This window comes from Nonomuraea sp. NPDC049129 (assembly GCF_040648495.1).
Classification (GTDB): Bacteria; Actinomycetota; Actinomycetes; order Streptosporangiales; family Streptosporangiaceae; genus Nonomuraea.
In genome coordinates, this window is the sequence record NZ_JBEZDU010000010.1 from 283,459 (window position 1) to 340,043 (window position 56,585).

Below are 56,585 nucleotides of genomic sequence, written 5' to 3' on the forward strand. Positions count from 1 at the left end.
GGACTTCCGCTCGACGTGACCGACGAGGCCGCCGCCTTCGAGAGCGTGAAGCGAGCCAGGGGCACTTCAGCCGGCTGGACGTCAGCGGCGCAGCGGTGGCGCTTCGTCGACCAGCGGCAGCCGAAGGGCGAACACCGCGCCCTGGGGCGCGTTCTCAGCCGCGTGGACGGTGCCGCCGTGACGTGTGACGATGCGGCGGCTGAGGGCGAGGCCGATGCCGTTGCCGTTCCGCTTCGAGGTGAACGCGCCGTCGAAGATCCGGCCGTGGGGGAAGGCCGCCAAGCCCTGTCCCCGGTCGCGTACCTCGATCTCGCCGAACGCGTCGTCGCGGCGGGTCGCGATGGTCACCACGCGCCGCTCCGCGGGCCAGCGCGTCATTTCGTCGATCGCGTTGAAGGCGAGGTTCATCACGACCTGCCCGATAAGGACTTTCTCGCAGCGCACGACAAGCGGTTCCACCGCCGCCTCCCATTCCAGCGCGACCGCGTTCTGCTGGGCCCGTACGTCGATGAGATGAGCGCAGTCGGCGACGATCTCGTTCAGGTCGGCGAGTTGTTCCGACTGTTCGAGGCCGACGACGTACCGGCGCAGGCTGGCCATGATCTGCGCCGCCCGGTCGATCTGCGCGGTCGCGTTGTCCAGCCCCCAGTCCAGCGACGCGGCGTCCACGCCGTCCCCCGCCAGTCGGCCGCGCACGCCCGCCACGAAGTTGTGCGCGGCGGCGATCGGCTGGCTGACCTCGTGGGCGATGGCCATCGCCATGTCGCCCATGGCGTTGAAGCGGGCGAGGTGGTTGAGATGTTGCGCGTCCCGGCGGTGTTCCTCCTCCGCACGGACCTGGTCGGTGATGTCGTGGAACAGCAGAAGCCACCCTCGCAGGTCGCCCTCGATGTCGATGTACTGGCATCGGGCCGAGAGCCAGCGCTCCTCGCCGTTCGTCGCGCGCAACCGGTAACGGCCGTCCCTCGGCGCCCCGCCCCGCGGTGTCGTGGCCAGCACCTCGCGCAGCCTCGTGGCCGACTCGCGGTCGCAGAACCGGGTGAAGTCGTCCCCGGCGAGCCGCCCGGCGTCGACCCGCAGCAGGGAACCCGCCGATTCGCTGGCGAACAGCACCCGCGCGTCGTCGTCGAGCACCACGATGCCCTCATCCAGATTGCGGAGGAACGTCTGCAGTCGCCCCTCCGTGCGCGACAGATCCAGGCGTGTGGCCTTCTCCTCCGCGATGTCACGGAACTGCACCATCACCACAGGGCCGGCCGCGAGGTCCACGCGGATGGCGACGGCCTCGGTGAGGATGTCCTCGCCCGCCTTGGACCGATAGCTCCACTCGATGGTGGCAGTGCCGTGATCGGCGGCGCGCTGCAACCACGCGACGCCGATCTCGCGGGCGTACTGGCGGGCGTTGGAGCTCATGTCGGGCGCCTTCAAGGGCTTCAGCTCGTCGAGAGTGAAGCCGAGGACGTCGCAGGCGGCCGGGTTGGCCCAGATGATCTCCTTGGTCACCGCGTCATGTACGAGGACGCAGTAGCGCAGCGCCTGAAAGAGCCGGCCCAGGTCGGCCAGCGTTAGGTCGACCATGCGGTTTCCTCCGGCTCAGCTCGCATTTCTCCAGCTCAGCTCGCAGACAGGCGCAGGCCGTATCGCAGCACGTCCGCGACCAGGGCGCCCAGGGTTTCCGCCGCGGTCTTCTCGCGGATGTGCGCCCGATGCACGTCCACCGTCTTCACGCTGATGCCCAGGCGCCCGGCGATGTTCTTGCTGGGCACCCCCTCCACGACCAGCCGCAGAATCTCCAGCTCGCGCGGGGTGAGCACGGCGAGCCGGGCCTCCAGCGCGCGCTGCCCGGCGCGCTCGGCATGCAGCTCCCGCGCCTTGTGCAGGGCGTTTTGTACCACCTCCAGCATGTGCTGGGGGTCGTACGGCTTCTCCAGGAAGTCAACGGCACCCTGCTGCATGGCCCGTACGGACATACGGACATCGCCGTGGGCCGACACGAACACCACCGGAAGCAACGAACCCATCCGATTGAGGATCTCCTGCACCTGGAAGCCACCCGTATGCGGCATACGGACGTCCAGGACAAGGCAGGCGGGCCGTTCCGGATCGATCGCCGACAGGAAGGACGCGGCCTCGGTGAAGCACTCGGCATTGATGTGCACCGACCCCAGCAACCAGGCCAGCGAGGAGCACAACTGCTCGTCGTCATCCAAGATGTAGACCACTTCGCCGGGCTCGTTCCGTCGCGTGCTCACGCTCACGTCATCGGCTCCCACATCGCCGGGGCGGTCCACTACTCGCCAGCCACCAGCAGCGTAATGGGACATATGTCGTGGACCACTGGACCGTCCCGCTCAGTGGAACGCGTATGCCGTCTGAAAGAGAGGCCGGAACGCACTCGGCCTGTTCGCCGGCGCGGCCGTCGCACTCTCCGCCTGGGTGGTGGTCGAGCTGCGCGCCCGCGCACCGCTGGTCGACATGCGCATGATCACCAGCCGGGGTGTGTGGACCACCCTCATCACCGGCGTCGCCTTCGGAGTCGCCACGTTGACAGCCGCCCACGACCAGCACGAGCACCCACGAACCCCGCCACACCAGCAGCCGCACCAGCGAAAACCAAGATGGTGGATCTTCAGGGAAGATCCACCATCTTGACCTCGGTCAGTCGATGCCTTCGACGATGCGGAAGTCGCGCTCGACGCCGTCGGAGAGGACGACCAACGCCTCCTGATAGGCCGCACTCTCGTACGCCGCGACGGCCTGCTCGAAGCTGTCGAACTCGATCAGGACAGTGCGCTCGGCGATTCCGGCGTCACGCGCCACGACCCGACCGCCACGGACGAAGGTCCGACCGCCCCCGGCCTTGACGGCCGGACCGGCCAGCTTGTTGTAAGCAGCCAGCTTCTCAGGGTCTGAAATGGTGCGGTAGACGCTGACCCAGTAGCCCTTGGGCACGGAACCTCCAGTGTTGGGATGAGTGCATCTGACTTTACGGGTTGGTCTCGGACGAGCGTCGGCGGGCGAGAGCGAGGCTTGTCAGCGTCGTGATCGCCATGGCGCCGATGCCCACCAGCGCCGCGGTGGTGTAGGCGCCGTCATCGGGGAAGAGGTGGCCCGGGCCGGTGCCCGCGGCGAGGATCAGGCCGCCGATGGCGCTGCCCAGGGAGTACCCGACACTGCGGACGACGTAGTTGAAGCTCATGGCGCTCGACGTCTCGCTCTTGGGGGTGACGGCCAGGATGACACCGGGCATCGCGGCCGAGAAGCCGCCGACGCCGAAGCCGAGCACGCCCATCGCCGCGAACAGTTCGGCCAGGTCCGACCGGGCCGCCGCGAACAGGGCGAACCCGCCGCCGACCACGACGGCGCTGCCGGCCAGGAGCAGGGGGTCGGCGATCCGCGTCCGGACCCGCGGCGTGAGCTTGCCGGCGACGAACCCCAGCACCGAGAACGGGATGAGGACCAGCCCGGCGACGAAGGTCGTCAGCCCGAAGCCGTAGCCGGCGCCGTGCGGCGTCTGCGCGTACCGGGTGATGAGCGTGAGCAGGAGGTACATGCCGATCCCGCCGACGAACATGGCGAGGTTCGCCCCGGCGACCGCTGGGTGCCGCACCGCCCGCACATCGACCAGGGGCGTCGTGCTGCGCAGCTCGATGACGGCCCAGACGCAGAGCAGCACCACCGCGACGACGGCGAGGCCCACCGCCACGGCGAGGTGCCGGCTCCACAGATTCCGTTCGCCGGCGAGGAACAGCACCAGGAGCAGCGCAGCGGCCAGGACGACCGCGCCTGCCACGTCCACGTGGGCGGAGCGGCCTTCGGGGGCTTCGGGCATGGAGCGCCACGCGGTCAGGAGGGCGGCGGCGGTGACCACCAGGCCGAGGCCGTAGGCGGCCCGTACCCCGCCGAGCTCGGCGAGCAGTGCGGCCAGCGGGTAGCCGACGCCGGCCCCGATGATCGAGACCACCGAGATCAGGGCGATCACGGCCGCGCTGCGCTCCTCGGGGAGGTGGTCCCGGGCCACGCCCATCATCAGCGCCGTCAGCCCGAGCCCGACGCCCTGGGCCGCCCTGCCGGCCAGCAGCCACGCGAACGGCAGCGGCAGCACGGTGAGCGCGCTGCCGGCGACGACGACCGCCAGCGTGACGAGGATCGTGGCCCGCCGGTGCGGGCCGGCTCCGAGCCGGCCCAGGACCGGCGTGGCGACGGCGCCGCTTAGCAGCGCGACGGTCAGCGTCCACTGCGCGCTGCCGAGCGAGACGTGGAACGAGGTCGCCACGCTGGTGATGAGCGGCGTCCCGAGGCTGGCGACCGCCGCCACGACCAGAGCGATGAACACCAGGGCGGGGACCAGCAGCCGCGCCTCGGAACGCGCCACCGGGAACGCCTTCACCGCGACCCCGCCGATCGGGGCTGCCCGGTCACTGCTTCGGCCCTTCGCGGTCCTGGCTTTCGAGCTCTGCCAGATGCTTCAGCGCCGGAAGGGCCGCCACCAGCGCCTCGACCTCGTCGCCGGTGAGCTCGCCGATCAACCGCTCGAACGCGTGGACGCCCGCCTGGCGCCGCGTCCGGACATAGGAGGCGCCGGCCTCGGTCAAGCACACCAGCGTGACCCGCTTGTCGGACGCGTCGCCCCGCCGCTCGACCAGGCCGGACTCCTCCATCACCCGGATCAGGGTGGTCATCGCGGGCTGGGTGACGCCCTCGACCGCGGCCAGATCGGTGATGCGCCGCGGGCCGGTCCGGTCCAGGGTGGCCAGGGTGGCAGCGGACGTCAGGCTCATGTCCCGGGGCAGGCGTCTCGCGGCCCTGGTGGCCAGGCCGTAGAGAGCTGCCCCGATGGCGGCGGACGCGCCAGGAGCGGTGTCTTGACGACTCATGCTCGAAGCATAGCCTTTTTATATTCATAGTTTATGGAAATGGTCGGCCAGCCGGTTCAGCTTCGCCCGCAGCGGCTCCAGCTTGCCCCGCACCTCGACCGGCAGGCCGAGCACCTCGGCCTGCCGGTCCGGACCATGACCGGCCCGGCCGCCTCCCGCACGATGGCCACCAGCCGCTGATAGTCCTGCGGCAGCACGTCGGGGTCGATCGTCCGCGCGAACCACCACAGCGAAAGACCCCAGGCTTTTTGTCTGCACAATGGATACCGCCCGTTTCGCGGTTTTCCCATCTAAGCCGCGCAAAGCCCTAGGGCCTAAGAACGCCTAGGCTTCAGCAGCTCCAGGCATGCTCATCACGATGGCTTTAGCATGCCCCCAAATAGCATCTACGCATTTCTGACGCCATTTCAAGTACTAAGAATCAAACTGACCAATTATTCTCTATCGAGCCCCGAGAGGCACCATCGTGCGGGTGGTCCAGCGATAGAGCCACTCGGGATCAAGAACCCGGTTCTGCACGATCAGCGCAACCTGCTCGACGTCCACAATGACCGGCGCGGCTTCGACCGCGCTCAGGGCGTCGATGTACGGCCTGGCTGGTCCTGGTGTGTTGATGTAGGTCAGGCTGACGTGCGGGTGAAAGCCCTTGGCTTGCTCTGCTGCTGTGGGCGCGTTACCCAGCACCTCGGCGATGCCGCTCCTGATCTCGCCCCACATCTGATGCAGCGGCCCTGTGGGAGTCGGAGCCAGTACAACTCCCTCACCGAGCAAGGCCGGCCGGTGGAAGGTCAGCTCAACGGGGGTCAACCCGCCCAGACGGACCCGTACGGCCTCGGTAATCTGGTCAAGCTGCTCCTCGGACACCTCGTCGACGAACCCGACCGCTTGCACGGTGAGATGTAGCCATCGCGCGGGTATCGGGTTGTGCTCCTCGATCGTTGCGAGGGCCGCTTGGTAGCGCTCGGCGAGCTGATGCAGTTGTGGCGCGTGCTCGAAGGTCAGGTGCCAGGTGTAGACCAGGCGCCCCGGCCGCCACCCTTCCCGAGGCCACCAGTGCGAGCGCACCTCGTCGGTGTCATGCATGCTCATTGAACCGCCTCAGATCTGTGAGGGAACGTCGGGAGCTTGCTCGTCCTGCTCGATTGTGTACTCGTCGATGATTGTGACGCGGTCGGCGGCTAGTGCGGTGACCGGAAAGGTTCACCGGGTTGGGGGACGGCGAATATCCACCCTTGGGTGTTCGATTCGGTGAGCGTTCAAGGGGACCGCGTTGGCGGCCTGCGCGTTCCAGAAGCGAGCGCGCTACGCGTCCTGCTGTGGTGACTCGGCCGGAGCGTTCGCGGTGAGAGGCGTCAACCAGTGGATCTCCAGGTCCTCGCGCAGGTAGTTCATGCGAGTTTTCTGGAACTGGACGAGGTTGGGCTGGGCGAGGTGATTGCGCAGGTCGTCCCCCGAACGCCACAGCTCGTAGAAGACCAGCGTGGTGGGGTCGGAGGCATCGCGATGGACCTGGTACTGCCAGGCGCCCGGCTCGGCACGAGTCGACTCGACGAACGAAAGGAGCAGGCTTTCCAGCTCCTGGGCGCGTTCCGGGCGGGGGCGGGCGTATCCGTAGATGCCGATGGGGCCGGTTCCCTCAGGTATGACGATATTCATACCTGAGGAGGTTAGCCATGCCCGAGGTATGATGCAAGCCGTACCTGAAGGAGGAGATATGGAGCTCGGCAAAGTGCTCGCCGCGCTCGCCGACGACTCCCGGCGGCGCATGGTGGCCGAGCTCGCGGCCGATCCCAAGGATCAGGAGCGGGCATGCGGATCCTTCGACCTGCCGGTGAAAAAAGCCACACGAACCCATCACTTCCGGGTTCTGCGGGAGGCCGGCCTGGTCGCGCAGCGCGATCATGGCAACGGGAGCACGTTGAGGCTGCTCAGGAAGGACATCGAGCAGCACTATCCCGGCCTACTACAGCTACTCGTCGTCGAGCTCGGCCAGTCGGGTGAAGACGACGCCACGTCATGACACAAGGTGAGCACCGTATTCCGCATCATGTGTCTCGTCGAGGGTGACAAGCAACGTGACCTCGCCTTCAACGGCGTGACATCGGACCACGATATTCGCGGGGCCGACAGTCTCGCCGGCCTGACGGTCGAGGCACTCGAGCCGGTGAACCTTTCCGGTCACAGCACTAGATGGATTCCGACGCCTCCAGGATGCTCTTGTCCTCGGCACCCGTGCATGACCTGGCTGCCCTGAGGCAGGCCGAGCGTGGCGGCCTTCTCGAGGTGGCGCTGCGGGCGATCCACTGGTCTCGGGCGCGGTGGTGTTCTCCTTTCCGCGCGATCACTTGCAGACCGCCTGGAGAAAGCGCGTCTGCTCCATGATCTACCTGCAGCCCTATCCGAGCGAATCGATGGCGCGCATTTCCTGGTTGATCAGCGGAATGGTGGAGTAATTGAGCGAGTGGACCACTGATCCAAGAGCGAGACGTCCTGGACATCCATCACGATGTCCATGACACCCCCCCGCAAGCGTGAAGGACGGTGATCCCATGAGCATGGTGAAGACCGCGATCGAGATCGACCAGGAGGCCCTGGCGATAGCCGCCGAAGTTCTCGGCACCAAGACGAAGAAGGACACGGTCAACGCAGCCCTCCGCGAGGTGGGGCAGCGGTTGGTGCGGCTGCGGGCCCTGGCCGCGCTTGGCGAGATGGCCGACCGTGGAGAATTCGATGAGTTCGTTGGCGACAAGGCGGCTTATCGCCTGTGACACACCGACTGCGCTCACCCCTCTTCGGCGGAAGCCGGAAATGATCGATGTCCGGCCGACAAGATTTTCCGATGGTCCGATCGATCAACGGGCAACGCGTGGGCGAAGCCCACGCCCAAAACAAGCGCCCGGAGCGAAACGGAGGCCCTACAGGGGTCGCGGCTACAGCGCGACTGGGCAACGCCTGAGGCCCTTGAGCGCGAAGCGCCCCCTATGAAGCCCTTGAGGGGAAGTGGAGCTATGGGGATTCGAACCCCAGACCTCCTCCATGCCATGGAGGCGCGCTACCAACTGCGCCATAGCCCCTTGAACCGTCCCCAAGTGTATCCGACTCCCAGCCCCGGGCAGCCGCCCCCAAGCAACTGGGCCGCCTCTCAAGGAAGCGGCCCAGCCGGAAAATGCCTGGATAACGGCTACCCCACCGAGCGGGCCTTGTCGATGAGTCCTGCCAGCTCAGTCACCATCGGGTCCTCCGCCGCCTCCGCCAGCCGCTTGGCCTGCTCCCCCAGCGTCGGCAGGGTCAGCCCGAACGCCTCCCGGTCCCGCATGTACACCGCGAAAGCCGCCGCCACCACGTCCACCTGCAGCCGCACCGGCGCCTTCTCCCATACCGACTCCGTCAGCGCCCCCACGTCCACCGACTTGCTCGTCTCGGCGGGGTTCCTGGTGTCGGGGTTCTGCCAGCGTACGGTCGCCTGGGCCAGCTGCCCCGTCGCGCCTGACTTGAGCCGTACCGCGTAGAGAGCCGTGACCGAGTGGCCGGGGCCGATCTCGCCGCCGTCCCTGTTGTCGTCGCGGAACTCCTCGGTGGACAGGGCGCGGTTCTCGTACCCGATGAGCTGGTAGCCCTCCACCACCGAGGGGTTGAAGACCACCTGCGCCTTGGCGTCGCGCGCCCGCAGCTCGATCGTGGCCGGGAGCTGGGAGGCGAAGACCTTGTCCGCGTCCTCCTGCGTGCTGACGTAGACGGCGGCGCCGTCTCCGTTGTCCGCCAGCTGTTCCATCAGCTGGTCGCCGTAGTCGCGGCCGACGCCGACGGTCAGCAGGGTGACCTGCCGGCCCGCGTACTCCTTGACCCGGTCCAGGATGGAACGCCACTCGGTGCTGCCCTGGTTGGCCAGGCCGTCGGAGAGCAGGATGACCCGGTTGGTGGCCGCGGGGCGGAACGCCTTGGCCGCCTGCTCATAGCCGGTGACCAGCCCGGCCTCGAGGTTGGTGCTGCCGGCCACGGTCAGCTGGTCGACCGCCGCGTGCAGCTCGGTACGGGCGGCCAGCGGCGTCATCGAGGCCAGCACCGTGGCCTCGTCGCTGAAGGAGACGATCGACACCTGGTCGCCCGGCGCGAGCTGGTCGATCAGCGTGTGCAGGGACTGCTTCACCAGGTCGAGGCGGCCGGGCTCGGCCATCGACCCGGACACGTCGATCACGAAGGTGAGGTTGGCGGGGCGCCGCGCCGCCGCGTCGGAGGCGCGCGTCTGCAGGCCGACGCGCAGGACGGCCTGGTTGCGTGACGGCATCATGGCGCCGTCGACGTGCACGGTGAACCCGTCGTCCCGCGGCTGTGCGTAGTCCTGCCGGAACGCGTTGACGAACTCCTCCGGCCGGATCTGCCCCGGTTCGGGCCAGCGTCCTTCCTGGAGGGTACGGCGGGCATAGGTGTACGAAGCGGTGTCCACGTCCAGGGCGAACGTCGAGATCTGCTCCGCCGACGTGTCCTTCTGCTCCTCGGGAGCGGCGCTTGCGGACGCGCTCGCCCGAGCCTCGGGCTTGGCATCCGCGGGGAGTTCGGGCCTGGACGAAGCCGACGGTGCGGCCCTGGACGAAGCGGGCGCCCGAAGGCCGGAGTCTCCCTTGTTCCCCCCGGGACCGCCGCCGCAAGCGGCCAGTGCCAGGAGTCCAGCAATTCCGACGCTGATCGCCAAAGGACGAAATTTCATCGCAACCACCTCCGGCCGTATGACGGCTCCCGGAAATGGCCTGGCCGGGCCGGTGACGCAAGCGAGCGCAAACCGCGATCAACACGTGATCCGGTCAGCCGACCAGCGCCGCCTCCTCCACCCGGATGCGAATCGTCAGCAACACCCCGTTCACCAGCGTGAACGCCAGCGCGGTGAGCCACGCGGTGTGGACGAGCGGCAGCGCCACCCCCTCCGCGACCACGGCCACGTAGTTCGGATGACGCAGCCACCTGTACGGCCCGGCGCCGACCAGCGGCATCCCTGGCACCACGACGACGCGGGTGTTCCACTGCCTGCCCAGGGCGGCGATGCACGACCAGCGCAGCCCCTGGGCCAGCAGGACGATCGCGAGCATCGGCCAGCCGAGCGCCGGGATGAAGGGCCGGTCGAGCAGCCATACCTCGGCCGGGCAGGCCAGCAGGAGTCCGGTATGGGCCAGGACGATCCAGGGATAGTGCCGCCGGCCGTACTCGATGCCGCCCTTCGACCTGGCCCAGGCCAGGTTGCGGCGGGCCACGGCCAGCTCGGCCAGCCGCTCAGCGACGACCAACCCGATCAGCAGCGTGTACGGACTCATCAGGCTCGCGTACGCACCCACCAGCCCGATCACCAGCCCGTACGGACTCAAGACAGTCACCAGTGCAGCAGGAGCAACTCGGCCGAGAAGCCGGGCCCGAGGGCGAGCAGCACGGCCGGCTGGCCCGGGCGGCCGCGCGTCTCCTGCAGGACGTGCAGTACCGAGACCGACGACATGTTCCCGTGCTCGCGCAGTGACCGCCACGTGACCTCCAGAGCCGCCGGATCCAGGCCCAGCCGCTCCACGATCTTGTCGATCACCTTCGGGCCGCCGGGGTGGCAGATCCAGGTGCCGACCTGTTCGGGGGTGAGTCCGTTGTCGGCGAGGAAGCCCTTGATGTCGCCCGCGAGCACCTTCTCCACGAAGGCGGTGAGTTCGGCGTCCAGCACGAGGCGAAAGCCCCGCTCGCTCACCTGCCAGCCCATGAGGTGCTCCGTGCCCGAGTACAGCCTGCTGCGCGTGGCCACCACCTCCGGCCCGTGGCCGCGTCCCACCGCGACCACGGCCGCCGCGCCGTCGCCGAACAGGCCGCTGGCGACCAGGTTCGCGATCGAGGTGTCGTCGCGCTGAGTGGTCAGCGAGCACATCTCCACGCAGACCAGCGCCGCCACCTGTTCGGGCCAGCCGCGCAGGTAGTCGTTCAGCCGCGACAGGCCCGAGGCCCCCGCTGCGCAGCCGAGCCCGAACACCGGCACCCGTTTGACGTCCGGCCGCAGTCCCACGCGCTGGATCAGCCGCGCGTCCAAGGACGGCGTGGCGAGGCCGGTGGTCGAGCAGAACACCAGGTGATCCACCCGCCGGGGTGATATGCCCGCCTTGTCCAGCGCACCACGGAGTGCCCGTTCGCTCAGGTCGAGCGCGATCTCAAGGTAGATGTCGTTGGCGCGGCCGAACGAGTCCAGCTTGGCGTAGTCGTCCAGCGGGAGGGCCAGGTTCCGGCTCTGGACGCCGGTGGCTGCGTGGAAGCGTTCGAGCTGATCGAGGTCGGCCTCGGTCAGCCGGGAGAACGCCTCGGTGATCTCCGCCTGCGCGTAGCGGTAATCGGGCAAAACGGTCTGTACCCCCGAAATGTGCATGTATCTCTTCTGCCGCGGAGAGGGGGCGGCTAACCTGCGGCCGCGCTCATGCCCGTACGCGCCGGGCTTCTGAGCCGTTCGAGCCGGAGTACACCGCTCAAACGCCACAGCCTTTCAGCAGGCGAGCCGCCACAAAGACGTCACCTCGGCGGCCCGCGCGGCCCTCAGCGGGTCGGTGCCGTCGGACGCGCGCCGGTGACGCGGCCGTGTGTCGAGCCGATCCATGACCCGCACCCCCGCGCCGTCGAACGCCGCCATCAGGTCGGCACGAGACCGCAGGCCAAGATGTTCGGCCAGGTCCGACAGCACCAGCCACCCTTCACCGCCCGGCTCCAGATGCTCGGCCAGGCCGTCGAGGAAGCCCCGGAGCATGCACCCACCGGGGTCGTACACCGCCCGGTCGAGCGGCGACGACGGCTCGGCGGGCAACCAGGGCGGGTTGCACACGACGAGCGACGCGCGCCCCGGCGGGAACAGGTCGGCCGCCACCACGTCGACCCGATCGGCCAGGCCCAGCCGGGCCATGTTGTCGCGGGCGCAGACCACCGCGCGCCGGTCGAGGTCGGTGGCCACGACCCGCTCGACGCCCCGCCTGGCCAGCACCGCGGCCAGAACTCCGGTGCCCGTGCCGAGGTCGAAGGCCAGCCGCTTGCCGGGCAGCGGCGCCTGGGCCACCAGATCAATGTATTCGCCGCGAATCGGGGAGAACACTCCGTAATGCGGATGGATCCGGGCACCCAGCGCCGGGACCTCGACGCCCTTCTTGCGCCATTCGTGCGCGCCGATCAGCCCGAGCAGCTCCCGCAACGACCCCACGTACGGACCCTCCGCCGGCCCGTAGACCTCCTCGCACGCCTGCCGCACGTCGGGAGCGCGGGTGAGCGGGATGACGTGGCCATCGTCGTACGGGATCAGCAGCAGGCCGAGCGTCCGCGCCCGCCGGCCCTGGGCCTGGCGGTAGCGGTCGAACGTGGCGCCGGGCTCGACCGGCTCGCACCGGCGGCCCATCGCCTGAAGCAGCTGCCGGGCGTTCTGGAAGTCGCCGCGCCACAGCAGGGCGGTGCCCTCGCAGGCCAGGCGGTAGGCGGTGTCGGCCTTCATCCGGTCGTCGGCGATCACCACCCGAGCCGGTGGCGACGCCTCCAGCGCGGAGCGCCACGCCGCCGAATACTCTTCGCCCGCCTCAGTCCATGTGATCATCAGGCTCAGACCGTTTCACGGACGACCGGCCCATGGCCAACCCTTTTAGCAGCAGCCCGGCCACGAGAGCGCGCAGCCCCTCGCCGTAGGTGTCGCGCGCGGTGAGCTCCTCCCACCGCTCACCCACCGCCGCGAGCCGCGGCAACGCCTCGGCGTCGAGCGCGGCGAACACCTGCCGCCGGTACGTCGGCCCGCCCTGCTCCCGCCTGCGCAACGCCGCCGCCCGCGCGGTGATCTCCCCCGCCGTGTAGTGCCAGATGATCCGGTACGCGGCCACGGCCCGCTCCAGCGGCAGCCCGGCGCGTACGGCCGCGTCGATGATCATCTCTGGATACCACAGCGCGTTGACCGAGAGCAGGTCGTCCGCCCTGAGGACGTCCACGATCCACGGGACGCCCGCCAGCGCGTCGTGCATGGCGATGGCCGCCGCGGCCATCCGCTCGCCCGGCTCGTCCGGGAGCTCGGGCCGGGGCATCGCCGCCGCGTAGTCATCGAGCAGCAGCAGCAGGAGTTCCTCCTTGTCGTGCACGTGGTGGTAGAGGGCCATGGGCGTGGTGCCGACCTCACGGGCCAGCCTGCGCATCGTCAGGCTCTCCGTCCCTTCGGCCTCGATGAGCCGGTGGGCGGCGGACACGATGTCCGCCCGGGAGATCTTGGGCGGCCGTCCAGTACGTGCGGGCATCTTGTCATGCTACTTTCTATACGCGTATAGAAACTCAGAAGGGGTATGACATGAGCGCCGAACGACTCATCGCCATGGGTGACGAGCTGGTGAAGCTGCACGACGGCTTCCGGCGGGAGCTCGCGGAGCTGCGGCGGGCACCCGGCTCGCGGCCCGAGCTGCGGGAGCACTGCCTGACGTTCTGCGACGCGCTGCACGCCCATCACACCGGCGAGGACGGCGTCCTGTTCCCGCACCTGGCGGGCGCGCATCCCGAGCTGGTGGAGGTGCTGGCCCGGCTGCGCGCCGAGCACGAGGTGGTGGCGCGGCTGCTCGCCCGGATCCGCGAGCTCCCCGACGAGGGCGATGTCGGCGCCGAGCTCGATCAGCTGTCCCGCGAACTGGAGGCGCACCTCGACTACGAGGAGGAGCAGTTGGTGCCGCTGCTCAACGCGATGACCGACTTCCCTGAGGAGCTCTAACCGACCGGCGGCGCGGGTCTCAAGGCGTCGAGCATGAGCGTGAAGTGGCGCCGCCACCGGCTCGCGTCGGCCTGCGCCACGCGCGAGTTGGCCATGATGAAGAACGCCAGGTCAAGCGGGCCGACGTCGAGCCGCAGCACCCCCGCCGCCTGCGCCCGCTCCACCAGCCGGCGGATCAGCTGATTGATCTCGGCCTGATCGTCCTGGTGGGACGCGCAGGCCAGCTCGGTGAAGGCTTGGTCGGCGGCCTGCAGCTCGCAGGTGCGCTCCAGGAAACCCGCCAGCCCAAGCCACGGGTCGTCGGCGGCGAGCGACTCGCGGGCCAGGTCGCTCCAGGCCGCCATCTTCTCGTCGAGAATCGCGTCGACCAGATCGCCGCGCTCGGGAAAGTGCCGGTAGAGGGTGCCGATCGCGACGCCTGCCCGCCTGGCCACGGCCTCCAGCGGCGCGTCCACGCCCCGCTCGGCCAGCACCTCACGGGCCGCCGTGACCAAGGCCTCACGGTTGCGCTGGGCGTCGCGGCGAATCACACCGGCCATCCTATCGAAGTCGAGGCATACCCTCACTTTCCTGCTAACCTGAGGCATACCCTCGACTTAAGGAGCCAGACATGAAGATCGCGATCATCGGCGCGGGGCCCGGCATCGGCCTGGCCGTGGCCCGCAGGTTCGGCCGGGAAGGCTTCGATGTGGCACTGACCGCCCGCGACGCCGGGCGCCTCACCGCGCTGACCGGCACGCTCGCCCACGAAGGCGTCACGGCGTCCGCGCATCCCGGCGACCTGACCGATCCCGCTTCGCTGACGACGGCCCTCGACGGCATGGGGCCGGTCGACGTCCTCGTCTACAACGGCGGCGGCACCGCCGCCTCCCGCACCTCCGCGCTGGACGTGACGCGGGAGAGCGCGCAGGACGCCTTCGACGGAGCGGTGCTGGGCGCGGTCACAGCGGTCCGCGCGGTGCTGCCCGGGATGCTCGAACGTGGCTCCGGCACGCTGCTGTTCACCTCGGGCATCTCGGCCGTCCACCCGATCGACTTCCTGGGCAACATCGGCATCGCCGTGGCGGGGCTGCGCAACTACGTCCTCGCCCTGGCGCAGGCGGTGTCACACCGTGGCGTCCATGTGGGCCATGTCCCCATCGGCGCCGCCGTCGCCCCGGGCTCCCCGGCCTCCCCCGAGGCGGTGGCCGAGACCCACTGGCGCCTGCACACCGACCGCGACCGCAACGAGGTGATCCTGGGCGACCTGGCCACGGTCCAGGCCGCGATCAACCAACTGACCACCGCCCCAGCCCCCTGACCAGACCGCAGGGCCCAAGACCCGCCGACCCGGTCACGGGCAGGCGGCGGACGGGAGGCCCGGTAACAGGCGAGTCGTGTGCCAGAGGTCCGGTTACGGGCGGGTCGTGTGTCGGGGGCCCGGGTCGAGGACGGCGTAGGCGTCGTGGACCCACTCCGTGAGTACCGGCCGCGTCTGCGCCGGATCGATGATGTCCTCGACGAGGAACGCCTCCGCCGTCCTGAACGGTGATCTGACCGCCTCCAGCCGCTCGGCGATCTCCGCCTTCAGCGTCTCCGCCTCCGGCCCCGCCTCGGCGAGCAGGCGTTTGAAGGCCACCTCCAGCCCGCCCTCGATCGGCAGCGAGCCCCAGTCACCCGACGGCCAGGCGACCCGCAGGCCGTACCTGTCGTGGGGCCGGTGCGCGGCGCCCGCGACGCCGAAGACGCGGCGGACCAGCACGGACGCCCATGGGATGGTCGACTGGTAGACGGCGGCCAGCGCGCGGGCGCCGTGCCTGATGGTGCCGGCCCGCTCGGCGGCGCTGCCGATCACGAAGCCGGGCTGGTCCACGAGGTGGACGACCGGCAGGTGGAACGTCTCGGCCAGGTCCACGAACCTGGCCGTCTTGTCCGCGCCCTGCGCCGTCATACCGCCGCCGTAGACGCGCGGGTCGGCGGTCAGCACGGCCACCGGGTGCCCGGCGAGGCGGGCGAGCGCGGTGATCGTGGAGGGTGCGAACCGCCTGCCGAGTTCCAGCACGCTCCCGGTGTCGAAGACGAGGTCCATGATCCGCCGCATGTCGTACGGCCGGCGCCGGTCCCTGGGCACGATGTCCCGCAGCTCCGACGCCTCCCTGCCGGAAATATCATCAGATTTCGCCACGGGCGGCAGCCGCCACGCGCTCTGCGGCAGGTACCCCAGCACCCGCCTGGCCAGCTCGAACGCCTCCTCCTCCGACTCGGCGACCAGGTCCACGGTCCCGGCCGCCGAAATGGTCCGCCACCCGCCCAGCTCCTCCTTGCCGACCCGCTCCCCCATCCCGGCCTCCACCACGGCCGGCCCGGCGACGAACACCTGGGAGAGCTCCTTGACCATGATCGATACGTGCGAGGTCACCAGGCGGGCCGCGCCCAGCCCGGCGACGGGACCCAGGGCCAGCGCGATCACCGGCACCCGGCCCAGGTTCGCCACCACCTGGTCCCAGCCGGGGTTGTGCGGTACGTACGTACGCCCGAGATCCTCCAGCTGCTTGACGCTGCCCCCGCCGCCGGTCCCGTCGATCAGCCTGAGCAGCGGGACCCGCATCTCCCCCGCCATGCGCTCGGCCAGCACCTGCTTCTCATGGATGGCGGCGTCAGCGGCCCCGCCGCGCACGGTGAAGTCGTCGCCCGCCACAACCACCCGCCGACCGGCGACCACGGCCCTGCCGATGATCACGTTCGACGGGGTGAAGCTCTCCAGCCCGTCCTTCCCGTACTCGGCCTGGCCGGTCAGCGCGCCGACCTCGCGCCAGCTGTCGGTGAGGGCGGCGAGGCGCTCGCGGATCGTCAGCCGCCCGGTCGCGTGCTGGCGGGCGACCCGTTCCTCGCCTCCCATGCGCTCGGCCAGCCGCTTGCGGCGTTCCAGTTCGGCGAGTTCGGGGTCCCACACGGCGTTCGTCCCTTCACCGGCTGATCGGTAACGATCCCTTGAACCTAAGGGCCGAATAGGACGATTGTCATAGAGAGGTCAGGATGGATGGCACCTCCCGTCGTGCCCGGTTCTCGGGAGCATCGGTTTCATGCGACGCATCCTGCCGGCCTTCGGGCTCGTGCTCCTGTCTCCGCTCGTGGCCGAGTTCCTGCTCGGCGACTTCCCGCTCACCTCGCTGTACTTCCTGGTCCTGCTCGCCCCCACGTACGGCGGCGCCGCGCTGCTGATCCGCGAGGTGGCGCGCAGGGCGGGGATCGGCTGGCCGGGCATCGTGCTCATGTCCCTCGCCTACGGCGTGTTCGAGGAGGGGATCATGACGATGTCGCTGTTCAACCCCGACTACGCCGGTCAGCGGCTGCTCGATCCCGGGTTCGTCCCGGCCTTGGGGATCGGGGTGCCGTGGACGCTGTTCGTGCTGGCGCTGCACACTGTGTGGAGCATGAGCGTGCCCATCGCCCTGGTCGAGGAGCTGACCGGTGCGCGGCGCACCACGCCGTGGCTCGGCAAGGTCGGGCTGACCGTCACTGCCGTACTGGCCGTGCTGGGCGCGGCCCTGATGACGGTGTTCAGCTACATGAACGGGCACTTCCTGGCGTCGGTGCCGCAGCTGGTGTCGATCGTGGTGATCGTGGTGGCCCTCGTCGTGCTGGCCTTCCGCCTACCGCGCCGGACCAGCGCTGACCAAGCAGCGGGCAAGGCGCCCGCGCCCTGGCTGGTCCTCGTGGTGACGCTGGTGGCGGGCGTGCTGTTCGAGGCGCCGAACATCCTGCTCGGCGACCAGGTCGGCCTGGGGATCACCCTGCTGGCCGGGGTCGAGGTGGGGATGACGGCCCTGGCCCTGTTCTGGTCGGCCCGGCGCGGATGGGACGGCAGGCACCGGATGGCGCTGGCGGGCGGCGCCCTGCTGACCTACGTGTGGCACGCCTTCTTCTCCGGCCCGGTCGTGCCGGCGACTCCCCTGATCAACCTGGTCAGCCACATCGTGTTCGGCCTCGGCGCGCTGGTCCTGCTCGCGTTCGCCGCCCGCCGCGTCGCCGTGGACGCCAATGTTCCTCAGAGCCGGTAGTCGAAGACGTACGAGTGCGAGCCGTCAGGAGCGATGAGGATGTCCATCTCCCCCTTGAGACCGCTCAGCCCGCCGGTGCCGGAGTCCGGGACGACCGAGACGCGCAGTGACTGCTCGCCCCGGTCGCCCACCGCGAAGTGCTGCAGGACGAAGCTGCCCGACCGGCCTGCCAACGTGCCCACGACCCGCTCCATCGCCACGTACGCACGGGAGTCCGCTACCGGTGTCAACGCCATGATCATGCTGACCGTGCTGGTGCCGGTCAGGTCGCCGTGGAAGGTCTTGCCCAGGGTGACGTGGGCGAGCGACACGCCGTCGCCCTCCTCGTACGGAGGCTGGGGCGTCCAGTCGGCGGTGTCGAAGGTTCCCTTGGCTGTCATGCGTCCCATGGTGCGGGTCATACCTGTCAGATCCGGTCAGGTATCCAGCAGCGTCCCTACGAAGTCGTTGCGGAACTTGCCCGCCGGGTCGTAGCGCCCCACCAGGTCCCGGAAGCGCTCCGGGCACGACGGCCAGCGGGTGAACAGCTTGCCCCAGTGCGGCCGGGGATCGAACGGCGCCAGCCGCTCCTCCACCAGCTCGATCACCGGGAGCACCGCCTCGGTGTCCTTGACCCAGGTGAAGTGCAGGCCCACCGTGTCACGGCCGAGATACGGACTGAGCCACAGGTCGTCGGCGGCGATCGTGCGCACCTCGGAGATCTGCAGCACCGGCCGGAGGCGGTCGCCGATGGCCCGCAGCTCGCGCAGCGCCTCGGCCGCCCGCCCTCTGGGCAGCAGGAACTCCGACTGCAGCTCGTCGCCCGCGCTGCTCGGCGGCGAGTCGGCCCGGAAGTGCGGCAGCCGCTCGTGCCACGCCCCCGGCACGCCGAGCTGTTCGGTACAGCTCCCGGCCGGCATGCCCGGCACCGGGTGGCGGGGCCCGTCGGCCGCGCGGGTGCCGTGCCAGTCACCGGGGGGCAGCTCGCTGCGGCGCTTGAGCCACACGGTGGTCGCCAGCCAGTTGGTGAACAGGCTGACGCTGTAGCCGGCCGACATGACGGCCTCGAAGTCGAAGTCGTCGGGCAGGCCCTCCCGGACGTACTGGCGCAGCTCGAAGGCGGGCACGAGGTCGAGCGTGACCGAGGTGACGACGCCGAGCGCGCCGAGCGCCACGACCGCGCCGGGGAAGTCGGCCTCACCCCGCGCGAGGGTGATCAGGGAGCCGTCGGCGGTGACGAGGTCCAGCGCCGAAACGGCCGCCGACAGGCTCTGGTTGCCGCCGCCGGAGCCGTGCGTGCCGGTCGCGACCGAACCCGCCACCGAGATGTGCGGCAGCGAGGCCAGGTTGCCGAGCGCGAAACCGCTCGCGTGCAGCACGGGCGCGAGCTCCGCGTACGTCACCCGCCCACCGACCCGCACGCGCGCCGCGGCGCTGTCGATCTCGATCTCGTACGGCAGGCGGTCCAGGGCGACCAGGTCACCCGTCGAGTCGGCGACGTCGTTGAAGGAGTGGCCACTGCCTAACGCCCGGATGGAGGTGGTGCCGGCGACAAGGCTCTGGAGCTCGTCGAGGGCGGAGGGATGATGCACGTTTTTCATCTGAAAGGCGATGTTTCCCGCCCAATTCTTCAACGTCACTGCCCTACAGTTCCATAGCTCTTGTCAGCGCCGCGAGGGGGCGCTAGTTTCGGGTGCCGCCGACGAAAGCGCCGACGACAAAGGCGCTCTGGGCGCCGCCGAGGAGAATTCCGTGCTCTACCTGTCCGAGGCCCTCGGCCTGGCCACGCTCGTGCTCTGGCTGTACTGCCTCTTCGACGCGATCACCACGCCGGAAGAGGCGTGCCGCAACCTGCCGAAGATCCTCTGGGTGCTCATCGTCCTGCTGTTCCCGCTGGTCGGCTCCATCATCTGGCTGGTGGCCGGGCGCCCGCAGGCGCTCCCGCCGGCGCGGCCGACCGGGTACCCCGAGTACGACCGGCCGGGGCGCGCGACCGCGAGCAACCCCGACGACGACGAGGAGTTCCTGCGCCGCCTCCGCGAGCGGGCAGAGGAACAACGCAGGAACGCCCCGAAGCCGCCTGACGACACCCCCAAGGGCGACTAGAAGCCCTGCGCCAGCCGGTAGTACGCCTGGTTCCAGCGCAGCTCCTTGGCGAACCCCCGAGCCGTCGTGTCCGCGTCGATGACCAGCAGCTCGACCCCGAGCATGTCGGCCAGGTCGGTCAGCTCCTCGGTGCCCACGGCCGTCGAGAGCACGGTGTGGTGCGGCGCGCCCGCGGTCAGCCACGCCTCGGCGGAGGTACGCAGGTTCGGCCGGGGCCGCCAGACCGCGCGCGCCACCGGCAGGTTGGGCAGCGGGTGCGGCGGCGCGACGATGTCGATCTCGTTGGCCACCAGCCGGAACCGGTCCCCCATGTCGGCGAGCCCGATGACGACGCCGGGACCCGGCTCGGCGTCGAACACCAGCCGCACCGGGTCCTCCCGGCCACCGATGCCCAGCGGGTGGATCTCGCACGACGGGGTGCCCGTGGCGATCGACGGGCAGACCTCCAGCATGTGCGCGCCGAGGATGAGCTCCTCGCCCGGCGTCATGTTGTAGGTGTAGTCCTCCATGAACGAGGTGCCGCCGGGCGCCATGGCCTTGAGCGTGCGCAGCAGCACCGAGGTCTTCCAGTCGCCCTCGCCGCCGAAGCCGTACCCGTCGGCCATCAGCCGCTGCACGGCCAGCCCGGGGAGCTGGCGCAGCCCGCCGAGGTCCTCGAAGTTCGTGGTGAACGCGCGGAACCCGCCCGCCTCCAGGAAGCCGCGCAGGCCCAGCTCGATCCTGGCGGCGTAGCGCAGCGAGTCGTTCCGCTCGCCCAGCAGCTCCGGCGCCACCCGGTAGAGCTCGGCGTACTCCTTGACCAGCGCCGTCACGTCTGCCTCGGAGGCGGCGTCCACGGCCTCGACCAGCTCGTTGACGCCGTAGGTGTTGACCGAGACGCCGAAGCGGAGCTGCGCCTCGACCTTGTCGCCCTCGGTGACGGCGACGTCGCGCATGTTGTCGCCGAACCTGGCGAGCTTGAGCGTACGCACCTCCGCCAGGCCCGCCGCCGCCCGCGACCAGGCGAGCACCCGGTCGGCCACGAACGGGTCACTGACGTGCCCGGCCACGGTCTTGCGCGGCACGCCCAGCCGGGTCTGTATGTGGCCGAACTCGCGGTCGCCGTGCGCGGCCTGGTTGAGGTTCATGAAGTCCATGTCGATGGAGCTCCACGGCAGCTCAACGTTGGCCTGCGTGTGCAGGTGCAGCAGCGGCTTGCGCAGCGTGTCCAGCCCGGCGATCCACATCTTGGCGGGGGAGAAGGTGTGCATCCAGGCGATCACGCCGGCGCACGAGTCGTCGGCGTTGGCCTCCAGCATCACCCGCCTGATCGCGGCCGCGTCGGTGAGCACGGGCTTCCACTCGACGGGCACCGGGAGCGCCGCGGCGATTCGCTGCGACTGCTCGGCGACCTGGCGCAGCGTGTCCTCGCCGTACAGCCCCTGGCTGCCGGTCAGAAACCAGATCTTCAACGCGGGCTCCTCTGTTGTCCGTAGACGTTCTGATAGCGGTCGTACAGGCGGTCGATGTCGTCCTGGGCGATGGCCAGCGGCTCGCCGAGCTGCTTGGCCACGTGCACGGTACGGGCGACGTCCTCGCACATCACAGCGGCCTTGACCGCGGCTTTGGGGCTCGGACCGATGCTGAAGACGCCGTGGTTCTGCATCAGGACGGCCCGCGAGCGGTGCCCCTTGAGCGTCTTCACGATGCCCTGGCCGATGGAGTCGTCGCCGATCAGCGCGAACGGCCCGACCGGGATCTCGCCGCCGAACTCGTCGGCCATGGCGGTCAGGACGCACGGGATGGCCTCGCCGCGCGCCGCCCAGGCGGAAGCGTAGGTGGAGTGGGTGTGCACCACCCCGTTCACCTCGGGCATGTTGCGATAGACGTAGGCGTGCGCGGCGGTGTCGCTGGACGGCGCGTGCTCGCCGGCCACCAGGTTGCCGTCGAGGTCGCAGACGACCATGTTCTGCGGCGTCAGCTCGTCGTAGGTGACGCCGGACGGCTTGATGACGAACAGGTCCTCACCGGGGACCCGGCCGGAGACGTTCCCGGCGGTCCAGACGACCAGGTTGTTGCGCACCAGCTCGGCGTGCAGGTCACAGACCGTCTTCCGCATGGCCTCGGTCATGAGCGGGCCTCGTTCCTGATCGCGCGTAGCGTGTGCAGCATTCGTCCATCCCCGAAGTAGTCGTGCAGCTTGCGGTATTCGGCGTAGAGCCGGTCGTAGGCGTCGGCCCGGTCCGCGTCGGGCACGTAGGCGTTCTCCTGCCGCGCGCCCATCACGGCCGCGGCCTGCTGGATGTCGTCGTACGCGCCCGCCGCGACGGCCGCGTGGATCGCCGAGCCGAGCGCGGGGCCCTGCTCGGAGTCGATGATCGAGAGCGGGCGGCGCAGCACGTCGGCGTAGACCTGCATGAGGAAGCGGTTCTTCAGCAGGCCGCCGGCCACCACGAACTCCGCCACCGGCACGCCCGACGCCTCGAACGTCTCGACGATCACCCGGGCGCCGAACGCGGTGGCCTCGATGAGCGCGCGGTAGACGTCCTCGGGCTTGGTGGCCAGGGTCTGGCCGACGACCACGCCGGACAGGTCGTGGTCGACCAGCACCGAGCGGTTGCCGTTGTGCCAGTCGAGCGCGACCAGGCCGTGCTGCCCGACCCGCTGCCCGGCGGCCAGCTCGGTCAGGTAGTCATGCACCGACTGCCCCCGGTCGGCCGCGAGCCGCGCGTACGAGGCGGGCACGGCGTTGTCGACGAACCAGGCGAAGATGTCGCCCACGCCCGACTGTCCCGCCTCGTATCCCCACAGCCCCGGCACGATCCCGTCACGGACCACCCCGCACATGCCGGGCACCTCGGCCAGCTGGTCGGAGGGCATCACGTGACAGGTGGAGGTGCCCATGATGGCGACCATCTGGCCGGGCCGGACGGCGTCGGCCGCGGCGGAGGTGACGTGCGCGTCGACGTTGCCGACGGCGATGGCGATGCCCTCGGGCAGTTTGGTCCACTCGGCGGCCTGCGCGGTCAGCCGCCCGGCGAGCCCGCCCAGCGGAGACAGCTCATGCCCCAGCTTGCCGGCAAACCCGGAGAAGCCGGGGTTGAGGGCGGCGAGGAAGTCCTCGGACGGATAGCCCCCATCCTGAAAAATCCCTTTGTATCCGGCGGTGCAGACGTTGCGGGTCTCGACCCCGGTGAGCTGCCAGATGATCCAGTCGGCGGCCTCGATCCACCGCTCGGCCCGCCCGTAGGTCTCCGGGTCCTCTTCGAGCACCTGCAGGCCCTTGGCGAACTCCCACTCCGAGGAGATCTTGCCGCCGTAGCGCGGCAGCCAGCTCTCCCCGCGCCGCGCAGCCAGCTCGTTGATCCGGTCGGCGTGCGCCTGCGCCGCGTGGTGCTTCCACAGCTTGGGCCAGGCGTGCGGCCGCTCGGGCGTCTGGAAGCAGAGCGGCGTGCCGTCGCCGGTGGTCGGCAGCACCGTGCACGCGGTGAAGTCGGTGCCGAGCCCGACGACCTGCGCCGGGTCGATCCCGGCCGCGGCCACGGCCTCGGGCACGGCGGTACGCAGCACGTCCAGCCAGTCCTGCGGGGACTGCAGCGCCCAGTCGGGTCCCAGCCGGACCTCTGAGCCGGGCAGCCGGTCTTCGATGACGCGGTGGGCGTACTCGTGCACGGCGGTGCCGACCTCGGCGCCGTCGCCGACCCGCACCACCACGGCGCGGCCGGACAGCGTGCCGAAGTCGACACCGATCACGTATGTGTTGTTGTTGTTAGCGTTCACACAATCTCCCTTGATCCGGTACGGCGGAGGCCGTGCCGGAGGTCAGGTCCGGCGCGCCGAGAATAGACGCTGGAGCAGGATGAAGACGAAGAGCAGAAGTCCGATGAATATCTTGGTCCACCACGAGCTGAGCGTGCCCTCGAAGCTGATGACCGTCTGGATCAGGCCCAGCACGAGCACGCCCAGCACGGTGCCGAGCAGGAACCCCGAGCCGCCGGTCAGCAGTGTGCCGCCGATCACGACGGCCGCGATCGCGTCGAGCTCCATGCCGACGGCGTGCAGCCCGTACCCCGAGAGCATGTAGAACGACAGCAGCACCCCGCCGAGCGCCGAGCAGAACCCGCTGACCGTGTAGACCGTGATCTTCGTCCGGGCCACGGGCAGGCCCATCAGCAGCGCGGACTGCTCACTGCCCCCGGTGGCGTAGACGGCGCGGCCCAGGCGCGTGTAGTGCAGCACGTACGCCGCCACGAGCACCACAACGGCAGCGATGATCACACTCGGCGAGATCCACAGACCGGCGAACAGGTCGATCCTGGTCTGCGCGAACGCCGTGAACGTCGGGTCCTCGATGGGGATCGAGTCGGTGCCGATCGTGTAGCACAGCCCTCTGGCCAGGAACATCCCGGCCAGCGTGACGATGAACGGCTGGATGTCGAAGGCGTGGATGATGTATCCCATCACCAGCCCCAGCGCGGCGCCGATGAGCAGCACCAGCGGGATCACCAGGTACGGCGGCCACCCGGGCCCCTTCATCAGGCTCGCCGAGATCATGGTGGACAGCGCGACCACCGAGCCGACCGACAGGTCGATCCCCCCGGTCAGGATCACGAACGTCATGCCGACGGCCACGACCAGCAAGAAGGCGTTGTCGATGAAGACGTTGAGAATCACCTGCCCGCTGGCGAACCCCTCGTAGCGGATGCCGCCCGCGACGAACATCGCCACGAACAGGCCGGCGGTCACCAGGACCGGCACGTACTTGGCCGGGATCGTCCTGAGGCCGTTGAGCGTCACGGTCGTCATGCCGTCACCCTGACCTTCTCCTCGGCCGCCGGGCTGGGCGGCACGGCTCGGCGGCGACGGCCGAACACCTTCTCGCGGAACGACTTCGACTGGATGAGACAGACCGCGGTCACCACGAGCGCCTTGAACAGCAGCGTGGTCTCCGGCGGCACGCCGATGGAGTAGATGGTCGTGGTCAGCGTCTGGATGATCAGCGCGCCGAGCACGGTGCCGCCGAGCGAGAAGCGCCCGCCCGACAGCGAGGTGCCGCCGATGACCACGGCCAGGATGGCGTCGAGCTCGACCCAGAGGCCGGCGTTGTTGCCGTCGGCGCTGGACACGTTCGAGCTGATCATCAGCCCGGCGACGCCCGCGCAGAGCGCGGCGAAGGCGTAGACCATGATGATGATGCCGCGCGAACGGATCCCGGCGAGCCTGCTGGCCTCGGCGTTGCCGCCGACCGACTCGATCAGCATGCCCAGGGCCAGCCTGCGGGTGAGAAAGACGGTGATCGCCAGGACCACCACGACCAGCAGGATGCCGAAGGGCACGGTCAGCCAGTAGCCGCCGCCGATGACCTTGTACGAGGGGCTGTTGACGGTGATGATCTGCCCGCCGGTGATCAGCTGGGCCAGGCCGCGCCCGGCCACCATGAGGATCAGCGTGGCGATGATCGGCTGAATGCCGACGACCGCGACGAGCAGGCCGTTCCACGCCCCGAGCAGCACCGACAGGCCGAGCGCCAGCGCCACGGCGGTGAACACGCCGGCGTCGTCGCTGATCTGCAGGCAGGCCAGCGCCCCCGCGATCGCCACCACCGAGCCGACCGACAGGTCGATGCCGCCGGTCGCGATGACCAGCGTCATCCCGAGTGAGACCAGGATGAGCGGGGCGCCGAACCGCAGGATGTCGATCAGGCTGCCGTAGAGGTGGCCGTCGCGCATCTGGATCGAGAAGAAGTTCGTGGTGAAGAACACGTTGACGAGGAGCAGCAGGGCCAGGATGACGACCGGCCAGAGCAGGCGTCTCATTCCGCTCGCCCTCCGCCCGCGCCGCCACTTGCGATGGTCTCCATGAGCACGTCCGTGGTGAGGTCGTCGTCGTTGGGCAGCTCGGCGACCAGCCTGCGGTCGCGCAGGACGCCGACCTTGTGGCTGAGCCGCAGCACCTCCTCCAGCTCGGCGGAGATGAACAGCACCGCCATGCCGCCGTCGGAGAGCTGGGCGACCAGGCGCTGGATCTCGGTCTTCGCGCCGATGTCGATGCCGCGCGTGGGCTCGTCGAGGATGAGCAGTCTGGGCTCCAGGATCAGCCACCTGGCCAGCAGCACCTTCTGCTGGTTGCCGCCGCTGAGGTCGCGTACGAGGTGCTCCGGGTTGGCCGGGCTGATCTTCAGCGCGGAGATGTACTTGCCGACCAGCTCGTCCTGCTGCTCACGCGGGACCGGCCTGGTCCAGCCCCTGGTGGCCTGCAGGGCCAGGATGATGTTCTCCCGGAGCGTGAGGTCGGGGATCAGCCCGTCCGACTTGCGGTTCTCCGAGCAGAACGCGATCCGGTGGTTCATCGCGACGCGCGGCGTGCGCAACGAGACGGGCGCGCCCTCGATGGTCACCTCACCGGCGCTCGCGTGGTCGGCGCCGAACAGCAGCCGCGCGACCTCCGTACGGCCCGAGCCCAGCAGCCCGGCCAGCCCCACGACCTCGCCCTCGTGGACGGTCAGCGTGAACGGCTCGATGGCCCCGGCCCGGCCCAGCCCGCGCGCCTCCAGCAGCGGCCGGTCGAACACCTTGGCCTCGCCGTGCAGCTTCTCCAGGGCGGCGAGCTCCTGGCCGATCATCTTGGCGACCAGCTCGACCTGGCTGAGCTCCGCGGTGAGGTATTCGCCCACCAGCCGCCCGTTGCGCAGGATCGTCATCCGATCGGAGATCTCGTAGACCTGGTCGAGGAAGTGCGAGACGAACAGGATCGCGATGCCCTCCTCCTTGAGGGTGCGCATCACGCGGAAGAGCTGTTCGACCTCGCTCGCGTCGAGGCTGGAGGTCGGCTCGTCGAGGATCAGCACCCGGGCCTCGATGTCGATGGCCCGCGCGATGGCCACCATCTGCTGGATGGCCGGCGAGTAGGTCGACAGGGGGGCCGAGACGTCGAGGTCGAGCTCCAGCCGGGCCAGCAGCTCCGCGGCCCTGGCCCGCATTCGCGGCCAGTCGATCCGGCCCCAGCGCCGGGGCTCGCGGCCGACGAAGATGTTCTCGGCGACCGAGAGGTTCGCGCAGAGGTTGACCTCCTGGTAGACCGTGCTGATGCCGGCCCCTTGAGCCTCCAGCGGGCTGCCGAACGCGACGGGCTCGCCCAGCAACTCGATGGAGCCGGCGTCGATGGAGTGGACGCCGGTCAGCACCTTGATCAGGGTGGACTTGCCCGCGCCGTTCTCGCCCATGAGCGCGTGCACCTCGCCCGGCAGCAGTCGCAGGTCCACGCCGTCGAGAGCCTTCACGCCGGGGAACTGTTTGCCGATTCCGCTCATCAGCAGGATCGGCGCGGGTACGGCCATCGGCGCCCCTCTCCTCGCTCTTGCTCGTATGGGTGGGCCGGCCCGCGAGGGCCGGCCCGGTCGGCGGTCAGTACTGGCGGTTGGGCAGAGCGGCCTTGGCCTGCTCCTGGTTGAACGCCGTCTCCTGCGTGATCACGCGGGTCGGCACGGTCTCGTTCTTGACGACCTTCTTGGCCAGGTCCATCAGCTGCGGGCCGAGCAGCGGGGAGCACTCGACGATGTAGTTGATCTTTCCGTCGGCGAGGGCCTGCATGCCGTCCTTGACGGCGTCGACCGTGATGATCTTGATGTCCTTGCCGGGCACCTTGCCCGCGCCCTCGATGGCCTCGATCGCACCCAGCCCCATGTCGTCATTGTGCGCGTAAAGCACGTCGATGTCCGGAGTGGACTTCAGGAAGGCCTCCATGACCTCCTTGCCCTTGGCCCGGGTGAAGTCGCCGGTCTGCGAGGCGACGATCTGGAACTTGGGCTCGGCCTTGATGACCTCCTGGAAGCCCGCCTTGCGGTCGTTGGCCGGCGCCGAGCCCGTGGTGCCCTGCAGCTCGACGATCTTGACCGGGTCGGTGCTGCTCTTGTACTCGTCCACCAGCCACTTGCCGGCCTTGCGGCCCTCTTCGATGAAGTCCGAGCCGAGGAAGGTCTTGTAGAGCGAGGTGTCCTTGGAGTCCACGGCCCGGTCGGTGAGGATCACCGGGATCTTCGCGTCCTTGGCCTCCTTGAGTACGGTGTCCCAGCCCGACTCCACCACCGGCGAGAAGGCGATGACGTCCACCTTCTGCTGGATGTAGGAGCGGATCGCCTTGATCTGGTTCTCCTGCTTCTGCTGGGCGTCCGAGAACTTCAGGGTGATCCCGGCTGACTTGGCCGAGTCCTGCACCGACTTGGTGTTCGCGGTGCGCCAGCCGCTCTCCGCGCCGACCTGCGAGAAGCCCATGGTGATCGCGCCACCGCCACCGCCGCCGCCACTGCCGCATCCGGCCACCGCCATGGCGGTGAACCCGGCGAGCATCAACACCGAGATCCTCTTCAACACGTGGGGTCCCTTCTGATGTGAGCGCTAACACCGAACGCGTGGGTGCGTGCGCGCTTCCTATCGTGTACGGCCTACCGCCGGGCCGTACTGGCCCGGGAGACGAGCGAGGGCGGGACCACGAGGCGTTCGCGCTCGTGGGAGCCTTGGCCCTCGATCTGCCGAAGGAGCACCTCGATGCTGTGCCTGCCCACCGCGCCGAAGTCCTGCCTGATGGTGGTGAGCGGCGGCGAGAAGAACTCCGATTCGGGGATGTCGTCGAAACCGACGACGCTCACCTGGTCGGGCACTCTCACCCCCTGCTCGGTGAACGCCCGCAGCACGCCCAGCGCCATCTGATCGTTGGCGACGAACACCGCCGTGACGTCCTTCATGCTCGCCAGACTCCGCCCCGCCTCGTATCCCGAGCGCGGACTCCAGTCTCCGGCGAGCGGCTCAGGGGCCGAACGGCCCGCCTGCTCCAGCGCGGCCCGCCACCCGGCCACGCGCCCCTCGGCCTCCAGCCAGTCGGAGGGGCCGCGGATGTGCCAGACCGTCTCGTGTCCCAGGGAGAGCAGGTGCTCGGTGGCCATCCTGCCGCCGCGGACCTGGTCGACGCAGACGACCGACACGTCACCGGCCTCGCCGCCCTCGACGGCGACCGTGGGCACCCCGAACGGGAGCTCCCCCAGCGCCTGGGCGGCCGACCGTTGCGGCGCGACCACGACGATGCCGTCGACGCCCTGGTCGGCCAGGTAGTCGAGGGCATCACTGACGCCGATCTTGTCGATGGACTTGAGACTCACGATGCTGACGAAGTAGCCGGCCCCCCGGGCCGCCTGCTCGATGCCGTAGACCGTGCTGGCCGGGCCGTACAGCGTGGTGTCGAAGCTGACCACGCCGAGCGTCCTGGAGTGCTTGGTGACCAGGGCGCGGGCGACAAGGTTGCGGCGGTAGCCGAGCTTGTCGATCGCCTCCATCACCCGCGCGCGGGTCTCGCTGCGCACGTTGGGATGCTCGTTGAGCACGCGTGAGACCGTCTGGTGCGATACCCCGGCCTCTTTGGCCACATCGGCCATGACCGGCGGTCGACGCCCCTGGGTCGCTCCCACTGCCGTGCTCCCTTCCTGGCTTGGCATGACTGTGAACGTTAACAACAGGTCTCGTCAAGAGGTCGTCCGATTACGGTCGCGTCACACGAGCTCTGCCTTGAGCGCTCCTCATCTTTGGCGCCCAGCCTGGAGAGGAAGTTCACTCGAAATGTTAACGCTAACATACCAGGAGGGCCAGGCCCTCTGCGCGCGGTTACGCCGACGACGCCGTGGAGTCGCGGATCACCAGCTGGCAGGGCATGCGATGGATGCCCGGCGTGGCCCGTCCGTCGATGGCCGCGAACAGGTGCTGGGCGGCCGTCCTGCCGAGGAGCTCGAGGTTCATGTCCACGGTCGTCAGGGCCGGGCGCGTCTCGGTCGACAGCACCTCCCAGTTGTCGTAGCCGATCACCGCGATGTCGTCGGGCACCCGCCGCCCCCGCTCGCGGACCGCCTCCACGAACCCGGCCGCGACCTGGTCGCTGCCGCAGAACACCGCGTCGATCTCCGGCTGGGCCATCAGCAGCATCTCCGCCGCGTGCCGCCCCCACCGCTGCGACCACGCGCCCCAGAGCGTCTCGCCCGCCTGCTCCAGACCCGCCTCGGACAGCGCCAGCTCCACGCCCGCCACGCGATCACGGGCCGCCTTGTAGTGCTCGGGCCCGGTGACGTGCGCGATCCGCCGCCGGCCCAGCGCGATCAGATGGTTGACCGCCATCACCGCGCCGCCCACGTCGTCCGGCACGAACGACACGTCCTCCGGATCGTCCGACGGCCCGTAGGCGTAGACCACCGGCACTCCGAGATCGCGGCTGACCGACGGCCGCGGGTTGGTGCTCTCGCCCACCACGATCAGCCCGTCGACGCGGCGCGACAGCAGTGCGCGCAGGTGGTGCTGCTCCCTGATGGCGTCGCCGCGGGCGTCGCAGAGCAGCACCGCCATCTCCCCCGCGCCGAACGCGTCCTCCGCGCCGAGCAGCACCGGGATGCCGAACCGGCCCGCGCTGTCAGAGGTGAGCAGCCCGACCGTCCGCGTCTGGCCGGACAGCAGCCCCCTGGCCAGGGCGTTCGGCTGGAAGGAGAGCTCCTCCGCCGCGGCGAGCACGCGCTGACGGGTCGAGGCCCGCACGTCCTGCCGCCCGTTGAGCGCCTTGGAGGCCGTGGCGATCGACACCCCGGCCAGGGAGGCCACGTCGTTGATGGTCGCGCGCCTACCCGCCATATTTTCGAAACCCTTTTCAGTAACCCGGTATCTAGGACAAACCATAATACCCATTGACAGGCCCCAATGTTTCTTCTACGTTTCCGAAAACCTTTCAGTTCACGGGGGTCCCGAAGGAGACAACCATGAGACGACGGCTGGCTGGGATCGCCTTCCTCGGTTTGTTAGCGCTCACAGCCGCCGCTTGCGGCAGCAGCGGGAGCGGTGGGAGCGAGAAGCAGCCCCAAGCGGCAGGCCCGGTCACGATCACCATGTGGACCCGCGCGGCGACGCAGGCCCAGAGCGAACGGCTGGTGAAGGCCTACAACAGCAGTCACAAGAACCAAGTGAAACTGACCGTCATCCCGACGGACAACTACCAGCCGCGCATCGCTGCCGCGGCCGGGGCCAAGCAGCTGCCGGACGTGTTCGCGGCCGACGTGATCTTCGTCCCGAACTACACCTCGCAGGGCCTGTTCATGGACATCACCGACCGGGTCAACGCCCTGCCGTACAAGGCCGGTCTCGCGCCCTCCCACATGAAGCTGGGCACGCTGGACGGCAAGCTCTACACCCTGCCCCACACGCTGGACCTGTCGGTCTGGTTCTGGAACAAGGACCTCTACGCCAAGGCCGGGCTCGACCCGGAGAAGGGGCCCAAGACGCTGAAGGAGTTCGCCCAGCAGGCCACCACGATCCAGCAGAAGCTGGGCAAGGACGGCAAGGTGCACGGTACGTTCTTCGGCGGCAACTGCGGCGGCTGTTACGTCTTCACCTTCTGGCCCTCGGTCTGGGCGGCCGGCGCCCAGGTCATGAACGCCGAAGGCACCACCTCGCTCAACGACCAGCCCGCGATGACCGAGGTGTTCAAGACCTACCGCGACCTGTACGAGAAGAAGGTCACCGGCCCGACGGCCAAGGAGGAGCAGGGCCCGACCTGGACCGGCTTCTTCCCCAAGGGCGAGATCGGCGTCATGCCCATGCCGTCGACCACGCTCGGCACGATGCCCGCCGACATGAAGATCGGCGTCACCCCCATCGCCGGTCCCGACGGTGGCGAGTCGACCTTCGTGGGCGGCGACTCGATCGGCATCTCCTCGACGTCCAAGAACGCCGACGCGGCCTGGGACTTCCTGTCCTGGACCGTCTCCGATGACGCGCAGGTCGAGGTCATGGCCAAGAACAAGGACGTGCTCGCGCGTACGGACCTGGCCAACAACAAGTACTCGGCTGAGGACCCGCGTGTGGTTTTGATCAACTCGCTGGTCGCCAAGGGTCAGACGCCCTACGCGCTGCGCTTCGGCCAGACGTTCAACGACCCGCAGGGACCCTGGCTGCGGCTTGCTCGCGAAGCGGTGTTCGGCGACGCCTCGAAGGTGCCCCAACTGAACGCCGAGATAACGAAGTCCCTGCAGCAATGATTGCAACTCTCAGCAAGCCCAAGCGGCGGGCGGCCCACACAGTGCCGTCCGCCCGATGGCGGAGGAGACAGGTCCAAGGCTGGCTGTACGCCGCACCGACCGCCGTCATCGTGGGCGTCCTGTTCCTCGCACCGCTGGTGCTGGTCGTCTGGATGTCGCTGAACCGCTGGCCGCTGCTGGGCCAGGCGGTCTTCAACGCCCCCGACAACTACGCCAAGATCCCCAAGAACCCGCTGTTCTTCGACGCGGTGCTCTTCACGCTGAAGTACACCGCCATCACCACCGTCCTGCTGTCGGCCGTCGCGCTCGGCCTGGCGCTGCTGGTGCAGGAGCGCCGCCCCGGCGTCGCGTTCTTCCGTACCGCGTTCTTCCTGCCGGGAGCCGTCGGCTTCGCCGCCGCCGCGCTGCTGTTCTACGGCCTGCTGAACAACGACTTCGGCCCGATCGACCCGCTGCTCCAGACGCTGGGGATCACGCACGAGCCGGTGAAGTGGATCGGCACGCCCAACATGGCGTTGTTCTCCACGATCGCGCTCGTGCTGTGGCGCTTCGCCGGGTTCAACATGCTCATCCTGCTGACCGGCCTGCAGTCGATCCCCGTCGAGGTGTACGAGGCGGCCAGGAGCGACGGCGCCAACCGCTGGCAGATCTTCACCAAGATCACGATGCCGCTGCTGCGCCCGACGCTGGCGCTGATGCTGATCCTCAGCATCACGGGCTCGCTGCTGGCCTTCGACCAGTTCTTCATCTTCACCAACGGCGGCCCGGACAACAGCACGGTCTCGATGGTCATGGTCGTCTACCGCGACGCGTTCTTCCGCTTCGACCTCGGCGGGGCGGCGGCGCTGTCCGTCGTGCTGCTGGTCGCCCTGGTCGGGTTCAACACTCTGCTGATGCGGAGGCTCAAGTGAGGAGTGAACCCGACGCAGCGAACGGAGCGGTCCGCGAGGAACGAGCGGCCCGCGGAGGGAGTGAGGAGCGGTGAACGACCAATGATGCGGTATTACCCCACTGTCACGGCGCTGGCCATTCTGTTCCTGTTCCCGCTGGTGTGGAGCGGCTGGGCGTCGCTGGAGGAGCCGTCCAACTACCTGAAGATGGCCCAGTTCGGCGAGGGCGTCGGCACCTACGCCACCAACAGCGTGCTGGTGTCGTCGATGACCGTCGCCGGCACGCTGATCGTCTCCGCGCTGGGCGGCTACGCCTTCGCCCGGTTCGACTTCCCCGGCAAGAACCTGCTGTTCCTGGCCACGCTGGCGATCCTCATGGTGCCGTACGCGACGATCCTCATCCCGCTCTACGTGCTGCTCGGCTACCTCGGCCTGCAGAACTCGCTGCTGGGGCTGTCGCTGGTGTTCGTGATGTTCCAGCTGCCGTTCGCGCTGTTCATGATGCGCAACGCCTTCGAGGCGATCCCGCGCGAGCTGGAGGAGGCGGCGCTGGTCGACGGCTGCGGCACCTTCCGGGCCTTCTCCCGGATCCTGCTGCACGCCGTACGGCCCGCGCTCGTCACGGTCGGCCTGTTCGCCTTCCTCGCCTCGTGGAACGACTTCTTCGCACCGCTCATCCTGCTCAACGACGGCGCGTCGTTCACCCTGCCGGTGGCCGTGGTCAGCATGACGCAGGGCACGTTCGGCGCCATCGACTACGGCATGCTCCAGGCCGGCGTCATGGTCATGGCACTCCCCTGTCTCATTCTGTTCGTCATTCTGCAGCGCCACTACGTGCGCGGATTCATGTCGGGAGCTCTGCGTGGCTAATCCTGTCCTCCCCTCATCGGGTGTGCTGTCCCCCCTCGGCCTGGACGCGGTACGTCCGGCGCCCGGCTTCTGGGGCGACCGCGTCACCCTCAACCGGGACGTCACCATCGCCCACTGCCAGGAATGGATGGAGCGCGAAGGCTGGATCGACAACTTCCGAGGCCGGCTGCCCCGCAAGGGCAGGGAGTTCAGCGACTCGGAGATCTACAAGCTGCTGGAGGGGATGGCGTGGGCCGACCACCCCGCGCTGCCCGAGCTGGCCGAGACCGTGGCCAGGGCCCAGGAGGGTGACGGCTACCTCAACACCCGATGGTCCGGCAGCCGCTACACCGACTTCGAGTGGGGCCATGAGCTCTACTGCTACGGCCACCTCATCCAGGCCGGGGTCGCCAGGCTGCGCATGCACGGCGAGGACCGGCTGACCGAGGTGGTCAAGCGGGCGGCGGACCACATCTGCCGCCGCTTCATGGACACCTCGGAGACCTGCGGCCACCCGGTGGTGGAGATGGCGCTGGTCGAGCTGTACCGGGCCACCGGCACCGAGCGCTACCTGGAGATGGCCCGCCGCTTCGTCGAACGCCGGGGCCTGCCCGCGCTGGCCGAGATCCCGTTCGGCCGCGCCTACTTCCAGGATGATCTTCCAGTACGGCGCGCGCAGTCGTTGCGCGGGCATGCCGTACGGGCGCTCTACCTGGCCAGCGGCGTCGTCGACGTGGCTGTGGAGACGGGCGACGAGGAATTGCTGAAGGCCGTCGAAGCGCAGTGGGAGCGGGCGGTCGCCAGACGCACCCACCTGACGGGCGGCATGGGCTCGCGGCACACCGACGAGTCCTTCGGCGAGGACTACGAGCTGCCGCCGGACCGCGCCTACTCCGAGACCTGCGCGGGCATCGCCTCGATCATGCTGGCGCACCGGCTGCTGCTGGCCACCGGCGACGCCCGGTACACCGACGTGGCCGAGCGGACGCTGTACAACGTGCTGGCCACCGCGGTGGCCCTGGACGGCCGGTCGTTCTTCTACGCCAACCCGCTGCGCGTGCGGGTGCCGGCCGTGCCGCTGAACGGGGTCAACCACGCCGCCGAGGGCGGGCTGCGCTCGCCGTGGTTCGACGTGTCGTGCTGCCCGAACAACATCGCCCGCACGCTCGCCTCGCTGGCGGCCTACGTGGCGACGAGTGACGCGGGCGGGGTGCAGATCCACCACTTCACACCGGGCGAGATCACCCATGGGCCGCTCGCGTTGCGGGTGGAGACCGGGTATCCGTGGTCGGGCGGGGTGCGCGTGCGGGTCCTTTCGGGTGGCAGCGGGCGGATCTCGCTGCGCGTGCCCGCCTGGGCGAAGGGCGCCACGCTCGCGTACGGACCGGCCGGGCCGGACGGTGGCGCTGGATCGGACGCCGGTGGGTCGGACGCTCGCGGGTCGGACGCCGGTGGGTCGGACATTTCGCATATGTCGGGTAGTCGGGAGGTCGAGCCCGGGTACGCCGTCGTCGCGGGCGACTGGCGGCCGGGTGATGAGATCCGGCTCGACCTGCCCATGGCTCCCCGATGGACCTTCCCCGACCGGCGCGTGGACGCGCTGCGCGGGAGTGTCGCGGTGGAGCGCGGGCCGCTCGTCTACTGCGCGGAGTCCGTCGCCGACGAGCCGCCACTCGCCGACGTGGCCGCCCGCATCTCGTCCGCACCCATCGAGCGTCCGGCCGACCCTCCGGCCGCCCCTCCGGCCGCCCCTCTGGGCGATCAACCAGCTGACCATCCGGCCGACCACCAGGCCGGCTCTCCGGAAGGGGCGTCCGCAGCCGTCCCCGTACCGAGGGCGGCCGGTTCCGAGGCGGGCGCGCCCGATCCCGTCGCGGGCGCGCCCGCCACTGACCCCGCCGCCGATCTCGCCGCCGGTCACACTGTCGGTCCCGCCGCTGGTCCCGCTGTCGATCCTGTCGTGGAGATCGAGGTCGCCGTCGTGCTCGGGACTCCGGCCACCGACGACTGGCCGTACGGGCCGACGCCCGACGCGCCGGATGGCACGGACACCGTGCTGCGGCTGGTGCCGTACCACCGCTGGGGCAATCGCGGCCCCGCCACCATGCGCGTCTGGCTGCCCGTCGCCGACTGACACCCCATGGAGAACTCCGTGCGCAAAACCCTCTCCGGCCTGGCCGCGTTAGCCGTCGCGGGCAGTCTGCTCGCCGCCGGCTCCCCGGCCACGGCCGTCCAGGACGATCTCGGTATGCCGGTGTTCACCGGCGCCGACCCCGTTCCGGCCGAGCCCGTCCGTTACCAGCCGCGCAAGATGATGGAGGAGATCTACAAGAAGGAGAAGGGCGGCGACTCGTACTGGATCGACCGCATGCTGGCCCGCCCCGGCGACGACCCGGCGGGCACGTGGCTGATGTCGCGGGGCCGGACGCTGTTAATGAAGGAGCACGACCCGTCGGTCATCGGCTTCGGCGGCAGCGTGGCGTACTGGGAGAGCATCGACAACCGCGACGCCTACAGCGTCTCGCTCGGCACGGACCTCAAGGAGGACGTGAGCAAGCGGTTGCAGATGCCCAGCCACTGGATCGGCCAGTACGCGGGCGGCGATCTGGCCGTGACCGTCAAGAAGTTCATCACGCACGAGAACGTGGCGGTCACCACGCTGGCGGTCACGAACAGGGGCACCGCGAAACTGGAGGTGCCGGTCACGGTGACCTCTCCGTACACCAAGACCGCGGACGGCGACCGTGAGCTGACCGGCGTGGTGGCGGCGAAGAACCGGCTGACCACGCTCTTCCCCCGGCTCAGCGGCGACGGCCTGAAGGTCGCGGACGGCGCGCTGAAGGGGACGCTGTCGGTCGAGCCGGGCAAGACCGTGCGGACCAAGGTGCAGATGGGCTTCGTCACCGAGGAGCTGGCCGGGTCGCGCGACGAGTACGACGGCTACAAGGGGCGCTCGCCGGAGAAGGCGCTGCGACGGCAGCTCCAGGACTACAACGCCTGGTGGGCGGAGAACCTGCCCTACATCGACGCGCCGGACGCCAACATCAAGAAGTTCGTCTACTACCGCTGGTGGTTGATGCGGTTCAACTTCCTCGACGCCGACATTCCGGGCAACGACTTCCAGTTCCCGACGTCGGTGGAGGGGGCGCTCGGCTACAACAACGCGATCGTGCTGACCGTGCCGATGTTCCTGCAGGATCTGAAGTATCTGCGAGATCCGATCTACTCGTACGGCCCGTGGGTGTCGGCCGGCGAGGTATCACGTAACTCGAAATATACGGATAACCCGGGTGATCCGGAGAACTGGTCGAACAGCTACACCCAGTACATCTCGGCCTCCGCGCTGGAGAGCTACCAACTCCACGGCGGCCAGCCCGCGATCCTGCGCAACCTCGCCCGCTACGCGGAAAAGGACGTCTACGGGCAGCTCAACGCCTACGACTCCAACAAGAACGGAGTCATCGAGTACGACTGGGAGGCGATGACCGGCAACGACGCCGACGCGGTGTCGTTCCACTACTACAACCGGGCGAACGAGCGGCTCGAGGGCGCCTATGTCTACGCCAACGCGATGGCGGCGGCGCAGGCGTACACGCTGATCGGCGACACCGCGAAGGCCGCCGAGCTGCGGGGCGTGGCCGACAAGGTGAAGAACGGCATCCTCACCCTGCTCTGGGACGACCAGAACAAGCTGTTCAAGCACCGCGACCTGCAGACGGGCAACCTGATCCCGTGGAAGGAATCGAACAACTACATCCCGTTCGCCACCGGCCTGGTCCCGACGGACGACCCGAAATATCGGGAGGCGCTCCGTCTATGGACCGACCCCGCTGAATATCCGATTTTCCCGGCCTATACCGCTAATCAGAAGGACAAAGCGGAGGCCGCGGCGGCAGGGCATCCGGGGTCGAACAACTTCTCGCAGATCAATTCGACCCGGAACTTCTCGCTGTTCTCCAAGGCGCTGCGCGAATACACCTCGCCGTACATCACGGCCGACCAGTACAAGCAACTGCTGTACTGGAACGCCTGGTCGCAGTTCGTCGGCGGCGACACCCGTTACCCGGACGCCAACGAGTTCTGGTCGAACTGGAATCCCGCCACCAAGACCATCGACTACCGGTCGTGGATCCACCATACGATCCTCGGTAGTAGCAACTGGACGGTCATCGAGGACGTGATGGGCCTGCGCCCGCGCTCCGACGGCAAGGTCGAGCTGTGGCCGGTCGACATCGGCTGGGACCATTTCACGGTCAACGGCATCAACTACCGCGGCAGCGACCTGAGCATCGTCTGGGACAAGCCCGGCGACGGAAAAACGCACTACGCGGGCGTGCCCGAGGGTTACTCGATCTTCATCGACGGCAAGCGCAAGGTCACGCTGTCCGGGCTCGCGCACGCGGTCTGGGACCCGGCCACGGGCAAGGTCGAGGGCGGCGTTGAGAAGAGCACGGTCGTGCACGCCGAGGCGGCGCGGTCGATGAAGGCTCCGGCCGAGGTGAAGCTGTCGGGTGACCGGGTCGAGGACCTGTTCCAGAAGGCCGGGGTCGATCTCGGCTCCACCCGGCCGAACCTGGTCAAGTCCGCCACGGCCTCGTACGGCGACCCGGCGGGCGCGGTGGACGGGTTCACGATCAACGAGCCGTACTGGGGCAGCAAGGGCTCCGGCAAGGCGCAGGACTGGCTGGAGGTGGACCTGGGCTCGGCCCGGCCCGTCGACCGGCTGCGCCTGTACTTCTACAACGACCGCAAGACCGGGGGCTACAGCGAGCCCGCCCTGTACTCGGCGCAGTACCTCGACGGCTCCACCTGGAAGGACGTGCCCGGCCAGGCCAAGGACCCGGTCTATCCCCGGGCCAACCTCAACGAGGTCCGCTTCAGGTCCCTCACCGCCCAGAAGCTGCGCGTGCTGGTCACCCACCGGCCGGGCTACTCGACGGGTTTGAAGGAGGTGCAGGCGTACGCGACCGGCTCGGCGCCGCCGTCCACAAGCAACCGGGCCCCCTACGTGCTGGCCGTACAGGACGCGACCTTCAACCGTCCCGGCCAGGCCAGGCTGGACGCGGTCGTCAAGGACGACGGGCTGCCGTCGGGGACGCTCAGCATGACATGGAGCGTCGTCGACGGGCCTGGCCAGGCGTTCTTCACCGATCCGGCGAGCCCGGCCACGGTCGCGTCGTTCACCGAGGCGGGCACGTACCACCTGAAGCTGACCGCCTCCGACGGCGCCAAGTCGGCGTCCGGTACGGTCGCCGTCACGGTGGGCGCGCTGGGCACGCAGGTGAACGTGGCGCCGTACGCGACACCGACCGCCTCCTACACCTCGCCGTGGGAGAAGGTGACGGCGATCAACGACGGCATCGAGCCGCCGCGCTCCAACGACGGCGCCAACCCGCGCTGGGGCACCTGGCCGCAGGAGGGCACGCAGTGGGTGCAGCTCGACTGGCCGTCGCCGGTACGGGTGAACAAGGCGGACCTGTACTTCTTCGACGACGGCGGCGGCGTCCGCGTCCCGGCGTCGTGGAAGATCCAGGCGTGGGACGGCGACTCCTTCGAGGACGTGACCGGCGCCGCCTCCTATCCGACCGCGGCCGACGCCTACAACACGGTCTCGTTCGACACGGTGACGACGACGAAGCTGCGCGCCGAACTGGTGTCCGGGCCGGCGTCCGTCGGGGTGCTGGAGTGGAAGGCGTACGCGGTGCCGCCGGACTCGGTGCGGCCGGTGTACGTCCCGACGGTGGCCGGCACGCTGCCCCAGCTTCCGGCCAAGGTGGAGACGCTGTACGCGGACGGCGGCCGGGGTCAGGCCGCGGTGACGTGGCAGCAGGTGACCGCCGACCAGGTCAAGACCGGTGGCACCAGCTTCAAGGTCGCCGGGCTCGCCGAGGGTCTGCGCTCGCCTGTCGAGGCCACGGTGTACGTCAGGACGAGTCCGGCGGTGACCATCACCTCGATCGCCGAGGAGGCGGTGCGGACCCGGGCGGGCACCGCGCCGTCGCTGCCGGCGACCGTCGTGGCCACGTACAACGACGGGTCCAAGGACAGCTCGGTCGCGGTCACGTGGGCGCAGATCGACCCGAGCTCGTACGCCTCTCCCGGCACCTTCTCGGTGACCGGGCAGGTGGCGGGCACCACGGTCCCGGCGAACGCGACGGTGACCGTGGAGTGACCACCACACTAAACCCGATATTTCGCCAATTTTCGGGTAGCTGGGAGCCCTCGCGATCTCATGGAGGGAACCTCGATGGGCTGGAGCTACCGAAAGTCGATCAAGCTCGGGCCGTTCAGGCTCAATCTGTCGCGCGGCGGCGTCGGGCACAGCTGGGGCAACCGGTTGTTCCGTGTCACCCGTACGGCGGACGGCCGCCGCACGATATCCGTCAACCTGCCGGGTGGTTTCACCTGGCGCAAGACCACCCGGCATAACTAGCCGGATATTCCGAAGGGCCGGAGGCGATCGCCTCCGGCCCTTTTTTCGTACCGCTCCCACCTGCGCGTTCTCCGGCTGGCTGACGCGGCCGGGAAAGACAAGACTGCCTCTTTCTGAATTCTCGCCCTAGATTCCTCGGCACCGCTTACCCCTCAAGGAGGATGTCGTGGCTGAACTATGGGCATTGGCCGCCGGAGATCTGGCGCGGCTGATCGGCACCCGCGAGGTGTCCAGCCGTGAGGTGGTCCAGGCCCATCTGGCGCGGATCGCCGAGGTGAATCCGCAGGTCAACGCCATCACGGTGGTGCTGGAGGAGCAGGCCCTCGACGCGGCGGACGCGGCCGACCGGGGCCTGCGCGACGGCACGGCGCCGGGCCCGCTCTGCGGCGTCCCCATGACGGTCAAGGAGAACGTCGACGTGGCCGGCTCGGCGACAACACTCGGCATCGTCCCGCTGCGCGACGCCGTCGCCCAGCGCGACGCCCAGCACATCGCCCAGTTGCGCGCGGCGGGCGCGATCCCGATCGGCCGGACGAACATGCCGGAGTTCGGCATCCGCTGGCACACCGACAACGACCTGCGCGGCGCGACCCGCAATCCCTGGTCGGCCGGCCACACGCCGGGCGGCTCCAGCGGCGGCGACGCGGCCGCGGTGGCGACCGGCCTGACCCCGCTCGGCATCGGCAACGACGGCGCGGGCTCGCTGCGCTGGCCCGCGCAGTGCTGCGGCGTCGCCGCGCTGAAGCCGTCGCTGGGCCGGATCGCCCAGCGAGGGCAGGCGTCGCCGTTCGCGTTCCAGTTGCTGGGCGTGCACGGGCCGATCGCGCGGCGGGTGGCCGACCTGCGGCTGGCCTTCGACCACATGTGCGGCCACGCGCCCGGCGACCCCTGGTACGCCCCGGTCCCCCTGCGGGGCCCCGCCCCGGCGACGCCGATCGGGGTGGCCGCGGTCACCGGCCTCGACGCGGACCCCCAGGTCACCGCCGCCGTACGGCAGGCGGCCAAACTGCTCGCCGACGCCGGTTATCGGGTGACGGAGAGCCTGCCTCCCGCCCTGGACCGGGCCTCGGAGATCTACACCCAGATCATGTCCTCCTACGGCCGCGTCCACGAGGAGCAGCCGCCCGTCGAGACGGTCGCCTCCAAGGGGTTCGTCCAGTTCTGGGCCGCCTACGAGGAGATCTGGACGCGAGCGGGCGGGCGCGCCGCCTTCGACCCGATGATGGAACGCGCCGCCATCCTGCGGGCCTGGGCCGACTGGACGGACTCGACCCCGCTGGTCCTCGCGCCGATCTGCACGATCCCGACGTTCCCGGTGGGCGCCGACCTCGATCCCGAGTGGCTGGCCGGGTGGCCGGCGGCGCTGCGCATGAGCGTGGTGGCCAACCTGCTGGGGCTGCCCTCGGTCGCCGTCCCGACCGGTCTGGCGGACGGGCTGCCGCAGGCCGTACAGATCATCGGACCGCGCTTCCGCGAGGACCTGTGCCTGGACGCGGCCGCCGCCATCGAGGCCGGCACCCCGCCCCTGACACCGATCGACCCCCGATAACCCTTGGGTCGAGGTAGTGACAGGTCTCAGCGGAGCGCTCTGGCCAGCGGCGTGTCGGCCGCCGGGTCCAACGGCTCGGCCAGCATGAACGGCATCTGCGCCATGAACCTGGGCCTCTCTCCCAGGTGCTCCTGCGCGGCGTGCACGGTCAGCGGGTGCACCAGGTAGGCGTCCCCCGGCGAGCCGGTCGCCAGCGCCACCGGCCGGTCCTTGCTGGCCGCGTCCACCAGCGCGCCCGCGCTGACGTGGTCGTACACCTGCTGCTCGTCCAGCGCCCGGAAGCTGTCTCGCTGCGACCCCGCCCTGACCCGGGTCGGCGCGTCCGACTCGCCGACCTCCGAGAACAGCATCAGCACCAGGAGCGTAGTCGAGCGGACGGTCACCCCCCAGCTGCCGTCAGGCCGCGACACGTTGGCGTCCAGGTGCCAGCCGCGGTCGTCGGCCGGCGGTCGCCGCGGGAACCGGATCGGGATGTTGCCCGCCGCGCCACGCGGCTGCCAGCCGCCCTTCCCGCACACCGCGTCCAACCCGGCCGCCAGCTCGGGCGACCTGACCAACTCGCCGAACGGCCCCTGCCCGGTCATGTCCGCGGCCCACACCACCGGCTCGCGCCATCCTTCGGGCTCGTCCGGCGACAGGCCGATCTGCTTCCACAGCAGCGCCTGCGCCGCCTCACCCTGCTCGCGCGAACCGATCGTCAACTTCACGAAGCCGTCCCGCACGAACGACTCCACCAGTGCCTCCATGCCGCCCACGCTATTGATGGCCGCAACCGGTTTTCGAGCGCGACTTTTGTAAGGCGGCTTGCATTTTCTCGGTAAGGCGGCTTACATTTTCCGGATGTACGACACCCCGACCGTCTATGAAGAGCTCGTCGCCCGCCTCGGCCCCCCGCTCGGCGTCGAGGAGGCGCGTGTCCACTGGGGCCGGTTGGTGCGCGCCGCCCAGGACGGCGAGACGACGCTGATCACCCGCGAACGCTGGGAATGGGCCGCGCTGGTCCCCATCTCCGGGGTGTCCGGGCCGCTGACCGGCCTGCCCACCCTGCCGCTGTCAACGGTCCGCCGCAAGCTCGGCGACCTCGTACGACAGGCCGCCCAGCCGCACGACAGCGGCCCGATACTCCTCACCCGCCACCGCGCCCCCGTGGCCGCCCTGGTCGCCGCCCGCAACCTGGCCGACCGGCGCGAACACCGCCTCGCACCGGAGGACCTGCTGCGCGACGGCAACACCATCCTGCTGACCCAGCTGCCGGGACCGGCCTACTCCGCCGTCGCCCGCGACTCCGACGGCAATCCGATCGCCACCGGACAAGGCGAGAGCGTCAGCGAGGCCCTGCGGCGCCTGCGCCCGCCCGAGGCCGGAGCCTGATCACTTGCCGTCCTTGTCTGAGTCGGCGGAGAAGACGATCGCCCCCAGATAGCCGTCGTCCTCCTCGGCCATCTTCAGCAATCCATGGCGATGAACCCCAAGAAGGTCTCCGACGCCTACACAACGGTGAAAGCCCATGTGAAGGCGAGGCTGCGCAAGCCCCTCACCAAGCCGATCGGGTTCCGCCCGGACGCCTCCCAGCCGTTCGACGAGCGGTGCCTGTCCTGGCAGGAACGTCAACCACGTGATTTCCAAGACCATCGTGACCGAGGCTGCACGCACCGGACGCGGCATCGCCCTGGAAGACCTCCAGGGCATCCGCGACCGGGTACGGCTCCGTAAGCCCCAGCGGGTCACGCTACACACGTGGAGCTTCCACCAGCTCGGCCGGTTCATCGCCTACAAGGCGGCCCGCACCGGGGTTGCGCTCGTCTACGTGGACCCCGCGTACACCTCGCAGGGGTGCTCGGCGTGCGGGCACGTGGACAAGCGCAACCGGCCCAACCAGGAAACCTTCCGCTGTACGTCGTGCGGCTTCACACGCTCGCCCCTGTCGAGGTGATCACCGCCGGCGCGTCCTGGCCGCAGGCTGCGAGCAGGCCGCCCAGCCCGAGCAGAACTTCCCTTACGCCAGCAAAGTTAAGAAACACCCCTTGAGACGCCATTTGCGGCGGATGAACTTTTCATGAGTCTCTGTCAGCACAAACCAGGACAAGCCACCCGGACTGCCCTTGGCTTGCTACTGTCCTCTTAGCCGGGTGGGAGCGAAGGAGATGACAAATGAATGACACGCCCCGACGGCCAGGGGTGTCGGCCAACGCTCCCAGCGTCGCCCGCATGAACGACTACTTCCTGGGCGGCAAGGACAACTTCGCCGCCGACCGCGAGGCCGCCGCGCGGGTCCTGGCGCTGATCCCCGACGCCGGGGTGATGGGCGAGTACGTCCAGGAGTTCCGCGAACGGGTCGTGCGCTACCTGGTCGAGCAGGGTGTCACGCAGTTCGTCCATGTCAGCTCCGGGCTGCCTACCAAGCGGAACGTCCACGAGGTCGCCCAGTCGCTCGACCCGGACGCCAACGTCGTCTACGTCGCCGACGACCCGGTCGCGCTCAACCACGCGCGGGCGCTGCTCGCCACCAACGAGCGCACGGGAGTGGTCGAAGGGGACATCCTCCACCCCGACGCCATGCTGGACGATCCCACTCTGAGCCAGCTGATCGACTTCGACCGGCCCGTCGGCGTCCTGATCATTGGCGCGCTCCAGTACATCCCCGACGAGGACGGCCCGTTCGAGCATGTGGCCCGGCTGTGCGAGCGGCTGGCGCCCGGGAGCTTCCTCTGCCTCACCCACGCCGTCTTCGACGGCCGCCCGGAGATAGCCGAGCAGATCGCCGACGTCTTCCGGGAGGCGCTCAACCGGCCCAAGGGCGGTCCGCGCAGCCGCGATCAGGCGGTGCGCTTCTTCGACGGGCTGGAGCTCGTCGAACCCGGCTTCATCTATGTCCGTAAGTGGCGCGCCAGCACCCCGGTCTCCGACCAGGAGACGAAGCGAGCCTGGGTCCTGGCCGGAGTCGCCCGCAAACCGTGATCCTCTACCGCTCCGGGACGGAGGCGCGCGCCGACCGCGCCCTGATCTGGCCGAGCGCGGCGTGGCTGGCCCGGATGTCGGAGATCAGCACGTACGCGACCAGCAACAGCCCGAGACAGAGAGCGTCGGCGCCCCACCAGGGGATCTCGGCGAGCAGCAGATAGCCGTCACTGTCACTCAGCGATCTGATCACCACCGTCACCGCGGCCACTACCACGGTGACCATCAGCCAGCTGCGTATACGCGGTAGGTTCCCGTTGTTCCACAGCCGGATCCGCCAGCTCATGAACACGGTGAGCACGCCGAGCAGCGCGCAGAACCCGATCAGCCACCACGGCAGCGCGAAGGCGGTCTGCTCGGCGATCTGCGCCTGCGTGGTGCGCAGCTCGGCCTCGGCCTTCCGCTTGGCCACCATGGCGGCGTCGAGCTGCTTCTGCAGCTGGGCCACGCTCTGACGCGTCTCCTGACGCGGCGGCGTGGGGACGTCGGTCGGCAGCATCCGCGCCACGACGGTCAGCATGATCGCCACGAAGGACAGCGCCAGGACGATGGACATGAACAGGTCGATGAAGCGCAGGTCGAGCGGCGGCGCGAACGATCTGACGGCCCGCTTCCTCACTGCTCCCTCACCAGCGTGTACTTCTGCGGCCGGCTCTCGGCGGCGCTCAACCGCTCCACCGCGGTACGCAGCGCGTCCAGGCCCTTGACCAGCTCCTCGGTCCTGCCTCTGGACTGGGACAGCTCCTGGGTGAGCCCCGTCATGGCGGGCGCCACCTGCTTGACCGGCAGGCGCGCGATGTAGATGAGGAACACCTCGTCGGCGGCCACCACGCTGGCCCGCTCCGCCCGCTCGATCAGCGCCATCCCACCGAAGGCGAGCACGCTCAGGAACAGCGCGACCAGGGTGACACCGAACGCCGACGCCAGCTCGGGCAGCACGTGCTGCTTGAGCGCGGTGATCAGCACGCTGGGGTCCCCCTGGTTGTCCAGGGCGTTCGAGAAGGAGCTGACCATCGCGGCCATCGTCAGCGCGGTGCCGATGAACCCGAACACCGGCAGCGCCCAGATGAGCGCGTGGTCGAGGTGGTGCTTGTTGGCCATCTCGCTGTCGTCCAGCGCGGACCGGGCGCCCAGCACCGCCTCACAGTCGTTCCCGGCCTCGGCCGCCTCCTTGAACAGCTTGAGCCGCCGCCCCACCAGCGTGTCCTCGTTCGGCTTCACCGCCTGCACGTTCGCCACGGCCCGCGCCGTCGCGGCACTCTCCCGCCGGATATCCGGTACGGCCCTGACGAGCCGGAGAACGGTGGTCAGGAACACCGCGATGATCAGCGTGACCACGACCTCCGCGGCCGGCGGGGCCGTGGTCGCACCCACGGACACCAGCAGCGTTTCCACCGCTCCGGCCACGAACAGCAGCGCGGAAACCATCAGGCCCACCGCAGGCGCGAACGCCGAGTGACGCCAGCCGTACTTTGACACCCTTCAACCCCACTCCGGCCCACAAACTTGTCAAAGGACTACCTAAGCACACGTAAAGCAACCATTGGGTTACGGAGGGCAGATCGGCCCGCTGCGTTTCGACCGCCGGGCCGACCAGCTACCTGCCGACCGGCCGGATCCTCATGGTCGAATGCCTGGTCGCTCCAGATACCGAGTGATTTCGCCGAATATCATCGGCTCGAGATCAGTCCATGACGCCCATGAGTTCGGCCGCGTGCGCGCGGGGGACGGGGGATGCGTGAGCGCCTGGCGACCGTTAGCCGATTCGCTGAGCCCGGAGATGCGGCTCCTCACCGGCGAACTGCGCGTCATGAAGGACCGCACCTCGCTGAGCCTGGGGCAGCTGGCGAAGAAGACGGCGTGCAGCAAGTCGGCCTGGAGCCGGTACCTCAACGGCCAGGCGCTCGCCCCATACGCGGTGGTCGCCGCGCTGGGCGAGTTGGCCGATGCCGACCAGGCCCGGCTGCGGGCGCTGTGGGAGCTGGCCGCCGAGTCCGGCGGGCGCGCCGGCGAAGGGGCGTACACGGCGACCGGCGACGGCCCCGGGGTGGACGAGGAGGATGACGCGGAGTCGACCATGCCCTTCAGGGTGGTCAGAGACTCCTCACCGACGCGGCGGTGGCTCGCGATCCTCGCCATCGGGGTCGTGGTGGTGGCCATCGGGTTGGTGGTCGCGGTGCTGACCGGTGCGATCTCCCGCCCGGTGGCCTCACCGACCGGGCCGCGTACGCCCGCCCCGGCGGGCAGCTGCCAGGCGAGCGACTGCACCGGGCGGACGGCGGAGCCCTTGGGCTGCGCTCGCGACGCCGTCGTCACCGCGTCGGTGCAGGTGGACTACGCGCGGCTCGAACTGCGCTACAGCGCGGTGTGCCGGGCCGCGTGGGCCGTGCTGACCGGCGCGCGCCGCTACGACCGAGTCAACGTCACCGGTGACGCCGGAGCGGAAGCCAAGGGCAAGGACCGCGCCGGCTCCGCCGCCGCCACGCCCATGGTCGCCGCGGCCGGCCCGGAGGTGGGTTACGCCTGCGCCGAGCTCACCAGCGGCGCCAGGAAGTGTGCGGCCGCAGGGCGCTGAGCGTCCCGGGATTTCCCGGCTTTCCGGGCGTCCCCGCAGGTCGGAGGTGGGCTTTCCCGCGGTTTCCCGCGTAGTGCGTGATCCATGTACTTCCCTCGCCGGGGCGGCGACGATTCACCCGCCCGTGAATCGGCGGCGCTTCCCGACAGGAAGGACTTCCCACGTGTTCAGGTTTCGCCGGCGGCCGGTGGCCGCCTTGGTGGCCGTCTTCGGCTTAGGCATGGTTCCGGTCGCCTGGGCCGATGGCCCGTACCTCGCGGTGAACGGGGTCCCGCTGGCCGGGGGCAGCGTGACCGCGCCCTTCACCGCGGACCTCGTCGATCCGGGCGTGGTGACCGACGGCGTGAAGTTCCTGCTGGACAACGCCTACCTCGGCAAGGACACGACCGCGCCGTACCAGTGGACGGTGAGCGCTTCGACCGGTGGCCACGAGCTGAAGGCGAGATGGAGCGCGGCCGGGACCACGGTCTCCGCCGAGGCCACGTTCACGGTGACCACACAGCCACCCACCCCGACCCCGACTCCCACCCCAACCCCAACCCCAACCCCCACGCCCACGCCCACGCCCACTGTCACCCCCACGCCGCCCGCCGACGGTGAGGCGCGCACCGGCCTCGATCTGACGACCGGCAACCGCCGTGCCCCCGTGGCAGGGCTCTACGACTGGTCCAAGGCGGGCTACCGGGAGGGCGCGCCCCTCCCCGGCGCGTCCGACTACACCACCGACACCGCGTGCCGCCTGACCCCCGCGACACTGGCCGCCACGTACCACGTGCTCCCCGGCGACGGCGGCGACGACACCGCGGGCCTGCAGGCGGCGATCGACTTCGTACGAACACAGTGCTCCCCCACCGCGGCCCCGAACAGGCTCAGCTCCATCCAGCTCCCCCAGGGCGAGCTGCTGGTGACCGGCGAGATCAAGGTGGACGCCGACTACCTGGTGATCACCGGCGCCGGCGCCGACCCGGCCACCGGAACCAAGATCGTCTACCGGCCGGGCTCCGCCACCATGTACGACACGCTGACCTCCGACGGCTCCGACTGGGACCAGTCCGCGATGGAGTGGGGCAAGGCCAACGGCGGCTGGCTGTGGCCCGGCCGCGGGCTGTTCCGGGTCGAGTCGCGATGCGTGGCGGCCCAATACCGGGTCGGCGCGCAGACCGGCTGCCCCGGCGCAGGAACCGCCGACGAGGACGACGAGACCTACGACGACGCCCCGGCCAACCGCAAGGACATGTTCGAGGGCACGGTCAACGCGCACTGGGTGTCGGGCGTCAAGCTGCGCGCCATGCCCGGCACGCCGGGATTCGCCGGCAAGACCGGCCAGGACACGGTCTACCTGAGCACGAGCACCTCGGCGGCGCTGATGGCGGGCATCAAGGTGGGCGGCTACGTCAACGTACGCGCGGCCAACACCCGAAACTTCTACGCGCAGATGACCGTGCCCGCCGGCAGCGGCGAGGTGGAGAACCTGCACATGCGGCAGCAGCTCTTCAAGGTCAAGGCAGTCGACACCACCGCGAAGACCGTACAGCTCGACAAGCCCCTCGAATTCGACGTGCCGGTCGACTCGACCTCGGACGGCTCCGCGGCCATCGACAACACCGTGTACGCCTCCAAGGTCGCGCCGCTGATCGACCCGGTGGTGGGCGTGGGCTTCGCGAATTTCTTCCTCACCCAGGACATGCCCGGCCTGGACGAACAGGCCGCCGTGCACAACTACGGCAACATGGCACCGGCCGCCGAGATGCACGGCATCGTCGTCAAGCACGCGGCCGACATCTGGATCAAGGGCATCCGCACGCACATGACCGGGTCGCACCCCATCGTCACCGAGGAGGCCAAGAACCTGTCGGTGGTCGACAACACGCTCGACGGCGCCTGGAACAAGGGCAAGGGCGGCAACGGCTACCTGCGCGGCTCGCGCGTGTGGGACTCGGTCTACGCCGGGAACACCACCACCGGCCTGCGGCACTTCACCTTCCAGTGGTCGGCCTCCGGCAACGTGGCGATCGGCAACAAGTTCGACTCCGACATCAACCTGCACGGCGGCTGGGAGCGCAACAACCTCTTCGAGCTCAACCGGAGCACGGTGCCGTACGACCACAGGTCCGGCAGCTGCACCGCGCGCTGCGGGGGCGAGGGCGGCGGCACGGACGACGGCACGTGGTTCCCCGTCTACTGGTCGGCCGGTCCCAAGGCCGTCAAGTGGTCCGGCTCGTCGGGGCCGAACAACGTGCTGTTCAACAACGTGCTGAAGAAGCAGGCCGACGGGCCGGCCGCACCGTACGAGGACTACTACCCGAGCCCCACGACGATCTACCGCTTCGGCTGGAACGGGACCGGCTGGCAGCACCTCGACGTCGGCGGCGTCCCGATCACCGACTGGGCCGGCAACGAACGCCGCGACTACACCGGCGGCCACGGAGTGGACGCCACCGGGACCGACACACAGTCGTCCCTCTTCCTCACCGTCATCCCCTAAGGAGCTGGCAGGGTGTTACAACGCTTATCGAGGTTATTAGCGGTTTTCGCTGGACTCATCGTCATCCTCCCCCTTCTGACCGGAATCTCGGCGGCGGCCGAGCCTGCCCCGCCGCCCACCACCACCCCCGCCGGCAGCGTCCCCGCCGCCGACGCGGACTGGGACACTCCACTGACCGGTTCCCGGCTCAAGGTGCACGACGGCTGCTCCGCCGCGGCCGTGAAGCTCTTCGGGGGACGGAAAGACGGCTGCACGAAGCCGAAGACCGCCGACCTCACCACGCGAAAGGCACGCACGGCCACCCGCGCGGCCGCCACGTCGCTGCCCGCCGGGTGCGCGGCCTCCCCGGAGGGGGCCTGGCACTTCATCAGCCGGGTGGAGGTCTGCGCGCGAACCCCGCTGCAGGCCGCCAAGGTCTACAACCGGGACCGCACCGAGCAGCTGGGCCAGCTCAACTACTTCGTGACGCAGTACTGGCACGCCGAGGTCAACGCCGACGGCCGGGCCATGAACACCTGGAGCTACGAGGCCGAGGTCGTCGCGATCCCCCTGGGCAGCTGGGGCGAGGTGAACGGCGCCGGCGTCGCGGCCAAGGCGTTCTACTGCGAGAAGCTCGGCGTCAAGCCGTCCTGCCCGAGGGTGCTCGACGACGGGAGCGACTACAAGGAGTTCCCGCGCGGTGATGGCCTGCCCACGCACCCGCTGGTGTACGACGCTCCGGTGCGCGGCACCTGGACCACCGACACCGTCGTGTCGGCCCGGAGCGGTGAGGTGTCCTGGGCGACGGTGCTCGGCCGGGTGGAGATCATCTTCCCGGAGCACCCGGATCAGCCCGCGATGTCGGTGCTGGCCACCGAGCCGGACATCCGCTGCGACGGGATCGACTCCACCATCAAGGACGCCGGTTGCGTGTTCCCGCAGCAACCGGACACGATGACCTTCGCCCTCGACAACAGAGAGGTGCAGGAACACGCGCTGCACATCCGCGACGCTCAGCGACGGCGCGGCGTACCCGGCATGAAGGACGGCGGCCCCGCCCCCGGCGAGCCGGGCGGCGTCCCGCTGACGCGGGGCGCCAAGGAGGGCGACAACCGGGACATCGCCTGCCCCCGCAGCCTGCCGCGTCCCCCGGGTGATCTAGACAGCTGCGACGAATATCCCTTCAACTCCACGGCGGAGGGCGCGGCCGCGGGCAAGGGGGTCTCGTGCCGGATGATCAACGCAGCGCAGAACAGCCAGGGCGGTACCGATCTGAATCGCTTCTATCAGAACCACCACGTCCTGAAGATCGACAATCCCGCCGATCCCGCGGAGAAGGGCGACGCGTTCTACGTCCAGATCACCGGTAAGTACAACGCGGTGTCGCCACGCGCCTGGTCGCCCAACGCCGAGCACACGTGCGGCTACCCCGACCTGTACATTCCCCCGCCCGCGCCGCTGAAGGACCTGGACCTGTCCGCGGGGAACCGCCGCGGGCTCCAGATCGGCCTGCGCGACTGGACCAAGGCCGGATATCTGGACGGCGGCGACCTGCCCGGCGCCGGTGACTTCAACCCGAACGGCGCGTGCGCCATCACCTCCGCCGCCATGCGGAGCCAGTACGGCGTGCGGCCGAACGACGGGCAGGACGACACCGGCGGCATCCAGAACGCCATCGACCACATCAAGGGCACGTGCTCACCGAGCGCCGGATACCACAGCCTCAGCCAGATCACCCTGCCGGCCGGAACGCTCAACGTGACCCACCAGATCTACGTGGACGCCGACTACATGGTGCTGCGCGGCGAGGGCTCCGATCCCGACACCGGCACCCGCGTCGTCTACACCCCCGATGCCAACACCCGCTACGACAAACTCACCGCCGACGGAGCGGACTGGGACGAGGACGCGATGACCGTCGACCGCGGGGACGGCAATGCCGAACCCGCTCCCGGCGGATGGATCTGGCCGGGGCGCGGCCTGTTCCGGGTGCAGGCCAGAGAGCGCCATCCCGACTACGAGAACGGCTGGAAGGCGGCGCCGCAGAACCGCAAGGACATCTTCGAGGGCACGGTGAACGTGCACTGGAAGGTCGGCGCGAAGCTCAAGGAGAGCGCGAAGTGGGGCGAGGGACTCGCCGCGCGGACGGGCGACATGACGATCGCCCTGGCCGACAGCACCAACAGCAAGATCATGGCGAACTTCAAGGCCGGCGCGTACGTGAACATCCGCGCCGCCAACACGATGAAGTTCTACCAGCAGATGGAGGCCGTGCCGACCGAGCACGAACTCCAGAACCTGCACATGCGGCAGCAGATCTTCAAGATCACGGCGGTCAACGGCAAGACCATCACGCTGGACAAGCCGCTGGAGTACGACGTGCCGGTCAACTCCACCTCCGACGGTTCGGACCCCATTCCCGGGCTCGACAAGCCCTTCGACTCCAAGGCCTCGCCGATCGTCGATCCGGTCCTGGGGGTGGGGATCGAGAACCTGTACTTCACCCAGGACATGCCCTCCGAGGAGGCCGTCTCGGCCAGCCACAACTACGGCAACATGGATCCGGCCGGGGAGATGCACGGCATCGTGCTGAAGTGGGCGATCAACGGCTGGGTCAAGGGGGTCCGGTCGTACATGACGGGTTCCCACGCCATCGTGACCGAGGAGGCCAAGAACCTTTCGGTGATCAACAACTACCTGGAAGGTTCATGGAACAAGGGCAAGGGCGGCAACGGCTACTTCCGCGGCTCCCGCGTCTGGGACTCGGTGTACGCCGGCAACGCCACCCGCAACCTGCGGCACTTCACCTTCCAGTGGTCGGCCTCCGGCAACGTGGCCATCGGCAACGACTTCGACTCCGACCTCAACCTGCACGGCGGCTGGGAACGCAACAACATCTTCGAGCTCAACCGCGTCAACACGCCGTACGGGCACCGGCCGGGGAGCTGCTACAGCAACTGCGGTGACGAGGGCGGGAGCCCACCGGACGACTCGCAATGGTTCCCGATCTGGTGGGCCGCGGGAAAGAAGGCGGTGAAGTGGTCCGGATCATCCGGCTACAACAACATCTTCTTCAACAACATCATGAAAAAGCAGCTCGATTCCAGCAATAACGCATCCATCACCTACTACCCCGACCGCACAAAGATGTACTCCTTCGGCAGCACGCTCATCGACGGCACACTGCCGACCTGGAAGCACCTCACGGGGCCGGACGGCGGCCCGATCGCCAACTGGGCCGGCTACGAGCGGGACGACTTCTGCACGGGCAATCGTGGCGTGTGGTGCGAGCCGATGAGCGGCAAGTCCCTGTTCCTGAACAACGTGCCGTCATCATGGCCGGGCAACTCCGGCTGATCGGCGCTCGGGACGCAGGTGAACGGCCATCACGCGATCATCTGGAGATCGCGTGATGGCACCCAGCGGAGCAGAGTCACCACGCATAGATCACCCGTCTATGCGCGCAGCATCGCCGAATCCCGCGTCCCCGCACTCACAAGCGTCACATCAGCCCTGGCGGAGGTAAATTTTTTGCACGGTATTCCATGCGGAGGCTATGTTCCGCCTACACTCCTCAGATGCGTTACGTCCCTTTTGTCCTAGTTATTGCGGCCACGGTTGCTTATTCAGCTACGCCCGCGGCAGCCATCACCAACGGCTCGGACGACGGTGACGCCCACCCGGAAGTAGGGGCCCTCGTCGCCGAGAAGCCGCACTCCGACGGTACCTGGGCGTACTGCACCGGCACCCTCGTCTCGCCGACGGTCTTCCTCACCGCCGCGCACTGCGGGGAGCGGAATCAGAAGACGGCCCAGGTCTCCTTCGCCCACCACTACACGCGCGGCGACCAGCTCTACTCCGGCCGGTACATCCCCGACCCGCGGTTCACGACGGACTCGGATCTGCACGACATGGCAGTCGTCGTCTTCGACAAGCCCGTCACGGGCATCCGCCCGGCCCAGTTGCCGGAGGTGGGCATGCTCGACCGCCTCAAGGCCGACGGCAAGCTGAAGTCCGCCCATTTCACCCCCGTCGGGTACGGCGCCCTCTCCCCGGCCAAGGGTGAGCACGGCGCCCAGGACAAGGGAGGGCACGGCGAGCAGTGGCATTACACCGACACGCGCCGCCAAGCGTCCATCTCCTTCGAGAACCTGTCCGCCAAATGGCTGGACCTGTCCCTGGCTTCCCATGGGGACGGCAGCACCTGCTTCGGCGACTCAGGCGGCCCGAACTTCCTGGGCGGCCCCGACTCGCACCTCCTCGTGGCCACGTCGATCAGCGGGGCCGACGACGCCTGCAAGGGAACCAACTACGACTACCGCCTGGACAAGCCGACAGCCCGGCAGTTCCTCGGCAAGTACGTTCCTCTTCCCGAAGCTGCCAGCGCTTCTGCCGACCTCCGGTAGTGCCCCTGGATGAGCCCGGAAAGTTTTGCCACAAATCCGGGAGACGTGTCGGATCGGGGCGGTGGTGTTCGTAGCAAGGGTGAGGCCGCGACAAAGCAGGCGCGGCCAACTTCCCGCAAGGAGACACCCATGACTGCCACGTACACCTTCGACATCTTCTCCACGCTCGACGGCTTCGCCAACCACAACGGCGACTGGGGCGGCTACTGGAGCAAGCAGGGCCCCGAATTCCTCGCCCATCGCGCCGCCGCCTACCGCGACCCGCTGCGCATGGTGCTCGGGGCCAAGACCTACTCGTCGAACGCGCCGTTCCTTGACGCGGGCTTCGACCGCAGCCTGTTCGACGGGTGGATCACGCGCATGTTCGACTCCCCGGTCACGGTGCTCTCCAGCCGGCTGACCGAGCCGCTCGATTGGCCGGACACGACCATCGAGTCCGGCGACCCTGTCGAGGTGGTCACGCGCCTCAAGGCCGAATCCGATGTGCCGCTGCGCTCCCACGGCAGCCTGACCCTCAACCGGACACTGCTGAACGCCGGCCTGATCGACGCCATCGAGGTAACGGTCTTCCCAGTGATCTCCGGGACGACCGGCGTGGACCGGATCTTCGACGGTGCGGACGACTTCGACCTCGAACTGCTCGAGGCCCGGACCTTCGACGGCCACACGCAGGTACTGACCTACCGGCCGACCCGACACGGTTGATCGGCGACGGGGCGTCCGCCCTGGGCTTCCGCAACCTCGCCGACCACGAACGCCTAGAACCCGTGAAGCCGCTGGGGCCGAAGAAGCCCCAACACGGGGAAACGGCCTCCCGCGACTTGCGCCCATGCGGGCGAACGTAGTCACACGATCAACCGAGATGACGTCCCGCAGAGCGGTGCGGTTTCTCGGCCACACAGCGGAGCAGCCGTACAACGAGATCGTGGATCACTTGGCGAGGCGCGCCATCTCGACAAAGTCGCCGTGGGGAAGCGAAGCCCCCGTAGGGGGCGAGCAACCACGAAAACCCCGCCGATCGAGTGGAGCTATGGGGATTCGAACCCCAGACCCCCTCCATGCCATGGAGGTGCGCTACCAGCTGCGCTATAGCCCCTTGGTGCGATCTCAGTGTATAGGAATCCTGCGGCGGCTGTGTCACACACGATCCCCCGTGATACGTCTTAAGTCTCATGTCGACCTTCGAAGACCACCGCGGCCTGCTGACCGGCGTCGCGTACCGGATCCTGGGCACCGTGACCGATGCCGAGGACGTGGTGCAGGAGGCGTGGCTGCGCTGGTCCGGCGTGGATGAGACGACCGTCGCCGACCCCAAGGCGTACCTGGTCAGGATCACGTCGCGGCTGGCCATCGACCGGCTGCGGTGGGCGAAGTCGCGGCGCGAGTCGTACGTCGGCCCTTGGCTGCCCGAGCCCATCAGCACCGCGCCCGACGTGGCGGAGCACGCGGAGCTGGCCGATTCCGTGGAGTTCGCGCTGCTCGTGGTGCTCGAAACGCTCTCGCCGCTGGAGCGGGCGGTGTTCGTGCTGCGGGAGGCGTTCGATCTGCCGTTCTCCGAGATCGCCGAGGTGATCGGCCGGGCCGAGCCCGCCACGCGGCAGCTGGCCAGGCGCGCCCGCGATCACGTACAGGAGAAGCGGCCCCGTTTCGATGTGGACCGCGGCGAGCGGCGGCGCATCACCGAACGCTTCATCCGCGCCTCCACCAGCGGTGACCTGGACGGGTTGATCGAGCTGCTGTCCACCGACGTGACGTTGGTGAGCGACGGCGGCGGCAAGGCCCGGTCCCCGCTGCGCGCCCTGACCGGCGCCGCGAACGTGACGCGCTTCATGACGTCCATCGTCACCCCCGGCGGCATCGCCAAGTTCATGGCCTCGATCGGCGTAAGCGACTTGGTCACCCTGTCGTACGATCTGGCGAACGTGAACGGCGCACCCGCCATAGTCGCCTCGGCCGCGGGCCGGGTCGTCACCGTCATCTCCCTGCTCGTCACGGACGGCAAGATCGACACGATCTACCTCATCGCGAACCCAGACAAGATCACCCACCTCAACGTCCCGTCCTGACGCAGCACTACGCTGCCTGGGCCACCGGCATCCCCGCCTCCACCGGCGCTACGCCGTCTGGGCCACCGGTATCCCCGCCTCCTCCACCAGCGCCCGCAAGTCCACCCCGCCGTCCCGCAGAATCCGCCCCACTCCGTTCGAATAGTCGGCCAACAACCCCCAAAGCAGCCGCTCCCCCGTCACCGCCCCCGGCCGCCACATCGCCACCTCCACCGCTTTGCGCGCGTGCATGGCCAGTGGTACCGCGCCCAACGGCCCGTACAGGGTCATCCGCAGCGGCTTGAGGCGCGACCTCGTCAGTCGCCACCGCGCGGGGTCGGAGGTCCCCTCCCTGGAACGGCGGTGCACGGCGTCGAGGTCGATCCCCAGGGTGGCGAGCAGTTCACGGGCGTCACCGAGATCCACCTGCCCCCGTACATCCTCAGCCGTCACGGTGAACCGCTCCAGCGAGAAGGGCCGGATCTCGGCCAGGGCGAGCAGCAGGAGGTCAGGGGTGAGCGCCGGACGCCCCGCGTCGAGGGCCAGCGTGCCGGCCCTGATCAGCGTGCGGCGGGCGGGGTCGGTGAATCTGGCGAGCATGTGGCTACCTTCCGACTCGGCGGGCGTGCTTGCGGTGCGCGGACTGCCGTCTGAC

Annotated in this window: 53 protein-coding genes, 2 tRNA genes and 1 pseudogene (1 of these 56 running past the window's edge); 23 read left to right on the plus strand and 33 right to left on the minus strand. The window is 69.2% G+C overall.

Going from position 1 to position 56,585, the window contains the following annotated elements; genetic code table 11:
• Positions 1–81 precede the first annotated feature (81 nt).
• The 5 genes from AB0B64_RS31105 to AB0B64_RS31125 all read right to left on the minus strand — a co-directional run bounded on the left by AB0B64_RS31105 (position 82) and on the right by AB0B64_RS31125 (position 4,877).
• Positions 82–1,578, minus strand: coding sequence for a PAS domain-containing protein (locus AB0B64_RS31105; protein WP_358181371.1), 1,497 nt, complete (start codon positions 1,576–1,578; stop codon positions 82–84).
• Between the two features lie 35 nt (positions 1,579–1,613).
• Positions 1,614–2,252, minus strand: coding sequence for a response regulator (locus AB0B64_RS31110; RefSeq protein ID WP_357939975.1), 639 nt, complete (start codon positions 2,250–2,252; stop codon positions 1,614–1,616).
• Positions 2,253–2,658: 406 nt separating this feature from the next.
• Positions 2,659–2,952 carry a DUF1330 domain-containing protein gene (locus AB0B64_RS31115; protein WP_357939971.1) on the minus strand — a complete coding sequence of 98 codons (294 nt, stop codon included), beginning with the start codon at positions 2,950–2,952 and terminating at the stop codon, positions 2,659–2,661.
• A gap of 34 nt (positions 2,953–2,986) precedes the next feature.
• Positions 2,987–4,375 carry an MFS transporter gene (locus tag AB0B64_RS31120; RefSeq protein WP_358181368.1) on the minus strand — a complete coding sequence of 463 codons (1,389 nt, stop codon included), beginning with the start codon at positions 4,373–4,375 and terminating at the stop codon, positions 2,987–2,989.
• A gap of 43 nt (positions 4,376–4,418) precedes the next feature.
• Positions 4,419–4,877, minus strand: a complete 459-nt coding sequence (locus AB0B64_RS31125) for a MarR family transcriptional regulator (RefSeq protein ID WP_358181365.1) — start codon at positions 4,875–4,877, stop codon at positions 4,419–4,421.
• Between the two features lie 33 nt (positions 4,878–4,910).
• Here AB0B64_RS31125 and AB0B64_RS31130 point away from each other — a divergent pair, with 33 nt between their 5' ends.
• Entirely contained in the window at positions 4,911–5,057 is a 147-nt protein-coding gene (locus tag AB0B64_RS31130; protein ID WP_358181362.1) for a hypothetical protein, read from the plus strand.
• 261 nt (positions 5,058–5,318) lie between these two features.
• Here the strand turns inward: AB0B64_RS31130 and AB0B64_RS31135 are convergent, their stop codons facing one another.
• Entirely contained in the window at positions 5,319–5,966 is a 648-nt protein-coding gene (locus AB0B64_RS31135) for a 2'-5' RNA ligase family protein (protein ID WP_358181359.1), read from the minus strand.
• Positions 5,967–6,179: 213 nt separating this feature from the next.
• Positions 6,180–6,533 (minus strand): putative quinol monooxygenase, encoded by a 354-nt coding sequence (locus AB0B64_RS31140; protein ID WP_358181356.1) that lies wholly within the window; start codon positions 6,531–6,533, stop codon positions 6,180–6,182.
• Positions 6,534–6,591: 58 nt separating this feature from the next.
• Here AB0B64_RS31140 and AB0B64_RS31145 point away from each other — a divergent pair, with 58 nt between their 5' ends.
• A complete protein-coding gene (locus AB0B64_RS31145) occupies positions 6,592–6,897 on the plus strand; it encodes an ArsR family transcriptional regulator (RefSeq protein ID WP_357939959.1) in 306 nt (101 codons plus the stop codon).
• 529 nt (positions 6,898–7,426) lie between these two features.
• Positions 7,427–7,645: a type II toxin-antitoxin system VapB family antitoxin gene (locus AB0B64_RS31150; protein ID WP_358181353.1), complete on the plus strand. Its 219-nt coding sequence runs from the start codon at positions 7,427–7,429 to the stop codon at positions 7,643–7,645.
• Between the two features lie 233 nt (positions 7,646–7,878).
• Here the strand turns inward: AB0B64_RS31150 and AB0B64_RS31155 are convergent.
• The 6 genes from AB0B64_RS31155 to AB0B64_RS31180 form a co-directional block, all read right to left on the minus strand.
• A tRNA-Ala gene (locus tag AB0B64_RS31155) sits at positions 7,879–7,951 on the minus strand.
• 107 nt (positions 7,952–8,058) lie between these two features.
• The gene (locus tag AB0B64_RS31160) at positions 8,059–9,582 is read right to left on the minus strand and encodes a von Willebrand factor type A domain-containing protein (RefSeq protein ID WP_358181351.1); all 1,524 of its coding nucleotides are present in this window, start codon (positions 9,580–9,582) and stop codon (positions 8,059–8,061) included.
• A 94-nt stretch (positions 9,583–9,676) separates the two neighbouring features.
• Complete coding sequence (locus tag AB0B64_RS31165) at positions 9,677–10,240, minus strand: isoprenylcysteine carboxyl methyltransferase family protein (RefSeq protein ID WP_358181349.1); 564 nt, start codon at positions 10,238–10,240, stop codon at positions 9,677–9,679.
• Complete coding sequence (locus tag AB0B64_RS31170; RefSeq protein ID WP_358181346.1) at positions 10,237–11,256, minus strand: 3-oxoacyl-[acyl-carrier-protein] synthase III C-terminal domain-containing protein; 1,020 nt, start codon at positions 11,254–11,256, stop codon at positions 10,237–10,239. Before AB0B64_RS31170 ends, AB0B64_RS31165 begins: the two co-directional genes overlap by 4 nt.
• A 114-nt stretch (positions 11,257–11,370) precedes the next feature.
• Positions 11,371–12,456 (minus strand): class I SAM-dependent methyltransferase, encoded by a 1,086-nt coding sequence (locus AB0B64_RS31175; RefSeq protein ID WP_358181343.1) that lies wholly within the window; start codon positions 12,454–12,456, stop codon positions 11,371–11,373.
• The gene (locus AB0B64_RS31180) at positions 12,440–13,138 is read right to left on the minus strand and encodes a helix-turn-helix domain-containing protein (RefSeq protein ID WP_358181340.1); all 699 of its coding nucleotides are present in this window, start codon (positions 13,136–13,138) and stop codon (positions 12,440–12,442) included. Before AB0B64_RS31180 ends, AB0B64_RS31175 begins: the two co-directional genes overlap by 17 nt.
• Positions 13,139–13,188: 50 nt before the next feature.
• On the opposite strand from AB0B64_RS31180, the gene AB0B64_RS31185 reads away from it, so the two are divergent.
• Positions 13,189–13,599, plus strand: coding sequence for a hemerythrin domain-containing protein (locus tag AB0B64_RS31185; RefSeq protein WP_358181337.1), 411 nt, complete (start codon positions 13,189–13,191; stop codon positions 13,597–13,599).
• Here the strand turns inward: AB0B64_RS31185 and AB0B64_RS31190 are convergent.
• Entirely contained in the window at positions 13,596–14,129 is a 534-nt protein-coding gene (locus tag AB0B64_RS31190) for a helix-turn-helix domain-containing protein (protein WP_357939943.1), read from the minus strand. The two genes, AB0B64_RS31185 and AB0B64_RS31190, sit on opposite strands and share 4 nt — an antisense overlap.
• Before the next feature lie 80 nt (positions 14,130–14,209).
• Between AB0B64_RS31190 and AB0B64_RS31195 the strand changes: the two genes are divergently transcribed.
• Positions 14,210–14,899: an SDR family NAD(P)-dependent oxidoreductase gene (locus AB0B64_RS31195; RefSeq protein WP_358181334.1), complete on the plus strand. Its 690-nt coding sequence runs from the start codon at positions 14,210–14,212 to the stop codon at positions 14,897–14,899.
• A 93-nt stretch (positions 14,900–14,992) separates the two neighbouring features.
• On the opposite strand, the gene AB0B64_RS31200 is transcribed toward AB0B64_RS31195, so the two are convergent.
• Entirely contained in the window at positions 14,993–16,531 is a 1,539-nt protein-coding gene (locus AB0B64_RS31200; RefSeq protein ID WP_357939939.1) for a carboxyl transferase domain-containing protein, read from the minus strand.
• Between the two features lie 130 nt (positions 16,532–16,661).
• Between AB0B64_RS31200 and AB0B64_RS31205 the strand changes: the two genes are divergently transcribed.
• The gene (locus tag AB0B64_RS31205) at positions 16,662–17,639 is read left to right on the plus strand and encodes a hypothetical protein (RefSeq protein WP_358181332.1); all 978 of its coding nucleotides are present in this window, start codon (positions 16,662–16,664) and stop codon (positions 17,637–17,639) included.
• On the opposite strand, the gene AB0B64_RS31210 is transcribed toward AB0B64_RS31205, so the two are convergent.
• Together AB0B64_RS31210 and AB0B64_RS31215 are read right to left on the minus strand one after the other, a co-directional pair.
• A complete protein-coding gene (locus AB0B64_RS31210; RefSeq protein ID WP_358181330.1) occupies positions 17,627–18,019 on the minus strand; it encodes a DUF3224 domain-containing protein in 393 nt (130 codons plus the stop codon). The two genes, AB0B64_RS31205 and AB0B64_RS31210, sit on opposite strands and share 13 nt — an antisense overlap.
• A 36-nt stretch (positions 18,020–18,055) precedes the next feature.
• Positions 18,056–19,219 (minus strand): FAD-binding protein, encoded by a 1,164-nt coding sequence (locus AB0B64_RS31215; protein ID WP_358181327.1) that lies wholly within the window; start codon positions 19,217–19,219, stop codon positions 18,056–18,058.
• A gap of 151 nt (positions 19,220–19,370) precedes the next feature.
• Between AB0B64_RS31215 and AB0B64_RS31220 the strand changes: the two genes are divergently transcribed.
• Entirely contained in the window at positions 19,371–19,724 is a 354-nt protein-coding gene (locus tag AB0B64_RS31220) for a PLD nuclease N-terminal domain-containing protein (protein WP_357939931.1), read from the plus strand.
• On the opposite strand, the gene araA is transcribed toward AB0B64_RS31220, so the two are convergent.
• The 9 genes from araA to AB0B64_RS31265 form a co-directional block, all read right to left on the minus strand.
• Positions 19,721–21,175: an L-arabinose isomerase gene (gene araA / locus AB0B64_RS31225; protein ID WP_357939929.1), complete on the minus strand. Its 1,455-nt coding sequence runs from the start codon at positions 21,173–21,175 to the stop codon at positions 19,721–19,723. The two genes, AB0B64_RS31220 and araA, sit on opposite strands and share 4 nt — an antisense overlap.
• On the minus strand, positions 21,172–21,834 hold the full coding sequence (locus tag AB0B64_RS31230; protein WP_357939927.1) for an L-ribulose-5-phosphate 4-epimerase: 663 nt from the start codon (positions 21,832–21,834) through the stop codon (positions 21,172–21,174). Before AB0B64_RS31230 ends, araA begins: the two co-directional genes overlap by 4 nt.
• Positions 21,831–23,483, minus strand: a complete 1,653-nt coding sequence (gene araB, locus AB0B64_RS31235; RefSeq protein ID WP_357939925.1) for a ribulokinase — start codon at positions 23,481–23,483, stop codon at positions 21,831–21,833. Before araB ends, AB0B64_RS31230 begins: the two co-directional genes overlap by 4 nt.
• Before the next feature lie 42 nt (positions 23,484–23,525).
• Positions 23,526–24,509: a galactofuranose ABC transporter, permease protein YjfF gene (gene yjfF, locus AB0B64_RS31240; protein ID WP_357939922.1), complete on the minus strand. Its 984-nt coding sequence runs from the start codon at positions 24,507–24,509 to the stop codon at positions 23,526–23,528.
• The gene (locus AB0B64_RS31245) at positions 24,506–25,519 is read right to left on the minus strand and encodes an ABC transporter permease (RefSeq protein WP_358181324.1); all 1,014 of its coding nucleotides are present in this window, start codon (positions 25,517–25,519) and stop codon (positions 24,506–24,508) included. Before AB0B64_RS31245 ends, yjfF begins: the two co-directional genes overlap by 4 nt.
• The gene (locus AB0B64_RS31250) at positions 25,516–27,039 is read right to left on the minus strand and encodes a sugar ABC transporter ATP-binding protein (protein ID WP_357939918.1); all 1,524 of its coding nucleotides are present in this window, start codon (positions 27,037–27,039) and stop codon (positions 25,516–25,518) included. The genes AB0B64_RS31245 and AB0B64_RS31250 overlap by 4 nt, the downstream gene beginning before the upstream one ends.
• Before the next feature lie 67 nt (positions 27,040–27,106).
• Entirely contained in the window at positions 27,107–28,072 is a 966-nt protein-coding gene (locus tag AB0B64_RS31255) for an ABC transporter substrate-binding protein (RefSeq protein WP_357939916.1), read from the minus strand.
• Positions 28,073–28,143: 71 nt separating this feature from the next.
• Positions 28,144–29,127, minus strand: a complete 984-nt coding sequence (locus AB0B64_RS31260) for a LacI family DNA-binding transcriptional regulator (RefSeq protein WP_357941456.1) — start codon at positions 29,125–29,127, stop codon at positions 28,144–28,146.
• 226 nt (positions 29,128–29,353) lie between these two features.
• Positions 29,354–30,361 (minus strand): LacI family DNA-binding transcriptional regulator, encoded by a 1,008-nt coding sequence (locus AB0B64_RS31265; protein ID WP_357939914.1) that lies wholly within the window; start codon positions 30,359–30,361, stop codon positions 29,354–29,356.
• Between the two features lie 125 nt (positions 30,362–30,486).
• On the opposite strand from AB0B64_RS31265, the gene AB0B64_RS31270 reads away from it, so the two are divergent.
• From AB0B64_RS31270 to AB0B64_RS31300, 7 genes are all read left to right on the plus strand, one after another.
• Positions 30,487–31,761: a sugar ABC transporter substrate-binding protein gene (locus tag AB0B64_RS31270; protein ID WP_357939912.1), complete on the plus strand. Its 1,275-nt coding sequence runs from the start codon at positions 30,487–30,489 to the stop codon at positions 31,759–31,761.
• Complete coding sequence (locus AB0B64_RS31275) at positions 31,758–32,672, plus strand: sugar ABC transporter permease (RefSeq protein ID WP_357939909.1); 915 nt, start codon at positions 31,758–31,760, stop codon at positions 32,670–32,672. Before AB0B64_RS31270 ends, AB0B64_RS31275 begins: the two co-directional genes overlap by 4 nt.
• Positions 32,673–32,753: 81 nt before the next feature.
• A complete protein-coding gene (locus tag AB0B64_RS31280) occupies positions 32,754–33,521 on the plus strand; it encodes a carbohydrate ABC transporter permease (RefSeq protein ID WP_357939908.1) in 768 nt (255 codons plus the stop codon).
• Entirely contained in the window at positions 33,514–35,634 is a 2,121-nt protein-coding gene (locus AB0B64_RS31285; protein WP_358181321.1) for a beta-L-arabinofuranosidase domain-containing protein, read from the plus strand. Before AB0B64_RS31280 ends, AB0B64_RS31285 begins: the two co-directional genes overlap by 8 nt.
• 18 nt (positions 35,635–35,652) lie before the next feature.
• Complete coding sequence (locus AB0B64_RS31290) at positions 35,653–39,672, plus strand: Ig-like domain-containing protein (protein WP_358181318.1); 4,020 nt, start codon at positions 35,653–35,655, stop codon at positions 39,670–39,672.
• A gap of 60 nt (positions 39,673–39,732) precedes the next feature.
• A complete protein-coding gene (locus tag AB0B64_RS31295) occupies positions 39,733–39,933 on the plus strand; it encodes a DUF4236 domain-containing protein (RefSeq protein WP_357939902.1) in 201 nt (66 codons plus the stop codon).
• A 166-nt stretch (positions 39,934–40,099) separates the two neighbouring features.
• Positions 40,100–41,482 carry an amidase gene (locus tag AB0B64_RS31300; RefSeq protein ID WP_358181315.1) on the plus strand — a complete coding sequence of 461 codons (1,383 nt, stop codon included), beginning with the start codon at positions 40,100–40,102 and terminating at the stop codon, positions 41,480–41,482.
• Positions 41,483–41,508: 26 nt separating this feature from the next.
• On the opposite strand, the gene AB0B64_RS31305 is transcribed toward AB0B64_RS31300, so the two are convergent.
• Positions 41,509–42,228 carry a phytanoyl-CoA dioxygenase family protein gene (locus AB0B64_RS31305; protein WP_357939897.1) on the minus strand — a complete coding sequence of 240 codons (720 nt, stop codon included), beginning with the start codon at positions 42,226–42,228 and terminating at the stop codon, positions 41,509–41,511.
• Positions 42,229–42,322: 94 nt separating this feature from the next.
• Here AB0B64_RS31305 and AB0B64_RS31310 point away from each other — a divergent pair, with 94 nt between their 5' ends.
• Positions 42,323–42,853 carry a hypothetical protein gene (locus AB0B64_RS31310; RefSeq protein WP_357939895.1) on the plus strand — a complete coding sequence of 177 codons (531 nt, stop codon included), beginning with the start codon at positions 42,323–42,325 and terminating at the stop codon, positions 42,851–42,853.
• On the opposite strand, the gene AB0B64_RS31315 is transcribed toward AB0B64_RS31310, so the two are convergent.
• Positions 42,854–43,114 carry a hypothetical protein gene (locus AB0B64_RS31315; protein WP_357939893.1) on the minus strand — a complete coding sequence of 87 codons (261 nt, stop codon included), beginning with the start codon at positions 43,112–43,114 and terminating at the stop codon, positions 42,854–42,856.
• On the opposite strand from AB0B64_RS31315, the pseudogene AB0B64_RS31320 reads away from it, so the two are divergent.
• Together AB0B64_RS31320 and AB0B64_RS31325 are read left to right on the plus strand one after the other, a co-directional pair.
• A pseudogene (locus AB0B64_RS31320) lies at positions 43,083–43,388 on the plus strand (transposase); the annotation flags it as partial. The gene AB0B64_RS31315 and the pseudogene AB0B64_RS31320 sit on opposite strands and share 32 nt — an antisense overlap.
• A gap of 245 nt (positions 43,389–43,633) precedes the next feature.
• Positions 43,634–44,440, plus strand: coding sequence for an SAM-dependent methyltransferase (locus tag AB0B64_RS31325; RefSeq protein WP_358181312.1), 807 nt, complete (start codon positions 43,634–43,636; stop codon positions 44,438–44,440).
• A 4-nt stretch (positions 44,441–44,444) separates the two neighbouring features.
• On the opposite strand, the gene AB0B64_RS31330 is transcribed toward AB0B64_RS31325, so the two are convergent.
• A complete protein-coding gene (locus AB0B64_RS31330) occupies positions 44,445–45,059 on the minus strand; it encodes a hypothetical protein (RefSeq protein ID WP_357939888.1) in 615 nt (204 codons plus the stop codon).
• On the minus strand, positions 45,056–45,868 hold the full coding sequence (locus tag AB0B64_RS31335; RefSeq protein ID WP_357939886.1) for a hypothetical protein: 813 nt from the start codon (positions 45,866–45,868) through the stop codon (positions 45,056–45,058). Before AB0B64_RS31335 ends, AB0B64_RS31330 begins: the two co-directional genes overlap by 4 nt.
• A gap of 310 nt (positions 45,869–46,178) precedes the next feature.
• On the opposite strand from AB0B64_RS31335, the gene AB0B64_RS31340 reads away from it, so the two are divergent.
• The 5 genes from AB0B64_RS31340 (at position 46,179) to AB0B64_RS31360 (ending at position 54,590) form a co-directional block, all read left to right on the plus strand.
• Positions 46,179–47,015 carry a DUF2690 domain-containing protein gene (locus AB0B64_RS31340; RefSeq protein WP_358181309.1) on the plus strand — a complete coding sequence of 279 codons (837 nt, stop codon included), beginning with the start codon at positions 46,179–46,181 and terminating at the stop codon, positions 47,013–47,015.
• Between the two features lie 163 nt (positions 47,016–47,178).
• Entirely contained in the window at positions 47,179–49,500 is a 2,322-nt protein-coding gene (locus AB0B64_RS31345) for a hypothetical protein (protein ID WP_358181306.1), read from the plus strand.
• A 12-nt stretch (positions 49,501–49,512) separates the two neighbouring features.
• Positions 49,513–52,836, plus strand: coding sequence for a NucA/NucB deoxyribonuclease domain-containing protein (locus AB0B64_RS31350; protein WP_358181303.1), 3,324 nt, complete (start codon positions 49,513–49,515; stop codon positions 52,834–52,836).
• Between the two features lie 221 nt (positions 52,837–53,057).
• Positions 53,058–53,885: a trypsin-like serine protease gene (locus AB0B64_RS31355; protein ID WP_357939878.1), complete on the plus strand. Its 828-nt coding sequence runs from the start codon at positions 53,058–53,060 to the stop codon at positions 53,883–53,885.
• A 129-nt stretch (positions 53,886–54,014) separates the two neighbouring features.
• Positions 54,015–54,590, plus strand: coding sequence for a dihydrofolate reductase family protein (locus AB0B64_RS31360; RefSeq protein WP_357939876.1), 576 nt, complete (start codon positions 54,015–54,017; stop codon positions 54,588–54,590).
• Positions 54,591–54,908: 318 nt separating this feature from the next.
• On the opposite strand, the gene AB0B64_RS31365 is transcribed toward AB0B64_RS31360, so the two are convergent.
• Positions 54,909–54,981: transfer RNA gene (locus AB0B64_RS31365), tRNA-Ala, on the minus strand.
• Positions 54,982–55,057: 76 nt separating this feature from the next.
• Between AB0B64_RS31365 and sigJ the strand changes: the two genes are divergently transcribed.
• Positions 55,058–55,951, plus strand: coding sequence for an RNA polymerase sigma factor SigJ (sigJ, locus tag AB0B64_RS31370; protein ID WP_358181300.1), 894 nt, complete (start codon positions 55,058–55,060; stop codon positions 55,949–55,951).
• A gap of 48 nt (positions 55,952–55,999) precedes the next feature.
• On the opposite strand, the gene AB0B64_RS31375 is transcribed toward sigJ, so the two are convergent.
• Together AB0B64_RS31375 and AB0B64_RS31380 are read right to left on the minus strand one after the other, a co-directional pair.
• Positions 56,000–56,530, minus strand: a complete 531-nt coding sequence (locus AB0B64_RS31375) for a Clp protease N-terminal domain-containing protein (protein ID WP_358181297.1) — start codon at positions 56,528–56,530, stop codon at positions 56,000–56,002.
• Between the two features lie 4 nt (positions 56,531–56,534).
• Positions 56,535–56,585: the end of a helix-turn-helix domain-containing protein gene (locus AB0B64_RS31380; RefSeq protein WP_357648152.1), read on the minus strand. Its footprint extends 165 nt past the window's final position; only the last 51 of its 216 coding nucleotides appear in the window; its start codon lies beyond the right edge, outside the window — the gene reads right to left on this strand; its stop codon occupies positions 56,535–56,537.

Coding starts and splice junctions, on each gene's coding strand:
- AB0B64_RS31305 (WP_357939897.1), bottom strand. CDS start 42,228: ATGGAGGCACTGGTGGAGTCGTTCGTGCGGGACGGCTTCGTGAAGTTG.
- AB0B64_RS31310 (WP_357939895.1), top strand. CDS start 42,323: ATGTACGACACCCCGACCGTCTATGAAGAGCTCGTCGCCCGCCTCGGC.
- AB0B64_RS31215 (WP_358181327.1), bottom strand. CDS start 19,219: ATGAAAAACGTGCATCATCCCTCCGCCCTCGACGAGCTCCAGAGCCTT.
- AB0B64_RS31335 (WP_357939886.1), bottom strand. CDS start 45,868: ATGGTTTCCGCGCTGCTGTTCGTGGCCGGAGCGGTGGAAACGCTGCTG.
- AB0B64_RS31245 (WP_358181324.1), bottom strand. CDS start 25,519: ATGAGACGCCTGCTCTGGCCGGTCGTCATCCTGGCCCTGCTGCTCCTC.
- AB0B64_RS31170 (WP_358181346.1), bottom strand. CDS start 11,256: ATGCACATTTCGGGGGTACAGACCGTTTTGCCCGATTACCGCTACGCG.
- AB0B64_RS31230 (WP_357939927.1), bottom strand. CDS start 21,834: ATGACCGAGGCCATGCGGAAGACGGTCTGTGACCTGCACGCCGAGCTG.
- AB0B64_RS31260 (WP_357941456.1), bottom strand. CDS start 29,127: ATGGCCGATGTGGCCAAAGAGGCCGGGGTATCGCACCAGACGGTCTCA.
- AB0B64_RS31145 (WP_357939959.1), top strand. CDS start 6,592: ATGGAGCTCGGCAAAGTGCTCGCCGCGCTCGCCGACGACTCCCGGCGG.
- yjfF (WP_357939922.1), bottom strand. CDS start 24,509: ATGACGACCGTGACGCTCAACGGCCTCAGGACGATCCCGGCCAAGTAC.
- AB0B64_RS31160 (WP_358181351.1), bottom strand. CDS start 9,582: ATGAAATTTCGTCCTTTGGCGATCAGCGTCGGAATTGCTGGACTCCTG.
- AB0B64_RS31140 (WP_358181356.1), bottom strand. CDS start 6,533: ATGAATATCGTCATACCTGAGGGAACCGGCCCCATCGGCATCTACGGA.
- AB0B64_RS31180 (WP_358181340.1), bottom strand. CDS start 13,138: ATGCCCGCACGTACTGGACGGCCGCCCAAGATCTCCCGGGCGGACATC.
- AB0B64_RS31270 (WP_357939912.1), top strand. CDS start 30,487: ATGAGACGACGGCTGGCTGGGATCGCCTTCCTCGGTTTGTTAGCGCTC.
- AB0B64_RS31250 (WP_357939918.1), bottom strand. CDS start 27,039: ATGGCCGTACCCGCGCCGATCCTGCTGATGAGCGGAATCGGCAAACAG.
- AB0B64_RS31295 (WP_357939902.1), top strand. CDS start 39,733: ATGGAGGGAACCTCGATGGGCTGGAGCTACCGAAAGTCGATCAAGCTC.
- AB0B64_RS31360 (WP_357939876.1), top strand. CDS start 54,015: ATGACTGCCACGTACACCTTCGACATCTTCTCCACGCTCGACGGCTTC.
- AB0B64_RS31130 (WP_358181362.1), top strand. CDS start 4,911: ATGGAAATGGTCGGCCAGCCGGTTCAGCTTCGCCCGCAGCGGCTCCAG.
- AB0B64_RS31315 (WP_357939893.1), bottom strand. CDS start 43,114: ATGGTCTTGGAAATCACGTGGTTGACGTTCCTGCCAGGACAGGCACCG.
- AB0B64_RS31135 (WP_358181359.1), bottom strand. CDS start 5,966: ATGAGCATGCATGACACCGACGAGGTGCGCTCGCACTGGTGGCCTCGG.
- AB0B64_RS31355 (WP_357939878.1), top strand. CDS start 53,058: ATGCGTTACGTCCCTTTTGTCCTAGTTATTGCGGCCACGGTTGCTTAT.
- AB0B64_RS31185 (WP_358181337.1), top strand. CDS start 13,189: ATGAGCGCCGAACGACTCATCGCCATGGGTGACGAGCTGGTGAAGCTG.
- AB0B64_RS31125 (WP_358181365.1), bottom strand. CDS start 4,877: ATGAGTCGTCAAGACACCGCTCCTGGCGCGTCCGCCGCCATCGGGGCA.
- AB0B64_RS31375 (WP_358181297.1), bottom strand. CDS start 56,530: ATGCTCGCCAGATTCACCGACCCCGCCCGCCGCACGCTGATCAGGGCC.
- AB0B64_RS31210 (WP_358181330.1), bottom strand. CDS start 18,019: ATGACAGCCAAGGGAACCTTCGACACCGCCGACTGGACGCCCCAGCCT.
- AB0B64_RS31205 (WP_358181332.1), top strand. CDS start 16,662: ATGCGACGCATCCTGCCGGCCTTCGGGCTCGTGCTCCTGTCTCCGCTC.
- sigJ (WP_358181300.1), top strand. CDS start 55,058: ATGTCGACCTTCGAAGACCACCGCGGCCTGCTGACCGGCGTCGCGTAC.
- AB0B64_RS31325 (WP_358181312.1), top strand. CDS start 43,634: ATGAATGACACGCCCCGACGGCCAGGGGTGTCGGCCAACGCTCCCAGC.
- AB0B64_RS31150 (WP_358181353.1), top strand. CDS start 7,427: ATGAGCATGGTGAAGACCGCGATCGAGATCGACCAGGAGGCCCTGGCG.
- AB0B64_RS31265 (WP_357939914.1), bottom strand. CDS start 30,361: ATGGCGGGTAGGCGCGCGACCATCAACGACGTGGCCTCCCTGGCCGGG.
- AB0B64_RS31195 (WP_358181334.1), top strand. CDS start 14,210: ATGAAGATCGCGATCATCGGCGCGGGGCCCGGCATCGGCCTGGCCGTG.
- AB0B64_RS31280 (WP_357939908.1), top strand. CDS start 32,754: ATGATGCGGTATTACCCCACTGTCACGGCGCTGGCCATTCTGTTCCTG.
- AB0B64_RS31105 (WP_358181371.1), bottom strand. CDS start 1,578: ATGGTCGACCTAACGCTGGCCGACCTGGGCCGGCTCTTTCAGGCGCTG.
- AB0B64_RS31275 (WP_357939909.1), top strand. CDS start 31,758: ATGATTGCAACTCTCAGCAAGCCCAAGCGGCGGGCGGCCCACACAGTG.
- AB0B64_RS31175 (WP_358181343.1), bottom strand. CDS start 12,456: ATGATCACATGGACTGAGGCGGGCGAAGAGTATTCGGCGGCGTGGCGC.